Below are 57,671 nucleotides of genomic sequence, written 5' to 3'. Positions count from 1 at the left end.
ACTGTATCTCAGTTTTTACATATTCACTCTTTAATTCACCTGCTCTACTTTTTAATGATAAATAGGAGATATAATCTGCTCCATGTTGAAGAGTTAAACTGCTTAGTCCCCCTATAATTAATTCAGGATAATTATCTTTATTTTTATATAAATAATTTAAAAATCTTGTTATTGCATAAGCTACATTTCTTTGGCTATTAATAGACTTTCCTTTATTTTTATATTCTCTTTTTATAAAATTTGAAAGAGGTGAGGGAAATATTAGATAGCTATTTTCTTTAATTCCAATACCAATACTACTGAATATTTCTCCATTTCTTGAAGTTTCATCAAATTCCCTTACAACAAATCTCATAGTTTCCTCCTCTAAATTCTATTACTATGCTTATTTATTTTTTATACCCAAAATAAAAATGTACATGGGTGAAATTATTATTGATATCATTACTATTAAAAGAATATATTAAATTTCGCCCTAAAAACAGTATACATGTACAAACCCCTACTGTTGCTATGATTGCTAGTCGTGAGGATGAAATAAAGAACTTCAAAGCACAAACTTACTACGGCATCGAAGCTCAAACAATGGAGAAGCTCAAACTTACTTGGCAAGATGCAAATGGCAATAGCCGTAGTTTTAATAAAGAAAAAATCGATGGTATTGTAAAACGTTTAGATAAACAAAATGCTACTGTTTTGGAAATTGATAAGAAACAGAAGAAGTCATTCTCTCCTGGTCTTTACGATTTAACTGAATTGCAACGTGATGCGAATAAAAAGTTCGGTTACTCTGCTAAAGAAACATTAAATATTATGCAAAAATTGTATGAACAGCATAAAGTACTAACGTACCCTCGTACAGATTCACGCTACATTTCATCTGATATCGTTGGAACACTTCCAGAACGTCTAAAAGCATGTGGTGTTGGAGAATACCGTCCCTTCGCACATAAAGTATTACAAAAGCCTATCAAACCTAACAAATCATTTGTTGATGATAGTAAAGTAAGCGATCATCATGCGATTATTCCAACAGAAGGATACGTTAACTTCTCAGCATTCACAGATAAAGAACGCAAAATTTATGATTTAGTTGTAAAACGTTTCTTAGCTGTGTTATTCCCGGCATTCGAATATGAGCAACTAACGTTACGCACAAAGGTTGGCAATGAAACGTTCATTGCGCGCGGAAAAACAATTCTACATGCCGGTTGGAAAGAAGTATATGAAAATCGCTTTGAAGATGATGATGTAACTGATGACGTAAAAGAGCAACTTCTACCTCACATTGAGAAAGGCGATACATTAGCTGTAAAGTTAATTATGCAAACATCAGGTCAAACAAAAGCACCTGCACGATTTAACGAAGCGACTTTACTTTCAGCAATGGAGAATCCTACAAAATATATGGATACGCAAAATAAACAACTTGCTGATACGTTAAAATCGACTGGTGGATTAGGTACTGTAGCGACACGTGCAGACATTATCGACAAGCTATTCAATTCATTCTTAATTGAAAAACGCGGTAAAGATATTCACATTACTTCAAAAGGTCGCCAGTTACTTGATTTAGTACCAGAAGAATTAAAATCTCCTACACTAACTGGTGAATGGGAACAAAAACTTGAGGCTATCGCAAAAGGTAAATTGAAAAAAGAAGTATTCATTTCTGAAATGAAGAACTATACGAAAGAAATCGTTTCTGAAATTAAATCAAGCGATAAAAAATATAAACATGACAACATTTCAACGAAGTCTTGTCCAGATTGCGGTAAACCAATGCTAGAAGTAAACGGCAAAAAGGGAAAAATGCTCGTATGCCAAGATCGTGAATGTGGTCATCGTAAAAATGTATCTCGTACAACAAACGCTCGCTGTCCGCAATGTAAGAAGAAACTAGAATTACGTGGTGAGGGTGCAGGACAAATCTTTGCATGTAAATGTGGCTATCGCGAGAAATTATCAACATTCCAAGAAAGACGTAAAAAAGAATCTGGAAACAAAGCTGATAAGCGCGACGTTCAAAAATATATGAAACAACAGAACAAAGAAGAAGAACCATTAAACAACCCGTTCGCAGAAGCATTAAAAAAATTAAAATTTGATTAAACAAAAAGGTTCCTACCTCTATCGGTAGGAACCTTTTATTTTAGTGAATGATTTTACTTCCTTTTGCATTCTCAACAAATTTTTCACTTGATTTGTTAATTGGTGTTTTCAGTAATAACGCAGCAACAATCATAACTACTACGAAAGCACTTAACACAAGTAAATCTCGCGTTACGATATCCCAAAGCATTCCGCCAACTGTTTCACGAATTGCGCTAATTGCGTATGTGAATGGTAAGAACGGATAAATCGCTTGGAAGAACGCTGGTGTCATTTGGATTGGGAATGTTCCGCCCGATCCTGCTACTTGTAGTACAAGTAAAATGATCGCCATCGATTTCCCAACGTTTCCGAAAATAGAAACGAGTGAGTATACGATACAAACGAAGACTCCACCAATAAATAAACTAAATAACACAAACCAGAACTTATCGACTACGTACGTACCGAGTAAGAATATATCTCCCATCGATACGATAAACGCTTGTGAAAGACCTATCGTTAAGAATGTTAATAAACGTCCGAAGTAAATTTCATGGCTCTTATAATTCGCGCCCTCTTCGTGTACTTCTACCGTTAATAATGAAACCATTAATAATGCGCCTACCCATAATGCAAGCACTGTATAGAATGGTGACATCGCTGAACCGTAGTTCGGCATCGCAAATAATTTATTTTCTTTTAAATTTACTGGATTCGCAAAGTAATCACTTTGCTTTTCAACATCATTTTTCAATAAGCGTATAATGTCTTTTAAATCCTCTTCAGATTCAAAATCACGAATTTTATCTGCTAATTCTTTAATCTTTTTCTCAGTAGCTGGCATTTCAGCTTTAATGTCTGCTAATTTCTTTTTACCATCTACTAAACCTTTTGATGAATCTTCTAGTAATTTTTTAACATCTGGAAGCTTTTTGTCTGCATCATTTAAAATTTGAGTTGTATTTTTCGACATCTCTTTTGTACGAGCAATTGCTGTATTGAAATTAGGTACAATTTCTGAATCATACGTCGATAATACATCTGTTAATTGAGCTGATCCGCCCTTCGCAGCGTTGTTAATACTTTCAATTACATCTTTTGTAGGTTTCTGGCCATTGTTAAGAAGTGTAATCCCCTTATTCGTTGCATCTACACCTTTTTGCAGACTACTTTTCGCTTTGTTTAATTTTGCAATTCCATTATTAAGGTTTTTATCACTATTTACATCCGCTAAAACCTTATTTGTACTTTCTAGAACTGGAATCATATCATCAATTAAACCGATTCCAGATTGGAATTGACCATTTAAGCTATTTAAAGCTACTTTCGTTGAATCTAAACCGTTAATACCTCTATTTTGTACATCTTCTTTTGCTTTCTGTAAATCTGCTTTTGCACCCTCAATACCATTTTTTACTTTATCGTAATCTGCTTTTGCATTATCATATACTGCATTTGCATCAACTTTAGCTTGATCGACTGTGCTAACTGCTTTTTTATAATCTGCTACAAACGTTTCATTATAATCTTTTTCAGCTTGATCAATTAATCCATTTGCTGCATCTAATTTTTGATTCGCTACATCTGTTACATCTTTCTTTACTTCTTGTCCTTTGCCAATAACATTTACAATATCTTTAATACCGTTATTCGCATTTTCCATACCTTTTTTAACATTAGTTAAGTGATCCACTCGCCCTTTGAAAAAGCTTTGACCAAAATCAGTAGTCGCCGATTTTTGAAGTTCAGTAAAGAAATTAATAAGATATGAAATACCATCTGTACCAGTTTGTAATCGTTCTGATACCGCATTTAAATCTCTCTTTGCTTGTTCTGGATCAAACTGACCATTTTGCAATCCATTTAAAACACTTTTCCCATAAGCTGTTCCTGCACGTGATGAACTTAAAACATTATTTACTGTTTGATTAATATTTTGCGCTATACTCTTATAACCATCACTATTCAACTTAGAAAGATCTGGTCTCGCTGGGAATTCAGGTAATCCATTCATTCCAGACAAGTCAGGAATATTTAGTTCTACACCTGGATTCATTAAAAAGTCAGTAAATGCAGCTGCACTATCCATAACGCCTTTTGCTGCTACTAAATCATTTCTTATCGTCCCTGGAGCATTTTTTAATGTTTGATCTTGTCTTGCAAAGAACTTATCTAAATTCGCTAACGCTTCCTGTCCATCATTTATTACACTCTCTACAACAGGTAAATCTTTCTGCGCTACTTTCACAACATCTTCTGCTCGAGTTGCATCATCTAACGCCTTATCCATAAGTGTATTCATTTCTGGGAACTGCGCTTCTAACTTAAATACAAGATCTTTTACTTTTTCGATACTTGGTAAGTTTGTTTCTAAATCGATTCCAAGATCATTGAAAATTTTAAAAATCTCACCGTTTGCTGTTTTTACAAAGTTTTTACTAATTTCTTCTGTAATACCTGATGCACCTTTTGCTGTAATTTTCGGTGCAATCGCATTTACCTTTTCATTTACATAGTAATCAAGTTCTGGTTTTTTAGGATTTTCATCCAGAACAGTTGCAATTTTTTCAGAGAAATCTTTTGGAATCGTAATACTTGCATAATAATCTCCACGCTCAACTCCGTAAATTGCTTGTTTTTCATCTACAAATTTCCAGCCAAGATTTTTGTTTTTCTTAAGGGAGTCTACAATCTCTTTCCCGATATTAATATCTTTCCCTCTTAAATTAGAACCTGCATCTTGGTTAGAAACTGCAATGGGAACCTCTTTTGTATTTCCATATGGATCCCAAGAAGCTTTAATGTTAAACCATGCATATAACGATGGTAAAATCATTAATCCTAAAACAATAACAATTGCAGCCCAATGTTTGGCTACATTCCGTAAATCTGTCTTATAAATACGCCAAATCTGTTTCATAGAAGTTATCACCTAATTATATATTTTTCCTTCTTTAGAAAATGATACATACATTTTGCAATTATATCACTTTCTACATCGTGTATTAACCAAAAACGTACTATTTTTTCCCATTAACTTTCACTTACTTCATTATATAACGAAGTGAGTCAAAGTATGAATACAAAATGACCAAATCGGTTTTACATTCAATAATAACAAATATATATGAAATGTCATAAAAAATACAAGTATTTTCTCTTGGAAATACTTGTATTCCTAAAAAAAATCCTCACAGCTTTTATTCTCTGTGAGGATTTCTTCTATTATATATCCAATTGAACCTCTACACCGAAATGATCTGAAATTACATTTCTGTTTGTACCATTAAAAATAACTTTTGAAGAATGAACTTTTTTACTTTGGTTACACAATATTAGATCGATTCGCAAATTATGTTTATTTTCATCCCAACCAGCAATCTCGCCTTGGACAGTCGTTCCTTCATCCTTCTCTATTGCTAATTCATATGTGTCATACAACCCTTTTTGCATCATATACTCATAACCTTCGCCTTTCAATCGAGCATTGTTATTAAAATCCCCCATTAAGAAGGCGAGCTTATTGCTATCTACACGCTCCATCAAACGATCGACTTGACCTTTGAATGACTCTTCTTCATCATTCCACCAACCGAGATGACAAGAGTAAAACGTTATATCCTTACCATTATAAGCAATTGTTGCACTTACAATTTTACGCGTTTTCCAATACGTTGTATCCTCGTTTTCTGAAATGAAGAACGTATCTTCTTTTATAATATTATGCTTCGTTATAATCGCTAATCCTTCTTCATACACGTCATAACCAATATGAGAGAAATCCCAAGTAATATTGTAATCTTTTACATGTAGCGCTTTTAACTCTTCTAATAGTAAAAGTCCAAAATTATCTTCTTTCTTGTTACCGCATACATTTTCAGCTTGTATGGACTGACTTACTTCTTGCAATGCGATGACATCGTACTCTTCTTCTTGAATTACTTTAGCAAGGTATTGTATCTTTTCTATTTGATTCTCTTCTTGCCAAGAATGACAGTTTAAAGTTAGCAATTTCATATTATTACGCACCTAACATATCTTGAATGTCTGACTTTAATACGTCAGCTTTCGGACCATATACCGCTTGTACACCTTTATCTTTTACAATAAGCCCTAAAGCACCATTTTGTTTCCACTGTGCTTCTGGTGCAACAACATCTAAATCTTTTACTGTTACACGTAAGCGTGTCATACAAGCATCTACGTCAGCAATATTTTCTTTTCCACCTAATAAATCGATAACTTTTGTTGCTAATGAACCGTCTTGTACATTTCCTGTTCCTTCTGATGCCTCATCTTCATTATCAATATAGTTACCTGCACGCCCTGGTGTTGGTAAATTGAATTTTTTAATTAAGAAATTAAATAGTGTAAAGTTAAGACCGAAGAACACTAATGAAACAATAACAAAGTTGATTAAGTCTCTTGTTAAACCTGCGTTAACCATCATTGGCGTACGAGTAATTAACTCAATAAATCCAAATGCATGAACACGTAAGTTAATTAAATCAGCTAGCGCGAATGCAAGTCCTGTTGTAATAGCATATACAACATATAATACTGGAGCAATAAACATGAACATGAATTCAATTGGTTCTGTTACACCTGTTAAGAATACTGCTAATGCTGCTGATAAAAACATTGGTTTATATTTTGCACGCTTTTCTTTATCAACGTTACGGAACATCGCAAATGCAATCCCCATTAACGCTGCTGTTGAGCCGATAACTTGTCCAGCTTTGAAACGAGCTGGTACAACGTTATTTAATAAATCGTTATATGCCTTCGTATCTCCATTTGCTAATAAATTATTTAAATCTGTAATCCATGCAAGCCATAATGGATCTTGCCCTGCTACAACTTGTCCAACTTTTGAACCAGTTAGCATCGTATATGTTCCGCCTAGCTCTGTATAGTTCATCGGAATCGTTAACATATGGTGTAAACCAAATGGTAATAATAAACGCTCTAACGTTCCATATACAAACGGTGCAACAACTGGTGCACTATCTTTTGAAGCTGCAATCCAGCGACCAAATTCATTTAACCCACTTTGGATGAATGGCCATAGAAGTGATAATACAATCGCAGTAACTGTAGACCAAAGAATTACAACGAATGGTACAAATCGTTTTCCATTAAAGAATGCTAATGCCTGTGGCAGTTTATTATAGTTATAATATTTGTTATATAAAGTAGCTCCTAAGAAACCTGTGATAATCCCTACGAACACTCCCATGTTTAATGCAGGTGCACCAAGTACAGAAGTAAAGTAATCTTTTACAATTAAATCTCCCGCTATTACTGAAGAAACTTTCGCTTTTGAATCCGCTAACATTTCAGCGTTTACCCCAAATATAGCTCCTGTAATTCGGTTTGTTAAGACGAATGCTAATAGCGCTGCAAATGCACCACCTGCGCGATCTTTCGCCCAAGATCCCCCAATTGCTACTGCGAATAAGATGTGTAGATTTGTAATGATTGCCCAACCGATGTCTTCCATTACGCGAGCGATTGTATGAACTGCGTTAACATCCCCAGCAGACATACCAATTAACTTACCGATGGAAATCATTAAACCAGCTGCTGGCATTACGGCTACAACAACTAATAACGCTTTCCCGAACTTTTGCCAAAAATCAAAAGACGTAATTTTCATCTGTTCTTCCTCCCCTTTATTTATAAAAACATAATGATTTAAATTATAATTTCTGTTCCCTTTATGAAAACGATTCCTTATGTTACTTTATTTTTATCCTTTACGCAACCGTTTTCATAAATCTATTTTAATAAAAGCGTTTTCACTTTGCAATAGAAATTTATTTTTTTTCATAAAAAAAGATGCTCAAAGAGCATCCTTTTTTATTATGAAATGCGATAAACCCTTGTTTCATAAGGCTTTAAAGCAATTGTTGTTACTTCTTCATGTTCCGCAACTTCATAGTTATTTAAAAGCAAACGTTTGCGTTCTAGTGCAAATGAACCCTCATTATACACAGCTTCCTCTTTTGAGATATTACTAATTACAATGACTTTTTCATCCTGTAACGTACGTGTATATGCATAAATTTGTGGATCGTCTTCTAAAAGTAAATCATACGTACCATAGTTCAGTACATCGTGCTCTTTTTTCAGGGCAATCATTTTCTTATAGAAATTGAAAATAGACTTTTCTTCATTTTTTTGCTTTTCAACATTAATTTCTTTGTAATTTGGATTCATGCTAAACCAAGGTGTACTTGTTGTGAAACCAGCATTCATCTCATCATTCCACTGCATAGGTGTACGTGAATTATCGCGGCAAGAAGCCCATATAATCTCCATCATATCTTGATGTGGTACGCCCTCTGCAATTTTCTCGCGATATAAATTTTTAATTGCTACATCATCGTAATCTTCAATATTTGGTAACTGAACATTTGTCATACCAATTTCTTGGCCTTGATAAATAAAAGGTGTACCGTGCATAAAGAAATACATCGCCCCTAGAGCTGTTGCACTTTCACGCCAATATTGTTTATCATCTCCCCATGTTGAAACGATACGTGGTTTATCGTGATTCTCAATATATAAAGCGTTCCATCCTTTATTTTCTAATCCTTTTTGCCATTTCGTTAATACTTTTTTCAATCCTACAACATCAAGGTCTTTCTTCTTCTCTGCATCCCATAAACTTAAATGTTCAAATTGGAATACCATATTGAACTTACCTTGCTCTTCTCCAACCCAAAGCTCAGCATCTTCAATCTTAACACCATTTGCTTCACCAACAGTCATAATATCGTACTTAGAGAATGTATTTTCTTTTAGCTCTTCTAATAAAGGTTGAATACCTTTCACATTCATATGTTTATCAAAAGATGGCACATATTTTAACCCTTTTGGATTTGGCATATCCTTGAGGCCTTCTTCTTTTTTAATATGACTGATCGCATCAACGCGGAAACCATCAATACCTTTATCAAGCCACCAATTAACCGTATCGTATAGTACTTCGCGAACTTCTTTATTCTCCCAGTTTAAATCTGGTTGTTTACGTGAGAATAAATGTAAATAATATTGTTCTGTTTCTTCATCATATTCCCATGCCGAACCATTAAAAATACTTTCCCAGTTGTTTGGCTCCGCACCATCTTTACCATCATGCCAAATATACCAATCACGCTTCGGATTATCTTTAGATGAACGTGATTCAATAAACCATGGATGTTCATCACTCGTATGATTAATAACTAAATCAATAATAAGCTTCATATCACGCTTATGAACTTCATCTAGTAAAGCATCAAAGTCTGCCATTGTACCAAACTCATCCATAATATCTTGATAATCACTAATATCATAACCATTATCATCATTAGGCGACTTATACATTGGACAAATCCAAATTACATCTATACCTAAATCTTTTAAATAATCCAGTTTTGCAATAATACCTTGTAAATCTCCAATACCATCACCATTTGAATCCATAAAGCTTCGTGGATAAATTTGATAAGCAACCGCTTCTTTCCACCATGTCTTATTCATAGTCATTCTCTCCTTTTGCATCCCATCGGAAATTTTATGCAAACGTTTTCGTAACACTATCATAACAAAATATGAACAGTTTGCAACTGTTTTCATTGAACTCTATGTAGATTCTTTATTCTTATGCTTTATTTATTTCTCACAAAGGTAAATCTCATTCTTCACCTCTCCTTGTCCACGCGTATTACAGACATTTTTCATATATTAATAAAAAACTCTGATTATTTTAGAAAGGAGTAATAAATTGAAGCAAACAAAATTAACAGGGCGTATCGTTGTTCCCACAGATCCTGACTACGACGTAGCCCGAATGAATTTAAATTTAAGTATTCCAAAACTCCCTTGTATTATTGTTTTTTGTCAAAATAACAAGGATGTCTGTAACGCCTTAAAATGGGCACGTGAACGTCATATACCATTTCGGTTAAGAAGTGGACGTCATAGCTATGAAAATTTTTCTCTTTTAAATAGAGGACTTATTATTGATGTGAGTGAAATGCATCGCATTACTGTTAATACAGAGAAATTAACAGTAACAATTGAGGCTGGTGCAAATCTTGGCACTGTTTATAAAGAACTTTGGAATTACGGTGTTACAATTCCTGCTGGTACAAGTGCAAGCGTTGGAGTTGTTGGATTAGCACTTGGCGGTGGTATTGGTATGCTTTCGCGCTTATTTGGATTAACATGTGATCAATTAATGGAAGTGGAAATGGTACAAGCGTGTGGAAAATTTGGTGCAAAACTCATTCGTGCAAATGAACAAGAAAACTCTAACCTTTTTTGGGCATGCCGTGGTGGCGGTGGTGGAAACTTCGGAATTGTCACTTCCTTAACTTTTCGAGTCCACCCGATAAAAAATGTATCAATTTTCTCAATTACATGGGAATGGGAAGACTTTATTGCTGCATTTCAAGCGTGGCAAAACTGGGCACCTTATATAGATGAACGTCTCACTTCATCGATCGAATTATTCGCCAAGCAACGAAATAAAATTGAAGCACAAGGCGAGTTTGTCGGTTCTCCCTCTGAACTCCATTCCCTATTATCCCCTCTTCTTGAAACTGGTAGCCCCTCTCTCTTTATAGAAGAAGTTCCTTATATAAAGGCTGTTGAATTTTTTAATGGAGGTAACATCCCTGAAAATTTTAAGCGCTCTGGTTCCTATGTCTATAAACCTATTCCCCTTAAAGGCATTCAAATCATGCAATCCTTTCTTTCTCATGCACCAAATAAAGATGCTAGTATTTGGCATCAATCGCTCATAGGTGCTGTTGAAAATATTTCGCCGAATGAAACGGCTTATTTTCATCGTAAAGCAATTATTGCTCAAGAATACATTACCTCTTGGAAATGCGATGATGAAGAAAATCGAAATATACGCTGGGTTAAAGGTTTACGAGAAAGCTTAGATCCTTATACACTAGGTGACTATGTGAACTGGCCCGATATCGACATTAAAAATTGGCAAACTAGTTATTATGGCTCTAACTTTCACAGATTACGTAAAGTAAAAACCATGTATGATCCTTGTGATGTTTTTCATTTCCAACAAAGTATTCCTCCTTTTCATACGTGAAAAAAGGGGATAACATAAAAAAATCATCCAATATACCGTTACCTCGCAGTATGTTGGATGATTCAAGTTGATTTTCTATATCGTTTCAAATTCTTGCTCCTACTCATAAACTTTTACTTACAGATTAATTGTATTTCGTATCATTTTCATGCAATGAATGTAATTTAATATTTGGTACTTTATCTTTTTCAATACCTCTATTATAAGAAACAGGAACTTGAAATTCAAATTGCTTTGTCTCATGTTTTTGTAAATAGACTGGTTTCGGTACTGGATAGCTTTTTGAATTCTCGTTTGCATTATCATATAAAACAACTTTTAATGCTTGTGAATGATTACGATAATTTTTTAAAGTAACAATGCACTTCGGTTGGATATTCTCTCCATTTTTCTCCATTCTACACTGGCTATCTTCTTTTTTATATTCTATTGCTTCTACCCCTGTTTTTCCTGCATAATACCATGTTTTATTCAATGTCTGGAGGATTGTATTTAAAATAAACGGCATCATTACAATCAAAATACTAGTACCTACTACTTTTATTTTATTCATTTTTCTAAATGTACTAGACTCCTTTTTTCCTAGCCATTTTAAAAATAATATAAATGCAATTACATGTAGTATGAAAGAAACAATCAATATATTTGAGACTTTATAATCCATATAAACATACGTATGTATCGGAATCTTATAGACATTGAATAGTTTTTCCCCAATTAATTCATTATCATTTGGAATTTTTAATAATAACAAAACCCCTATACTGTAACAAATAGCTACTAATCGATCATACTCAATACGAATCATTCTTTCTCCCCTTCACTTTGTATTTTATTATCGATTTTAGCTATTATTACCATACTATACAATCTTTTTATAGAGGATAACGTAAAAAAGTTCCTTATAAATATATAAAGAACCTTATTAATATACAATATGAATTAAAAAATCAATATACAATTTTCACATAGAGATTTCTTCAAAATATGTTGGATCATGTATTGTAATTTTTTTATCTAAAATTGTAACAATGCTATCATTTTTTAATTGTTTTAATACGCTGCTAACTGTCTCTCGAGATGTTCCAGATATTTTGGATATTTCAATTGTTGTAAGTGGACATGAAATTACAATCTTTTCTCCACTCTGTTCTCCTAAATCCTGCATTAAATAATTTAACGTTTGGATAACACGATCTTGTGCATTAGGAATTGTAATATTTTGCACTCGATTTTCGTTCAATTTTAATATAGATGATAATTGCTGAACAACGTACATCAATTGTGTTCTGCTGGACTTTACCATATCTTCAAAGATTACCGTTGGAATATAATATACCTCCACATCCGTCATTGCTTCTGCTGTATAGTTATATCCTCTGTCTGTAAACATACCACCATAAGGAAAAATAGAATACCGCTTTACATAGTCATCGTATAATAAGTTCCCATTTTGATTAACCCGCTCTAACTTTACAAAACCATCTAACATGAAGTAAATTCTTTCCCTTGAATCCCCTTCTAAAAATAAAAATTGACCTTTTTTATAAGTTCGCCAATAAACAAACTCTGTTAAGCCTTTCAATTTTTTTTCTGTTAAATGAGCAAATAATTCGAACTGCTTTAAGTCTTTCACTACGTTCCGTCTATTCATAAAATTCCCTCTCTCTTGCTGTATGTTGGAGCGAAAAATCAAGAAAGCGTATTCAATTTGAATTTTATCATAATTAACTTGTATATTCAGATTTCATCATGAAAACTTTATGAACAATGAGTACAAAAAATATTAATAAATAAAAAGAATGAAGTTATTAACCTCATTCTTTTTTTACTACTAAGTAGCGTACATAATAATTTAAACATACATGCATACATTCTGTTTTGAAATAATAGTACCGGCTTTTTCTTCTAGTGCTTCATATACTTTTTCTAAAGACGTAATAATCGTTTTTCTTTTTGGATTTGTATTAACAAAATTAATAGCAGCTTCGATTTTTGGAAGCATGCTTCCCGCAGCAAATTGTTGTTCTTCAATATATTCTTCTAATTGATTCACTGTGACATGCTCTAATTTTTTTTGATTCGGTTGATTATAATTTACATATACATAATCAACTGCAGTTAAAATAACGAGCGTATCGGCATCTACTAATTCTGCTAATTTCTGCGCAGCGAAATCTTTATCGATAACCGCTTCAGTTCCTTTTAACCCTTCTTCAGAATCAATTACTGGAATTCCACCTCCGCCCACAGCTATCACTATGTTTCCATCTTCGACCAAAGAATTAATCACTTTATGTTCATGAATACTTACAGGCTTCGGTGATGGAACAACACGTCTCCATCCTCTACCAGCATCTTCTTTAAACACTGCTTTTGTTTCATCCATTAATTTTCTGGCCTCTTCTTCTGTATAAAAAGGACCAATTGGTTTAGTTGGATTTTTAAATGCCTCATCTTTTTTATCCACAACAACACGTGTTATAACCGTTGCTACATCTTTGTTTATATTCCGTTTTTTCAATGCCTTTTCAATTGCATTTTCCATCCAATATCCAATCATCCCTTGGCTCATTGCCCCACAAGTATCTAATGGCATTGCAGGTGTCTTTTCCGTTTCTGCAGCTTTTTGCTGTAATAAAATATTCCCCACTTGTGGGCCATTTCCATGCGCAATTACTATATCCACATCATTTTCCATTATTTTCACAAGTTGTTCTGCCGTTTTTTCCAACGCTTCTTGCTGCGCTCCCGCAGTAGCTTCTCCAGACTGTATCGCATTTCCCCCTAGTGCAACTACAATTTTTCTTCGTGCCATATTCCAGCCCTCCAGTTGATTTCGCTTTCACAGCGCTTTATAAAGTAATACTGCCTGTAATTAATCCATAAATCGCAAAGAATGCTAAAGCACCAATTGCTACGGATGATGCTAATTCCACTCGAGTAAATATTTGCTTCGAACTCTTTTGCTTTTGAACATTGTAAAAAATAAAAATACCTGGCGCATATAAAGTCATTGTTAATAATAAATACTCTAAACCGGCTGCATAAACTAACCACACGCCATAAATACTTGCGATCAAGCCAATTATTATATTTTTATTTCGATCTGCTTCTTCAGACTTTAAGCTATGCTTCAGTTGATAAAATGCTGAAAAAGCATATGGGATTAAAATAGCTGAAGATGCTAAAGAGAATGCAAAGTTATACGCCTGATCAGAAACGACGAATGTTAACAAGAATATTTGTATTAAACCATTTGTTATCCATAATGAATTTACTGGAGCCTTATTTTTATTTTCTTTTGCGAACCATTTTGGAAATACTCCATCTTTAGCCGCTAAATATGGAATTTCAGAAGCGAGCAAAGTCCAACCTAACCAAGCACCTAATACAGAGATGACTAAACCTAAATTAATAAAGATAGCACCCCATTTTCCAACAACACTTTCAAACAAATAAGCCATAGCCGGATTTTTCAAACCTGCAATGTCTGCTTGCTGCATAAGTCCAAGAGACAATAATGTGATTAAAATGTAAATGATGAGTGTACCAATTAAGCCAATAACGGTTGCTTTCCCTACATCACTTCTATTTTTTGCTCGACTGGATAAAACAACAGCCCCTTCTACCCCAATAAATACCCATAAAGTTACAAGCATTGTACTTTTAACTTGGCTGCCAACTGCTCCCCATGAAAAAGAACCAGTTTGCCCCCAAAATCCATCTAAGAACGTATCAATATGAAACGCAAAGATTCCTATGACAATAAATACAAATACAGGTACTAATTTTGCGATTGTAGTTACTAAATTCACAAGGGCTGCTGATTGAACTCCACGTAAAATTAACATGTGAACACACCACAATAATACGCTTGCACCAATAATGGATTCTACATTTTGACCGCCTTCAAAGATCGGGAAGAAATATCCTAATGAAGAAAACAATAATGTACCGTAAGCTACATTCCCAAGCCAAGCAGATAGCCAGTATCCCCACGCACTATTAAACCCCATAAAATTACCAAACCCTGCTTTTGCATAGCTAAAAATACCACCATCTAAATCTGGCCGTTTTACAGTTAGATTTTGAAAAGATAATCCGAGTGCAATCATCCCAATTCCTGTTATAACCCAGCCAATAATAATGGCTCCAGCACCAGCACCTTTTGCCATATCACTCGCTAAATTAAAGGCTCCACCGCCAATCATAGACCCAACTACAAGAGCCGTTAGTGTAAACAACCCTAATTTCTTATCTTCACCCATTCCACTCACCTCTCTTTAATTGCAATAACAATACAAAAGCAATAGTGAATGATCGTGTCTAAAGGAGGAGAAAGAAGAAAGGAAGACTCCCTTTCTTCTTTACTCCATGTTTCCTAAAGTAGCTGCCATAACCGCTTTAATTGTATGCATTCTATTTTCAGCTTGATCAAATACTTTTGAATGTTTACTGCGGAATACTTCGTCAGTTACCTCCATTTCTTTCAACCCATATTTCTCGTAAACTTCTTCGCCATACATCGTTTCAACATCATGAAATGCAGGTAAACAATGTAAGAAAATCACGTTTTTATTCCCTGTTTCTTTAATCATTTTCATATTTACTTGATAAGGTCTCAATAACTCGACACGTTCAGCAAATTTTTCTTCTTCCCCCATAGACACCCATACATCTGTATAAATTACATCTGCATTCGCAACAGCTTCTTCCACATTACTTGTTATCATTACTTGTTCATTATATTTTTTTGCTAAATCAATTACTTCTTGTGCAGGCCATAAAGATTCTGGTGTGCAAATACGTACATCCATTCCAACGATTGCTCCACCAACTAGTAAGCTATTAGCAACATTATTTCGTCCATCGCCAACGTAAACGAGCTTCACATTTTTCAACTTCCCTACATGTTCTCTAATTGTTAATAAATCTGCTAGTGTTTGTGTTGGATGCCACATGTCTGTTAATCCATTCCAAACTGGCACACCAGAATTTTGTGCTAAAGATTCTACAGTCTCATGATTAAATCCACGAAACTCAATTCCGTCAAACATACGCCCTAACACTTTTGCTGTATCCTCTACAGATTCTTTTTTCCCAAGTTGAATATCACCTTTCCCTAAATATTCAGGATTTGCCCCTAAATCTGTACATGCTACTGTAAATGCACAACGCGTACGAGTAGAAGTTTTTTCAAATAAGAGCGCTACATTTTTACCTTCTAAATAATGATGCGGGATACCGTTTTTCTTTTTCTCTTTTAATTCTGCTGCCAAATCTAGAAAATATAACAATTCTTCTTGTGTAAAATCTTTTTCTGCTAGAAAGCTTCTTCCTTTTAAATTTGGTCTAGTCATTAACATAATTCATCCCTACTTTCTCCGTTATTTATACTAAATATCTTTACGAACAATTGGCATACTCATGCAACGTGGACCCCCACGACCACGAGATAATTCCGAACTTAGCACCTCAATCACTTCTATACCGTGTTCACGTAATAACGTATTAGATACATAGTTACGATCATATGTAACAACTACACCTGGCGCAATTGCTAATGTGTTCGAGCCATCATTCCATTGTTCACGAGCAGAAGCAATTACATCTCCTCCTCCACATGGAATAAGAACTAATTCACTTAAGCCTAATACCTCTTTTAATGCTTCCATTAAAGAAGTACGATGTGTAATTTTAAGAGTTTCCTCATCTGACCCTTTTTCTAAAATATAAATATTCATATTCCCTTTTGGCCCTTGAATGGCTGGGTGAATTGTAAACTTGTCATAATCAACCATTGTAAATACTGTATCTAAATGCATAAATGCTCGACATTTTGGAATTTCTATTGCTAACACTTTCTTAATTTTATTTTGTCGGCTAAAAAGATTTTTAGCTAAACGTTCAATTGCTTTAGCTGAAGTACGAGCAGATACTCCAATCGCAATTGTTTCTTCATTTAAAATTAGCTCGTCGCCACCTTCAATTGGAAATTTATAATCACGATCTAACCAGATTGGTACATTATGTTTTGCAAATCTTGGATGATATTTAATGATGTACTCCATGAATAATGATTCACGTCTACGCGCTGGTTCTCTCATCTTATTTATCGTTAAGCCATCGCCCACGCTAGCTGCTGGGTCACGAGTAAAATATAAATTAGGCATTGGATCTAAGTAAAACGGATAGTGATCTTCCATTAATTCATATAAATGTGTCTTCTTACTTGTTTCAATTTCGTTTTTCCGTACACCGCCCATAATTTTTTGAATTAATTCTTCATTTGAAAAGGAAAGTAAATATTCTTTTAAAGTTTGATGTGCAACATTTACGTCGGCCTGTCCTTCTTTTAAAATACGATCAACAAATTCTTCTCGAAGTTTTTTATCTACTAACGCCTCAGCGGCTAGTTTTTCTAAATAAAGAACTTCAACACCCCGATTGCGTAACGTTTGTGCAAAATAATCATGCTCTTTTTGAATAATTGGTAAATATGGAATATCGTCAAATAATAATTGCTGCAAATAATCTGGCGTCAAGTTTTCCACTTCTTTACCCGGTCGTTTTAATAAAACCGTTTGTAATTCCCCAATTTCTGAAGTAACATGTATCGGATGTTTCATTTGTTGTACCTCCTTTTAAATATGTTTGATGTCTTACAAGTACATAATAAATGCTCTGTACTTTCATCTTTGTGAAAGCATCCACATTATCATTGTGAAATATTAAACAAGTTATTTTTTTAAAATCATACGAATATGTATTTTTATAACAAACTATCTTGCTTTCTCAATAAAAAATACATATATTACGCATATATGTTGAATATTTAACTTCCGTATTTAAACAAAAATCCTGTTTTTAATTTTATTAAAAACAGGATTTTTGCATCTAAATAATTAAATTTAATCTTTCTTCTATAATCTCCCTATCTGATTTCGACTGTGAAATTATAAGGCATGTATCATTTCCACATATACATCCTATTTTTTCTTTCCAATCTAACTCATCAAATAAAACACCAATAACATGTGCATTACCAGGTAATGTTTTAATAACCATTAATTGATCTACACAATCAATTTTTACAACAACTTCTCGTAATTTTTTCTTTAACTTTATATCAGTTTGTAAATGCTCTTCTGAGAAAACTTTATATATCATTAATCCTTCTTGAGAAGGTACCTTCGTTAAGTTTAACTCACGAATATCGCGAGAAACCGTAGCTTGTGTTACTAATACATCTTTTTTTGCTAACAATTCTACTAATCTTTCTTGCTTATCTATTTCATACTCCTTTACAAATTGTTTAATTAACCGTTGTCTTTTTTCTTTTTTCATAAAAGACACCCCTTTTAATATTATAGCTCGCTATAATTTTCATCCGAAAGGGAGAGAAAAGAATGTTGCGGAAACGTTCATAGTTTAACTGTAAATATTAAATCAAACTAAATAAAAAAGAGAAGAACAGCATTCTGTTCTTCCTTTTACATTGAAAATCGTTCAATTGTTTGTTTCAAATCAGTTGCTTGCTTCTCTAAATCCTTTAATAATTGATCGATTACTATCATATTTTTAGATTGTTGTAGCGTCACACGTGCTACTTCTTGCGAACCAGCTGACGTTTCTTCAGCAATTGCTGCTACAGCTTTTGTTTGTGCTCCTGTTTGATGAATGTGGCTCACTTGTTCATTCATATAACTACTAATTTGCTGAGTTGCATCGGCTACTTCCATAACACTTGATGACATTTCTTTTAAAATTAATTCCGTAGCTTCCCCACGTTTCGCCTCTTCTTTAGCTATTTTCACTTGTTCTGTCATTTTCATTGCAACTTGTTGTACTTCATCTTGCATATTCCGTAATAACTGCGATATGTTTCTTGCAGAATGATCACTTTCATCAGCAAGTTTACGTACTTCTTCCGCAACAACCGCAAAGCCTCTTCCATGCTCTCCTGCGCGAGCTGCCTCAATAGAAGCATTTAGTGCTAATAAATTCGTTTGGCTAGCAATCGCACTCACAACAGACACAATATGTTCTACTTGTTTCATTCGTTCTTCTAACTTCTGTACATTTTGCATTGAATCTTCATTTTCTTTTGCCAATGTTTGAATACCTTGAATTAAAGACGTAAAGACACGAGTACTATGCCCTAAAGCTTCAACCATTTCTGAAGACAATGTATCAGACTGCTTCGCTTTTTCTTCTACTTCACTTGCAATAGAAGTCGTTGTATCAACAGCAGAAACAATTGCTTGAATTGATGCCGCTGATTGCTCAGCGCCTGAAGAAATCTCTGCAAGTGTCTCAGATACACCTTGCGCTTGTCTCGTTGCTTCGCCTGTTTGTTTTCTAATCTGCTGTACTTGATTATTTGTATACGAAAATGTTGTATCAATATTTTTTACCATGCCCCTTAAGTTTCCTAACATCATATTAAATGCAACACTTAAAGATTTAATTTCATCATCTGTCTTCGGTAATGGAACATCTTCACGAATATCACCCTCAGCTGCTTTTCTTGCCGCTTCCTCTAACTTGCGAAGCGGTTTAATTAAAAATACGGCTGCTCCATATGCTAAAATTCCAGACCATACTACCCCTAATAACATAACGATAATATTATATACAGTTTGACTTACATAACTTTGAAAATAATCGTATATCACGTAAATAAAAAATATACTTGTTGAATATGTAATGAAAGCTAAAACTGTAGTGAATAGCATAAGTTGTGTACGTAATCCAAAAGAAAATGTTTTTCTTTCTTTTTCCATCTTCCCTTTCCCCCTTTTTATAAGCAATATAAATACTACCTATATATTATTATCCATATTTTCATTATAGAAGGATATAGAGATTTTAAAAATCATTATTTCTTTGAATATCAAATTGCACGAAAAAAATAAAGGATTCTGACAATTTATGACTAATAACAGAAATACAGGGCAACATTTGTAAAATATATTTTTAACTGGGGGTTTTGTATGATTCAAGTTCGAAATCTAGTAAAATCATTCGGTTCACTTGATGTGTTAAAAGGAATTGATTTAGAAGTAAAAGAAAAAGAAGTTGTTGTTTTAATTGGTGCCAGTGGTTCTGGTAAAAGTACATTACTTCGCTGTCTTAACTTTTTAGAAATGTACGATGAAGGCGAAATTCACTTACAAGGTGAGCGAATTGATCCAAAGCATTCAAATTTAAATAAAGTCCGTGAAAATGTCGGTATGGTTTTTCAGCACTTTAACCTCTTTCCTCATATGACCTCACTAGAAAACATCATAGAAGCACCTATTCACGTAAAAAAATTAGAGAAAGCAAATGCACAGGATATTGGAAATCAACTTCTCCAAAAAGTCGGCCTTCAAGATAAAGCGGATGTAACTCCTCATCTTCTTTCAGGTGGTCAAAAACAGCGCATTGCCATTGCACGAGCTCTTGCAATGAGCCCTAAGATTATGCTATTTGATGAGCCTACCTCAGCTTTAGACCCTGAACTTGTTGGAGAAGTATTGCAAGTTATGAAAGAACTTGCTGAAGAAGGGATGACAATGGTTATTGTTACTCATGAAATGAATTTCGCAAAAGATGTAGCTGATCGCGTCATCTTTATGGACGATGGAAAGATTGTAGAAGATGCTCCGCCAGTACAATTCTTTTCAGCTCCATCACATGAACGGGCAAAACAATTTTTACGCAACGTTTTATAATGTAACTTTTGTTTCAAACGAAAAGGAATACATTCATACGGTGCACAACTAATCATCCAAATAAAATATTTCAATAACATACTAAAAAACCATCCGTATGATCAATATATAGGAGGGGTTTTATGAAAAGAAAACTATTAACCATTGTTGCGAGCATTACACTATGTACATCCTTCATACTAGGAGCTTGTAGCAAAGAAAGCTCTACTACTTCATCAAATAGTGAAAAAGAATTTCGCTATGCGATGAGTGGATTATACAAACCTTTTAACTATAAAGAAAATGACGGCAAACTTGTCGGCTTTGATGTAGAAATCGGTGAAGCTCTTGCTAAAAAGATGAACATGAAGGCTACGCCCGTTACAAACCCATGGGAAACGCTGATTCAAGGTCTTCAAGCGAAGAAATATGATGTAATACTGGGTAGTATGGCAATTACAGAGGAGCGCTTAAAAGCTGTTAGTTTCTCAAATCCGTACTATCGCTCTGGCGCCCAAATTTTTGTGGCTAAAAAGAATACCGCTATCTCTTCTCCAGAAGATTTAAAAGGTAAGAAAATTGGTGTTGTAAAAGCTAGTACCTTTAAAAATCTTGTTGCAAAATATACAGATCAAATCACAGAATATGACAGCGATATTACTGCTCTTATGGACTTAGAGCCTGGGCGTGTTGACGCAGTAATTACGGATCAAATGGTTGGTCTACGTATGATAAAAGAAGGAAAATCGAAGATAAAAGAAGCCGGAAAACCATTAAATCTTGATGAAATGGGAATTGCTATTCGCAAAGATGATAAAGAAATGGTTGAGAAAGTAAATAAAGCGTTAGATGAAATCATTAAAGATGGTACGTATGAAAAGATCAGTAAAAAATGGTTCGGGCGTAATATTCTCGGTGAAGAGGAAAAAACGAAGTAAGTTAGCCATTCAAAAGATTCATAAACAATGCCCCACTGATTAAATGTTCATTTTATGTGGGGCATTTCATTCTCTACTAAAATCTATACAATATGAGGTGAAACGCATGTTTGAAATTTTTATCTCTTCCTATCCCACACTCTTAAAGGCTACTATTGTCACATTACAATTAACATTAACTTCCCTAGTACTCGGTTCATTAATTGGATTATTATTCGCTTTCTTTCGAATCTCTAACAATAAAGTTTTAAATAGTATCGCTCATGTCTACATTGCTATTATTCGTGGTACACCTTTAATTGTTCAAATTGCCATTCTCTATTTTGGAATTACATCCGTTGTTGTTTTCACCCCTTTTTGGGCAGGTGCAATCGCTTTAGCAATTCATAACGGAGCATATATTACGGAAATTTTCCGTGGATCTATTCAATCCGTTGACCGGGGACAATTAGAAGCAGCTCGCTCTTTAGGCATGCCTTATCCTTTAGCTATGCGACGAATTATATTACCACAAGCATTTCGTCTGTCTCTTCCTCCTCTAGGAAACCAATTTATTATCGGATTAAAAGATTCTTCACTTGTTGCTTATGTAGGAATGTCCGAATTATGGGGTTCAGGTTTATCAATTGCAGCAGGTAATTTCCAACAATTAGATACTTACATAATCGTTGGTGCATACTATCTCATACTTGTTCTTCTATTTACTTATTTTGTTAATCTTTTAGAAAAACGACTACAACGAAAAGAAACTAACTCCGTCCAAGTCCATAAAAGGAAGAAAAAGGAAGTTTCTTTATAAGAAAAAGCAAGCCTGAGATGGCTTGCTTTTTCATTGCAAAAATATATTAATTTTTACTGATTTACTTTTTTAATACTCTTTTCTTCTTCTATATGTTCCTCACGATATGAAATATTATGAGGATCTAGTCCATTTCCTAAAGAACCATAGAAGTGCTCTCTATGCGGATCCACTAATTCACTTCCTTGATAATACACACGTGGTGTATTCCATAGCGCTGCCAAAGCTTTTGTCATCGGCATCTCATGATAGCGTTCCGGCCACATTTCTTTAATCTTCTCTTTTACTAACGGATAGTATTTAGAACTCATAGCGGGAAACAGATGATGTTCTGTATGATATGAGAAATTGAAATGTAAAACGTCTACCCAGCGCGGCACTGTTACTGACAAACAGTTTGCTAACGGATCATTTACTGGAACAATTGGATTTAAGCGGTGATTTGTTGCGATATATGCCATTACAATAAAGTTAGCAATTAACAACGGAATGACATATGCAAATAACCATTTTCCAGGTCCCATAATAAACAATAAACTAATCCAAACTGTCCAAGGCAAAAGAAGTTGAAGCCATACAGATTTTTGATTGGATGACTTGAACTCTTTTATAAAATGAAAGAACATTCGAGTCGAATGCAATGTAAATTGAATTGTTAGTGACAAAAAACTAAAGAATGAACGTACATGTAAAGGCATACGATATACCCAACTCAAAAACTTACTCTTCTTAAGTTTCTCAAGTGTCGGCCATGCATCTGGATCATTCTCTTCATGCTGTGTATGAACATGATGCGTTGCATTATGCCACTTTCTCCAAAGCTTTGGCCCTGTTGATAATGGCATAAATGCGATCGCGCCTAAGAAGTCACGAAGCCATGCCTTTCTTACAACAGTTCCATGTAAAATTTCATGCCCTAAAAATCCTAGTGAAGCAAAACATAATCCAAGAACAATCGCAATTCCTAGATTCGCCCACACATTCAATTCAAATACACCAATCGATATTAACCCCGCCAATGCCACAAGCAAATAAGCCAGTCCACCAAATAAACGAGTAGGCACTGGTTTAAATGCTTTTTTCGGCAAATGTGGTGATACACGTGCTGCATACCACCCAAACGTATGAAGCTCCTTCATCCTTTTGCTCCTTTCTTATGCCGCGCCTTGCGCAACTTACATATATCAATTCTTGCTTCCAGATTGATTTTACTAGATGATCCAAAAAGCATCTATTATAAGGAAAATATACTCACTCTATCGTCACTTATTTTTCGCTTTTATTATCAATGAAAAACATTTCTCTTTTTACTCTCTATCAACCTTTCCACATGATGAATCATAACAATAGAATTTCTATATTGTCAACACATTTTATGACCTAGTAATAAAAGGTGGTTATATTTTTATAATCATACTTTATTTCACTAAAGAAAATGTATAGATTCCATAAGGATTTACCCACTATATATAGACATTTTCTTAAACGCCATAGACTCTATCTCATTCAATAACTCCCTATGTAATCAACAAACAGAATCACTTGAATTTAGTTTTATATAAATCCTACTACATCATAATGCCCCACCTAATTAATTATATTAAAATAATTTATAACCTCTTTTAATAAAAATAGACTACTTCTAAAACAACACACATGAATTTCATATAATATGGAAATATTAAAAGGAAAATTGTTCTAAAATCAGGAGGTTTCCGCAATGACAAGTGATACATTTCCACAACTGCCGCTATCTTATTGGATTGAATCTACTCAGTTTCCTACTTTCCCTCGTTTATCCGAAAATATAAAGACGAAAGTTGCTATTATCGGTGCTGGTATTACAGGTATTACTACTGCCTATTTACTTGCAAAAGAAGGCATCGATGTTGTTTTAATTGATTCTGGTCGTATTTTAAATGGAACGACTGGGCATACAACAGCGAAAGTAACAGCACAACATGATCTTATTTATGATGAATTAATAAATCATTTCGGTGTAGAAAAGGCCCGGCTTTACTATGAATCAAATAATCAGGCTCTACAATTCATAAATAAAACTGTTCAAACATATAAAATCGACTGTAATTTCTCAAATGAAGATTCATATTTATATACAACTACTGATAACGGATTAAGAAATTTATCGAAAGAATATGAAGCTTATCAAAAATTAAATATACCTTGTGACTATGTTCAATCTCTATCGATTCCTATTCCAGTACAATCTGCGCTTGTAATGAAAAATCAAGCACAATTCCATCCCCTTCTTTATTTAAAAACACTTTTAGAAAAGTTTGTGGAGATGGGCGGAAAGGTCTACGAACAAACAACAGCTATGGATGTGGAAAAGGGCGATTATTCACAAATAATTACAAAAGAGGGCCATCATATCACTTGTGAATATGTCGTCTCTTGTTCACATTTTCCTTTTTATGATGCGAATAGCTTTTTCTTTACGCGAATGTACGCAGAACGCTCCTACGCTCTTGCAATAAAAGCAAAAACGGAGTATCCAGGTGGCATGTATTTAAGTATTGATGATCCAAAGCGCTCCTTACGCTATATAACAAACAATGGAGAAAAATTAATTTTGATTGGCGGAGAGAGTCATAAAACAGGTCAGGGAATAAATACGATGCTTCATTATGAAGCACTCTATTCTTTTGCTGAAGCCACTTTTGGAATAGATGAAGTTCCTTATAGATGGTCAGCACAAGATTTAATTACTCTAGATAAGCTTCCTTATATCGGACATATTAACGAAAGAAATCCAAATATATTTGTTGCAACTGGATATCGCAAATGGGGAATGACAACTGGAACTGCTGCCGCTCACCTACTGAAGGACTCCATCCTAAAAGTTCACAGTCCCTATAAAGAACTGTATGCACCATCACGCTTCCATGCAAATCCAGATATAAAAACGTTCCTCTCCCAAAACATTGATGTTGCGAAACATTTAATTGCAGGAAAGATTGAAACCGCATTACGTAAGCCAGAAGATCTCGAAGTTGGTGAAGGATCTGTCGTACATGTTAACGGTAAACGAGCAGGTGCTTATAAGGACAAAGAAGGAAAATTACATATCGTCGATACAACTTGTACACATCTCGGCTGTGAAGTTGAATGGAATAATGGTGATTGTACTTGGGATTGCCCTTGCCATGGTTCTCGTTTTTCAATTGAGGGAGACGTTCTTGAAGGCCCAGCAGATCAACCGTTAAAACGAGTTGATAATGAGTAAACAAATAAAGAAGTTCAACAAAATTACTGTTGAACTTCTTTATTTGTTATAAACCCTTTTCAGATAAAATTCGACACAAGGAGGAAAATATTAACATTAAATAAAATAATATATTCATCTACAAATTAAAAGGGGTAAATATTATGCAACCTTCAGCTCCACCTCATCTAGAATCTACAGAAACTATCTTTCCAAGCTCTATTACAAAACTTGTTGTTTTTATTTGTTGGCTAGCCATTTTAGCTGATGGATATGATTTAGGTATTTACGGTGCCGTTCTACCAAAGCTCCTAGAAGACAAAAGCTGGGCGCTATCACCAGCGCATGCTGGTACAATTGCAAGCTATGCTTTATTTGGGATGTTTATTGGGGCTATTCTAGTTGGAACGATTACAGATCTAATTGGGCGTAAATGGACGCTTATATGCTGTTTAGCACTTTTTTCTATCACAATGGGTTTAGCGGCTATCACTCCTTCTCCTGAGTTATTTGGATTATCTCGATTTATAGGAGGAATCGGATTAGGCGGTGTTATCCCAACAGCTTCAGCACTTACTGTTGAATATTCACCAAAAAAAAGGCAATCTTTTATTTATGCTCTTATGTTTACTGGCTATCCTTTAGGTATCGTGTTAGGTGCTATTTTGTCCATGCTTATGTTAGAAGATTTCGGATGGAGAATTATGTTTGGTATCGGAATGATTCCACTACTCCTCATTCCTTTCATTATTCGCTATTTACCCGAGTCCATTCAATTTTTATTATCACGTAATCGCCAAGAAGAAGTGAACCAAATTCTTAATCGTTTTCAAATTGAATTTCATGTAAAAGATAAAACTCATCAAGACCCATCTACTATACGAAAGAAAAATGGATTTTTTACTTTATTCTCAAAAGAATACATAAAAGCAACGCTACTTTTTTGGATCACTTATATAATGGGAATGTTTTTAATATATGGTTTAAACACTTGGTTACCACAGATGATGCGCCAGGCAGGATATCCTCTTGGGTCTAGTCTGTCATTTCTACTTATGCTAAATATTACCGCAGCTATCGGCGCACTATTCGCTGGAGCAATTGCTGATCGTATAGGAGCAAAAATCGTTATTAGCATCTCTTATCTTATGGCAGCCATATGTATCGGACTATTAACAATCAAACCATCTGTTACAATCATTTATCTTTTAATTGGCCTTGCTGGTATTGGATCAGTCGGTATTACTCAAATATTAAATGCATATGTAACACAATACTTCCCATCACATATCCGAGCTACCTCCTTAGGCTGGGGACTGGGGCTTGGCCGAGTTGGTGCAATTGCTGGCCCAATTCTCGTCGGTATTATTATGACAATGCAATATGACCTAGCATGGAATTTTTACTTATTCTCCTTTGCAGGTCTTATCGCGGCTATATCTGTTTTCTTCATTCCTACAAAATAAAAAGAGCACAAACTTACTTGTGCTCTTTTTCATATGCTTCAAACAACATATCTCGAAACAATGTATTTAAACTCTCAATATCGATTCCTGATCCCTTTTCAATTCCTTTTACATATTGTTGATAGTAATGAATTTGTTCTTCTAAAAATTGATTTAGCACCTTAATTTTCAATCCAACATCTAATTCAGTACCTGCTTTTTTCTTTATTAACAACTTTTCAATTTCATCTAATACGCTACGTTCTAATGATAATTCTGTAATTAATCGATCAAATTCTACAGGAGGTAAAGTCGTTTTCTCTTCTAGCCACTTACAAGCTAAAATGGGACGTAATACATAAAAGTACTTTTTCAGCTTTACATTCTCACCTTGCAAAAATTCACGATAATTTTTCGACGCCATATGTAAATAATGATATATCGTTGCTTTTGGATCAAAATTCTTCTCACTCATCTGTTGAAGTAGTTCTGGAAAATTAGAGTTTTTCGAATAAAAAATTGGTGATCGAATCCACTCAAGTAAAGCAGGATTCGACTTCGCGAATAGTTGCAACGCCTTTTTAATATCCCAACCACTTATATCTAAATCATCACTAATTGGATATTCAATTACATCTCGTTTGTCATGAATTGATAAATACCATTCTACCGGATGTATATAAACGAACCTAACATCATAATCGCTATCTTTCGATGGAAACCCCCAAGCACGACTCCCTGATTCCACCGCAAATAAAATTTTTACATCATTCTCTTTTTCAATTCTTTCTAACTCCAACTCGATTTTCTCTCTCATTTCATAACATCTCCATTTTTTGATTATTTCCTTGGAAATTCGACAATACACTATTAATTTTACTACATACTAAAAAAACTGTCAGAAATTACTGACAGCCTAATGAAACGTCTATTGTTGCTTTTCAATTACAGTAGCAGCAATTCGTTCAAACTCTTTTTGAATCTCCTCTTTATATGCATCTACTATTGAAAAATCCATAGCAGCAATATAAATTCGTTCTAATTTATCACGAACCGATTTTGCTTTCGCTAAGAAAGACATCGCCTCATTCATTTTTGCTTTATATTGAATGGAGACATCACGAATTTCCTTCGCATATTTCTCATCCGTCCCTGGCGTAACAATAAGGACATACATATCAATAATTTCATCACCCTCGCGACTTGGAAAATATTCATGTGGTGCGGTGCTATCAAAAATTGCAAATCCTAATTCTCTTACGATAACCATATCAAGACTATTCGGGTCAAATCCGCAATGATATACTTCAACTTCAAACCCTTTTTCTTCAGCTGCCTTAGCTAACTTTTTGAGCATCGTTGATTTTCCAGAGCCTGGGCGCCCTTTTATAAAATAACGATGTGGTAACCCTTCTGTTAAATTAGGAACAAAATCAACTGCTCCTTTCGGTGTAGCAGCTCCTAAAAAACGATGTTTTACAAGCGATTGTCTCCCGCTTTTATCTGCAAATAATTTCTGGATTAGCTGATTGGTTAGTTCATTTGCTTTATTAAAATCTATATTATCAATATATATCTTCTCCCACTCATCATGTATAACCAATGCCTCTTTAAAACGTGCGTAAGCAGACTGAAAAGCTTTGCTTGCTTCTGAAACAAATCTTTCAATTTCTAACTTCTGCTTTCTTAGTTTATCTGAGTCCCAAGCAATTCCTAAATTTATATACTCTTCAACAACCCCTGGCATTTTTGGCTCAATAACATGCGGCGATGTCCCATCAACAATTCCTACTTTTAATTTTGGGATAATTACACCATCAACCGATTTATTATCAGAAGAACAATGTAAAAATTCAATATCATATCCTTTTTCAATCCATTCACGACCTATTGCCTTTATTAAAGAAGATTTTCCCGTTCCTGGGCCACCCTTTAAGATAAATAATCTGTCTAATCCTTTTAAATTCTCTTCGTATAAATTGTGAAATCCCCTAGCTGTATTACCACCAGCATAATAATTTAATACATTTCCTGTCACTGCACTCACTCCTTCGCAGCATTCTATTTACATAAGCTACAATATGCGAGCAGCTTTATTTGGGTGAATACCTATTTTGTATTGCACGCAAAAAGGAAATGAATTACAATTTAACTATCGGAAAATTCCGATTTTAAAAACTGAATACTTCTTTATCAAGAGAGGCAGAGGGACCGGCCCTTTGAAGCCCAGCAACCTCAGTTTATACAAACTGAATAGGTGCTAATTCCTGCAAAATGCAATGCATTTTGGAAGATAAAACCCAACTAGCATGTAAAGCTCATCTTTCTTGATACTGAAGGATGAGCTTTTTATTATTTGAAAAACATATATTGGAGGTATGTAAAATGAAAGTAATTGATTTATCACAAACATTTGAAAATAATATGTCTCAATTTCCTGGAACACCTAAAATACAACTAGAAGCTGTTACAAGTGTTGAAGAATCAGGATATCAAGTTACAGATTTTCATTCTGTCGTTCATGTTGGCACGCATTGTGATGCTCCTGCGCATTTTATTTCAGGCGCAACGACCATCGATCAATTACCGCTGGATCAATTTGTAGGTGAAGCTGTTCTTATAGATGTAACACATATTCAAGAGCGAAAATTACCTAAGACAGTATTGCATAATACTGACATAAAAGAAGGTGATATTGTTATTTTTCATTCTAATCTATCCACAAAATGGAATACAGAAGCTTATGAGAAGGAAGCATTTTATCTTTCTGAAGAATTAGCTAAAGAACTAGTGCGATTAAAAGTAAAATCTATCGGTTTAGATTTCATTTCCCCTGATGAAGTCACAACAGAAACATCACCGATTCATCACATATTACTAGGGAATGATATTTACTTAATTGAAAACTTAACAAATCTAGATGCTATCGAAGAAAAACGTTTCTTTTTCTCAGCAGCACCTTTAAAAATTAAAAATAGTGACGGTGCTTTCGCAAGAGCATTTGCTGTTATTTTTTAAACATAGCCTATAAAAAAAGCAAAGGCCACTACTGGTCTTTGCTTCTATATTTTCTATTTAAATTAAGAAAGAATTGTTCCACACGAGGACGCAACCAAGCTAAACAATCTATCTCTTTCTTCTTTGTGCAAGCTATCTCTTCTCCATCTACCATTTCAACAAGTTCTAGTTCTAACAGTTGCCTCGTGAATGCTAACATATTCACTTCTTCGGATGGATACTCTTCTTTTAATTTCTCCTCAATTTCCCCCAATAAAAAACCGTCACGCATCATTGCCAATGCATCAATCCAAAGTGGCGGCATTTCATATTTTTCTCCTGTAATTGTATCTTTTACAATATAATTCTTTTGCTCTTTTCGAAATTGAATCGTGTGTAAACATACAGTCGAATTTAATGTTAATTCCATCATACCACCTCTTTCATAATATCTGCATAGAAAAAAGGATGCGTGTGCACCCCTTCTTATCTTTTCATAACACTACTGAACCGCTACATGAGCAATCAATCTCATGTCGATATTTTCCTCCATTATAAACGAAGTATTTTATAAAAAAAACCCTTCTTGAAACATTTTATAAAATGTTTATATTTACACAACAAGAACACTTTTCTGAAAAATCTTTTCTCCCAATACATTAAAAGGTCGGCAAAAAAATTTCTACTTTCGTTCCTACTCCTACACTACTTTGGATCGTGATACTCCCTTGATGTTCCTTAATAATTTTATATGTAATCATTAATCCAAGTCCTGTACCAGTCTCCTTTGTTGTGTAAAACGCCTTGCCAATTTTTTCTAACTTCTCATTCTCTATACCAAATCCTTGGTCTTCAACAGAAATACACAAATGTCCTTGCGTTTTTTGATATGCACGGATATGAATTTCTCCACCCTCTGGCATTGATTCTATTCCATTTTTAATGATATTTAATAACACTTGTTTTAATTGCTTATCATCACCGTTTATAGCCGGTAAATTCCCATCTACTTGTAAATGACATTTAACTCTATATTGCGTTGCATAACTTTCCATTAGATGCACAACATATAGAAGGATGTCTCGTATATTACACCTTTCATAATTTGTTGGCTTTGGTTTTCCTAACAACATCAATTCACTAACAAATCCATTGACTCTTTCAATTTCTTGTAGCATAATGTCGTAGCTCATCGTATCAGTTGGATTTCTTTCTTTTTGCATTTGCGTAAACCCTTTTAACGCTGTTAACGGGTTTCGAATTTCATGAGCAATTGTTGTAGACATAGTCCCAATCACAGCTAAATTTTCCGTCTCTTTCATATTGTTCATCATTTCAACCACTGTTCTTACATAAGATTGAAATCGTTTTAATAAAGAATGTGAAATAATGAAATAAAATACACATAAAACAAGTGGAATTATCACTTTTAAATCTTGTAATAGCAATGTGAAAAATACGTACTTTCCAATTACACTAAAGGACACTAAATAAAAGTATTTTCTATTCACGAAAACTGGGGCAAATAAAATTAATAACATTTCTACCATACTGCCATGTTCAAAAGGTCTATCCGTTCGCAAATAAATCATTAAATTATTCACAAGATTGATAAACATGTACCCAAATAAAAATAAATATTTTACAGAATATACATACCCTCTTTTTTGAAGATATATAGAAATAGGAAATAATGCTATTACAAATATAGGCACACCTATCCCAAGACTACCTTCTGGCCAACCTACCGCTGTTCCACTAATATTCATAGCAGGATATACAAAATAATATATAGCGTCATATAAAAAGAATATAATATAAAATAATAATATAAATACCTTTAAGGCTCTTCTTTCTTCATAAATCAAGCTCTTGTATTTATTCATATAAAAACTCCCCTTGATCGATACAAAAAACTTTCATTGTTATCTCCTTAAAGTATAAGTATGAAATTGCTTTCAGGGCAATATTTAACCTTATAATACTGAAAGGAAGGAGATCTCTCCTTCCTTTTGGTAACAACTTACATCCATCTTACCCTGTCATGTAACAATCCATCCGTAAAATTATTATGCCCTATTACAAAATCCTTCATATATAAATTTAAATACTCACCGTACTTACTTTCTGTATTTAATAACAACTCCTCAACGTAATAAGCACCTTGTTCAAATTGATCTAAAAGTAAACTGGACAAGCCCGCATAAATCCCGCACCCTACCTGAAAATACGTTGCATTCGTTTTATATTTACGAAAAACTTGGCTACTATTCATCACATTATACATATATGTCTCACTATTTTCATAAACGAGTAACACACCGACCAAGTCCTCTCCAGCAACCTCTTCTTCCGCTGGATTAAACACTTTACGATTCCAGTTCCATAAATCTTCTACTTGATCTAAGTTCTGTCTAATTATATTTGTTGTATACTCATTAATTCGGTAAAGAAAACCAACTTCCATATTAAAGTTTTTCCCTAAAATTAATACTTCCTCATGTGGCATTAAACAACCATAGAATTCTTTTTCTCCTAACTTCACTTTATACTCTGAAGCATATACATCTTCATAAAAGTAAAGAGGACGATGATGGCTCATATACATCGGATAACTCCAGATTGCTTCATCTAAAAATCGCTCTACTGCCCATGAAGCATAAAGTGTATGTGGCTTTATAAGTGCTGTATCATTCAAAAATGACGTGTCATGTTCTACAATATAACATGCTCTTGGCCTTTCATTTGGTCGTTCCTTCATAAGCTCAACAACCATCCATTGAACAACACCTGGATTCATACCTGAACCTATAATCGCTTTTGTATTTGTAAATTTCTCTTTCTCCTTCTCAAACCTTGTATATCTTTCCGTAAGCTGAAAGCCAATTAAGCTATCGTCCTGATCTACTGCCTCATTTTCCAAGGCTGAGTTAATATAACAAATTCCTAGTTCATTACAGCAGCTTAATACTCTAATTGTATCTGCCCCTGAAACATCAATCACAACACTCGTTCTTTTTTCTTTTAAATGTTGTTTAAATTCCACTACATTTTGAAGGTTTATTTCATATAAATATAATTGACCTTTCAGATTCGAAAACAACTCATCATAATAAGTCCTATCTTTTTGTTTTATATCCACCAAATGAAATTTGGCATTCTTTAATACTTCATAAATTGGATCTTTTTCATTTGCTATCGCTTGATTTAAAATTGCTAAAACTGCTTTTGCTGCTCCACCAGCACTACCAAGCAATGTAATTGATAACGAATTCGGAAACTGCTCCACAAACAAAACCCCTTTAATAAATTAGTTGAGCAGCTCCTCCTCAAAAAATAAATTGAATATATAATAAGATAGCTCGTACACAATGTTTATAAGTTAGTGCAAAGTTACCTTTTAAAAAATCACACTATACTATGCTTATATTCAATTCATTTTCCCCTCATCTCCAAATTAAACTAAAACAAATAGGCTCGACCTTTTCTTCTGCATATAAAAGAAAAAGCCAGCCCTTTCAACTAGCTTACGGACAATGGACAGATTTTACATGTTGAATATTTACATACATTTTCGCATCACGTGCTTTTGATATTTCAATATGACCTTCATCAATTTTCGCCATTTTTCCAATTTTATTGGACTCCTCACCTAAATCGAACACCATAATTTTCCCAGCCATTTTAATAAGCTGTTCTTCAAACGTTCGAGCTAACGTAATATTTAACGGATTCACGGGGAGTTCATTTTTATTGAGGGCATAAGGCACTTGATTTTCTTTATACGGAATTAACCATTTCAAGTGTTTTAAAGATATATATACAGTTTTATAAACTGGACTATAAAAAACAATATAATCGTTCATCACACTTGTAACATAACCATGTATTGGAGCATTTCCGGCTACATAAATTTCCGTAAAAATCCCTTTAGATGTACTTAATACTTTCCTCAAAGAAATTGAAGGAGACTCTCTCTTAATTACAGAATCCACATCTGGTTTTGAGATTTCTTCATCATTTGATCTTAAAAACTTATAATATTGTACATGATATAAAGATATATATACGTAGTCTTGTCCATTGTAAAGAACAACGATATCATTTCCTACATCAATTAATACACCTTTAAATCTTTTTTCACCGATTAATTTAACATATATATTTTCTCCAATACTTTTGTTTAACTCATTCATCTATATCCTCCTTCCTACGAATTTCTTCTTATCTGTCTTCCATTTCTAAAAAAATAATCAGGGCAAAGTTCTGTTTTAATAGTAAGTAATTCCTTTTCATACTATCGAAATAAGAAATTGTTCTTCTCTTTCCCTCATAATGCCCCTCTTATTTATTAAACATTATTCATCTTCATTCTTTTTACATTTAACTACTTGACTCACACTCTTAATATGAGACTTAATTACATAAATAACTTCATCACCGTTTACTAGTGTAATACAGCCATGGTGTACCTCACTTAATAAACCTTCCACACACTCTGGACCGCCACGATTAATTTTTACCCACTTATACTTCAAGTCTTTTAATATATCTAAAAAAGTATCCTCATCAGAGCAGAAACATGAACTATAGCAATCGCCACATTTACTTTCTTTCACTTTCTTCACTAGACTCTTCACATGTTTCAACTGATAATATACTAATTCACCATGAGGTAACTGTAACGTTAGATAATCTTTTCCTAACGATACGAGCTCACCAACTCGACTTTCTGGTCCACGAAGGTTTACTTTTACAGTCTCACCAACTAAACATTTAATTTGGTCACAGCATAATACATTCTCCAATTTCGTATCCCCCTTTCTTATTATCTTCCTCTACTTGATTGTCTTTGTGCACGAGCACGACCTGAATTATCGCTACTTTCCTTACTATCGTCGCTCTCATCGCTCTCTCCGCATGCTAAAGCATTATAGTTAACACTTTTAATATGCTTTATTGCAATTAATATAATTTCTTCTTTTACGATTAATGTTACGAAGTCACAAGAAACATCTTGCAAAATGCCTTCCACTTTCTCTGGACCGCCGCGATTAATTTTCACCCAGCAATATTTGAAACTTTCAAGTAGTGCTTCAAAATCTTCTGCACAGGCGCAATCTTCCCACTCACAATCACTTGATCCACATTCTTTCGCATTTTTTGTAATACTTTTTAGATGTTTAAGTTGATAGTAATAAAGCTCACCTTTTTCATTCTTCAATACGAAGTAGTCCTGACATACTGATATTATTGTTCCTTTTTGAGATTCTGGACCACCCCTGTTTACTCTCACAAAAGATCCAATTAAGTCTTTCAAAAAATCACAATGAAATAAACTCACGAGAAAACCCCTTCCATTAATTTATAAGCTTTTGCACTGATAGTATATGTATCTGTACAGGTTACGTTCTCTATGTTTGTCCTAGCTAGAAAAAAATATGCTTTTAACATGGTAGACTACTACCTATCAAAATTTGAAGAAAGGCTAAGAACTCCTTATGTTTTTGATATCTTCAAACAAAAAAACCCTTATGAAGATACATTTCTGCATATCTTCATAAGGGATTTCCCATAGTTTAATCTTCGTCTTTAACATCCATATCTTCTGGAATTGGTTCGTTCAATATTTCTTCCACTAATTGCTTATATTTCTCCATTTGTTCTAAATGCGTATTGAATTGTTCTTTATTTACTAAATATTGCTCTCCATCGAATAGCGCACGAATTTTCTTTTGCTGAATTAACTCTTCAATATACGATTTTGGTAAATTCAAATACTCCGCAGTCTCTTCTATTGTTATATACAATGCGTTCATTCCTTTATTATTTTTTCATCTATACTGTATCTTACTTTACTTTATTTTTGTAAACAAATAAAAAAGATTTTGTAAATGCAGTTCAAAAAGCAGGTAGATGCATTCCATATATTGTATAGTATTATATAGTAAGAATTTTTTAAATATAGAATGGTATTACCCATTTACACAAAGGAGAGTTAACATATGGCTACTCGTCACATCATTACAATGTTAGAAAAAACACTGCAAGTTGAAACAGAAAACACAATTTCTCATTTGAATGTATCTTTATCTGATCGTTTTCTTTCTCAAAGCACAGCAATACATGAAAACAATTGTTATCATACAATTGGTGAATGGTACAAAAATCATTTCTTATTCCAACAAGATGATTTCCTTTGGGCTAAATATGCCTTCTATGACGCATATTGTGAAGCCATCCAAAAACAAGGTCATCTTACAAAACGCGTCCGTCAAATATTAGAATCATTGGCTCGAAAACACGGAAAACAGTATATTGCTTCTATACTAAATATGCCATTTCCTAATAAACGCGCTAAAGGGACAGCGTAATTTAGCCATGTTCTGTGTAAGCAAAACATAGCTAAATTGTTTTCTAGGATGCTTTACCAATAAAATGTTCATATCATATGAACTGATGAAACCGGTGTCATTATAATGATAGAAAATATAGTAAACAGGAAAACCCCCACGTACATCTCTCATTCACTTGAATAGAGAAATACGTGGGGGTATACTTGTTCCTTATTATTTCATCATCTGCTTAATCAGTTCGCGATTTCTCTTCTTAAATACTTCATTATGAGAAGAAACCATTCCGTACTCACTTGCATCTGGTTGGATAAATTGTTTTGCTTTATTCACAGCATTTCCAGCATCTTGGAATGCACCTGCAATTAAGTGTAGTTTCCCTTCGTGCTTTAAAATATCTCCAGCAGCATATAATCCATCTACTGAAGACTCACTATTTGCATTACCTGCAATATAATAATTATCTATAATTGCAACGTCTAACTCACTATTTTCTAATAATGTAATGTCGCGTTCATATCCATGATTAATAATAACTTCATCAATAGGTAAATGAGAAACCTCACCTGTTTCATGATTTGTTAATTCTACATATTCGATCGCTTCATGATTATCACCGGCAATTAATTTTGTAATCGATGTATTAAAGAAACACTCCGCTGAGCTGTTCATAAGTTGTTTTACTTGTGCTTCATGACCAGATAATTCTTCTTTTCTATAGGTTACATACACTTTTTTCGCAATTGGTTCCAATTCATTTGCCCAATCAACAGCAGAATTGCCTCCACCGGAAATAATAACTGTTTTACCTTTGAAACGCTTTAAAGATTTAACTGTATAATTTAAATTCGATACTTCAAATCGCTCAGCACCTTCAATAGATAACTTTTGCGGTTTCAATATACCACTTCCTGTTGCGACGATAACTGTTTTTGAAAAGTGTTCTTCGCCAGTACTTGTTTTTAATGTAAAAGTACCATCTTGATTACGAATAATCGATTCTACTTTTGTATCTAATACAACTTCCGGCTTAAATGTTAACCCTTGCTGTACAAGTTGTTCAATTAACTTATCACCTGTAACTGGCAATAGTCCTCCTACATCCCAAATCATTTTTTCCGGATACACATGTATTTTTCCACCTAAATGTGGTTGAAATTCTATTATTTTCGTTCTCATTTCTCTGAGTCCACTATAAAAAGCTGAATAAAGCCCTGCAGGTCCTCCGCCTATCACGGTTACATCAAACAATTCTTCTCGATTCATTCGTGCTCACTCCTCAGCTATTAATCGTTGATTATCATTCTCAATAAAATATAACCTGTTTCCGCAAAATTTACAATCAAAATTACTATTGACAATACACCTATATAAAATTATATTATTTAAAGAATCAATAGTGATAATCATTATCATTTTGTTAATAATTAGCAAATTTGAGATTACATCTTCTTTCATTAATATGGTTATTACTATATTATAAAATCTCATATTCAAGATTTTTAATAAATTATTTTGCATTACCACTACTATTTCAAAAAAATTGCAGTTAAACAAATTATTGTATACACATATCATCTATGTTAAAGGAGAAAGACGATGAAAAAGTTATTTATTTCACTAACAGTCCTTTTCGTTCTTGTTATGAGCGCTTGTAGCAATAGCTCTACAGACAAAAAGAACGATGCAAAAGGTAGCAAATCAGAAACAATTACATACCAATCTGAAGATGGTAAAAAAGTAGAAGTTCCTGCAAATCCAAAACGCGTTGTTGTATTATCATCATTCGCTGGTAACGTAATGTCATTAGGTGTAAATCTTGTTGGGGTAGATTCATGGTCTAAACAAAACCCACGTTTTGATAGCAAACTTAAAGATGTTGCTGAAGTATCTGATGAAAATGTTGAAAAAATCGCTGAACTAAATCCAGATTTAATCATCGGTTTATCAAATGTTAAAAATGTCGATAAGTTAAAGAAAATCGCGCCTACTGTAACATACACTTACGGAAAAGTTGATTACTTAACACAGCATTTAGAAATCGGTAAGTTATTAAATAAAGAAAAAGAAGCAAAAACTTGGGTTGATGACTTCAAGAAACGTGCACAAGAAGCTGGTAAAGAAATTAAAGCAAAAATCGGTGAAGATGCAACAGTTTCTGTTGTAGAAAACTTCAACAAACAGCTTTATGTATACGGCGAGAACTGGGGCCGTGGAACAGAAATCCTGTACCAAGAAATGAAATTAAAAATGCCTGAAAAAGTAAAAGAGAAAGCATTAAAAGAAGGTTACTACGCATTATCTACTGAGGTATTACCTGAATTTGCTGGTGATTACTTAATCGTAAGTAAAAACAAAGATACTGATAACTCATTCCAAGAGACAGAATCATATAAAAACATCCCAGCAGTAAAAAATAATCGCGTATATGAAGCAAACATGATGGAATTCTATTTCAATGATCCACTTACATTAGATTTCCAACTAGACTTCTTCAAGAAGAGCTTTCTTGGTAAATAATACAAACATGAGGAATTCTTAATTTAAGAATTCCTCTTCCTTTATTCTATGAACAGAAAAGATGTGAAACGAATGACAAAAGATCATGACAATCCACGTTCTATAGCTTTTACATACAAACTAATTTTAAGCTTAATTGCATTCTTTCTTATTTTTATGGTTGCAATGGTATTAGGTGCTGCAGATACTTCGATAAAAGATGTATGGTTAGCACTCACTTCCTCCGCTAAAGGAGACAAAATATCTATTATTCGAGAAATACGTTTACCACGTGAAGTTGCTGCTATTTTTGTAGGAGCTGGATTAGCCGTTTCTGGGGCAATTATGCAAGGATTAACACGAAATCCACTTGCGGATCCTGGATTATTAGGGCTATCTGGTGGAGCAAATGCTGCGCTTGCACTGACACTTGCTTTCAACCCTTCCATCAGCTATCTTTACTTAACATTAGCTTGCTTTATCGGTGCTGCAATTGGCGCAATTATGGTATTTGGAATTGGTATGGTGAAAAAAGGTGGCCTTTCTCCTCTTCGAATTGTATTAGCGGGCGCTGCAGTTTCAGCATTTCTACTCGCAATTTCAGAAGGAATCGGCATTTACTTTAAAATTTCACAAGATGTATCACTTTGGACTGCTGGGGGCGTAATTGGAACAACTTGGAGCCAATTAAAAATTATTATTCCAGTCATTTCAATTAGTATCTTTATCGCTATCTTACTAGCAAAAAAATTGACAGTTCTTAGTTTCAGTGAAGAAGTGGCTATTGGACTAGGTCAAAAAATTATTGTTATTAAAACTATTTTATTTATCATTATTATCTTACTTGCAGGTGCATCTGTAGCGCTTGTTGGAAATATGGCATTTATCGGCTTAATGGTACCTCACATGGTACGCCCAATTGTCGGTCCAGATTACCGATTTGTTATACCGATGTCAGCAATTGCTGGAGCTTCCTTTATGCTACTTGCAGATACAATCGGACGTACTATTAACGCTCCATACGAAACACCAGTTGCGGCAATTGTTGCGATTGTAGGGTTACCATTCTTCCTATTCATTGTACGTAAAGGAGGAAAAACATTCTCATGATGCAATCTATTTTAAGAAAACAGCGTCTCATTATACTCGCTTTACTTATAGTAATCATCACAACCATTGTAGTTGGAATGGGACTTGGTTCAGCGTCTTTATCTTATGATCGACTACTCCCAACATTAATGGGGCAAGGGACTTTTAAAGAGGAGTTCGTTTTATACTCTTTAAGACTACCTAGAATTGTCATTACATTATTAGCTGGTATGGCTCTCGCTTTATCAGGGGCTATTCTGCAAGGAATTACCCGAAATGATTTAGCTGAACCTGGTATTCTTGGTATTAACTCTGGGGCTGGTGTTGCTGTTGCTATTTTCTTTTTATACTTTCCAATAGACGTAGGTTCATTTCTTTACTTACTACCTGTCGTTGGATTTATTGGGGCATTTCTGACAGCTGTTCTAATTTACGTGTTTTCATATAGTAAATCAACTGGACTTCAACCAATACGATTAACATTAACTGGTATCGGTTTTGCATTTGCACTATCTGGAGCGATGATTGTCCTTATTTCATCCGCTGATCGTATGAAAGTGGACTTTATCTCAAAATGGATTGCCGGAAATATTTGGGGAGATGACTGGATTTTCGTTTTAGCAATGCTCCCATGGTTAATCGTATTCATTCCGTTTGTTTTCTATAAAGCAAATCGATTAAATATTTTAGCATTAAACGAACCAGTCGCAATTGGCGTTGGAATTGAAATTGAAAAAGAACGCAGGTACTTATTAGTTGCAGCCGTTGCACTTGCAGCCGCAGCTGTTTCCGTAACAGGAGGAATTACCTTTATCGGATTAATGGCTCCTCATATCGCGAAATCTTTAGTAGGTCCAAGACATCAAATCTTCATGCCTATCGCCCTTTTAATCGGCGGATGGCTATTATTATTAGCAGATACAATCGGACGAAATATCGTTGATCCTAATGGCATTCCAGCAGGTATTGTCGTTGCTTTAATTGGGGCTCCTTACTTTATGTATTTGTTGCTTAAAAAAGCTTAAAAAACACCCTCAAGATTTCTTGAGGGTGTTTTTGTTTCATTCTACTGCTGCCCATACCCTTCAAACTTCTTCGCCAAATTCTCCATCTCATCTTCTGGCAATAGCTTTGGTTCCCCAATGCTTTTCGTTTGATAATAAATTTGAGCACAAAACTCAATCTCTTCTGCAACAGTAAACGCCATTTTTATATTATTTGCACCAGCAATTAAACCGTGATTTGCAAGTAAAACAGCACGGCGATCAATCATGCCTTCAAAAGCAGCCTCCGCTAATTGCTTCGTACCAAATGTTTCATACGGTGCACAGCGCACATTCGGTCCTGCGAAAGCAATTAAATACGATACAGCAGGAAGCTCCCATCCTAATGATGCAATCGTCTTCGCGTAAGGAGAGTGTGTATGCACAAGCGCATTTATATCTTCACGCTTCCTATAGTAAATAAGGTGCATATCTAATTCACTTGATGGTTTTCTCTCTCCTTCTACTACTTCACCATCTAGGTTTAATATAACTACATCTTCAGGCTTTGTTTCATAATACTCTAAACCACTTGGGCTAATCGCAACAAGACCTTGTTCACGATTAAAGATACTAATATTACCGCCCGTTCCCTTTGTTAAACCACTAGAAATCATTTTCTTTCCATACGCTACAATTTCTTCTCTTTCTTTTTGTAATAACATATACATCCCCCTAAGTATGAAGCTTATGATGACTGACTTTTACATTTATCTACTTATTGAAATAGCTTTTTTAAATTCTCCGTAAACGGTGCCTTTACAATCCCTTTTTCTGTAATAATCGCTGTTACATTTTCATGTGGAGTAACATCAAATGCTGGATTATATACTTTACTTTCTTTCGGAGCAGAATATTGTCCGAAGCGATTAATCACTTCAGAAGCATCTCTTTCCTCGATGGGAATTTCTTTTCCTGTCGGTGTTTTTAAGTCGATTGTCGGCGTTGGCGCTGCTACATAAAACGGAATGTTGTAGTATTTCGCTAAAATAGATACGCCTAATGTTCCAATTTTATTTGCTATATCACCGTTCGCTGCTACACGGTCACATCCAACAATTACCGCATCAATCTTCCCTTGTGACATGACCATAGCTGCCATATTATCTGTAATAACAGTAACGTCAATGCCTGCTCGCTGCAGTTCTAATGCTGTTAACGTTGAACCTTGTAATCTAGGGCGTGTTTCATCAGAATAGATTTTTAAGTCCCATCCTTTTTCTTTCGCTAAGTACATGGGAGCTGTCGCGGTACCATACTTAGTTGTCGCTAACGCACCAGCATTACAATGTGTTAATACTCCCATTCCATCATGGAATAATGTTAATGCATGTTCTCCAATTTGACGGTTAATTTCTTCATCTTCTCTATGAATCTCTTTTGCCTCTTCTAGTAATCTATTTTTCAGCTGTGAGATTGATAAATGAATATTATCTGTCGCTACACTTTCCATTCTTTCAAGTGCCCAAAATAAATTTACGGCAGTCGGTCTTGATGTCGCCAAGTATGTACATACCTTTCTTACTTCATCCATAAATCCTTCTTCCGTACTTTCAGCAAATTCCTTTATCCCTAAATACACTCCATAAGCAGCTGAAACACCAATCGCGGGTGCACCTCGTACTTTCATTACTTGAATCGCATCCCACACACTTTCAGCTGTTTTAAAAGATTCATAGACAATTTCATTTGGTAATAACGTTTGATCTAACAAAACTAAAGCATCATCTTTCCACTGAATTGGTATTAATTGCTCTTCCATCATATTCTCCCCTTACTTCGCGTAGTGCATTGACTGTTCTTTTAACGTTTCTACAAAACTTGTGCCCGTTCTATATTGATTCGCTCGTAAAATAAAACCCTTCGCTACTTGAAGACAAATTCGCTCCGCTCTAGCACGTGCTTCCTCATTCCCAATACAAGTAATATCTTTTACTTTCGCTAATCCAACAATACGGCGAATTAATTCCAGACCTGTCACTGCAGCTGTATCCTCTAATACAGATTGCAAATAGACTTCGCTAAAGCCTTCTTCCCTCGCCATAATCTCGGTCACATGAATATCCCAAGCACCTAAAAACTTCTGCTTAAATAAATCAATTACCTCTACCATCGTAGTTTGTAACCAATCCATATACGTATCTTTCTCAGCTCCAGGTGACATCGTTGCATCTGCATTCACCCAAGCAAACATTAAATTCGCCATTACATTCCCAACGTCATATCCCATAGGTCCATAAAAAGCAAACTCAGGATCAATAACCTTTGTAGAATCATCTCTTACAAAAACAGAACCAGTATGTAAATCACCATGAAGTAATGCCTGTGCATTCGTCATAAAAGAAAATTTACGTTTCGCTACTTCCATACGAAGCTCTTTATCACTATAAATATGTTCCCTAATCCATCCCTCATTTAACTGAAATAACTCATTACGCTTATTATGATTTGTAAATGGTTCTGAATATACGAGGTCCTCTGTAATCTCACATAATTCAGGATTTATATAATTCTTCACAAGTTCCTTCTTCTCTTTATGATTCATTACAACATCCGATGTTAATAAAAGTGTATTTGCCATAAAAGTAGTTAAGTCGTCAGCAAGCCTCGGAAATATTTGATGATTTATAAGTGCTGTACGTAATATTGTGTGATCCGATAAATCTTCCATTACGCAACAATTCATCACACTATCAAATAAATACACCTTAGGAACAAGTCCAGGTGCTAACTCATCCTCTAACTGCAAAACATCTGATTCTATACGAATACGATTCGTCGACAACTTAAACTCATCTGAAATGCGAGCTGTATCCCCAGCTTGCTTTACGATGACAGACATGTTCTCTTTTTCATCCCAAACGCGGAACACATAATTTAAATTGCCATCACCTATTTCTTTACACTGTAACCCCTTTGCATGTTCAAACTTAGATAATTTCTCTTTCACATATGCAATCACATCGTTAGCTTCCATTAAAAAATACTTCATGAACTTAGACATGGTTTCCCCTCCACACTAATTGTAAGCGTTTTCTAAAAGCTATAAAAAATAATAGGATTAAATCTTTCATCCTAAAATATATGATCTTCTTTTTGAAATGTATATCTAGGTTTTATTATATCTTGTTAGCACTTTGAGTCAATGTTTCTAACTATTATCGTAATATACTTCCTAATTATATATTTGAGATGACAAAAATTGTTCAAAAAATTTCCGATTCATTTTATTTTATTTATCACAAAATTCTTTGTAAAATAGAAGTAAGCAGTTCCTTTTCAAAACCACAACTTCTAAGAAATATCTCCTTCCTAAGAAATTAAACTTACACACTATCTCTAACATACACACTAAACTTTCAACTACTCATCTAAAATTTATAGACTTAAAATTACCTTTCCATTCCCTGTTAGTCTTAATTGAGAATAAATATTAATTAAATTGGTATAAAGTTGGTTTATTCTCTTGACAAAATAACCACTTCTATATGATAATTAATATCGAATTAGAATTATTATAGTTAATTAAAAAATATATTTTATGAGCACACTATTTTTTGATGCTCAAAACCAACATTTAGGAGGAATTTTAACATGTTATTAATCGGCACAGAAGTAAAACCGTTTAAAGCTAATGCTTACCATAATGGGGAATTTATCCAAGTTACTGACGAAAGTTTAAAAGGAAAATGGAGTGTAGTTTGTTTCTACCCTGCTGACTTCACATTCGTTTGCCCAACTGAACTTGAAGACTTACAAAACCAATACGCAACTCTAAAAGACTTAGGCGTTGAAGTATACTCTGTATCTACAGACACTCACTTCACTCACAAAGCATGGCATGATAGCTCAGAAACTATCGGCAAAATCGAGTACATCATGATTGGTGACCCAACTCGCACAATCACTACAAACTTCAACGTTTTAATGGAAGAAGAAGGTCTTGCTGCTCGTGGTACATTCATCATCGATCCAGACGGCGTTATCCAATCTATGGAAATCAATGCTGACGGTATCGGCCGTGACGCAAGCATTCTTGTTAACAAAATTAAAGCTGCTCAATACGTACGTAACAACCCAGGTGAAGTTTGCCCAGCTAAATGGCAAGAGGGTTCTGCGACACTTAAACCAAGCCTTGACCTTGTAGGCAAAATCTAAGGAGTTCGATCAAAATGATACTAGATGCAGATATAAAAACACAACTATCCCAATACCTTCAATTAATGGAGAACGATATTTTACTTAAAGTAAGCGCAGGAGACGATAACGTATCTAAAGATATGTTAGCTCTAGTAGACGAATTAGCTACTATGTCATCTAAGATTACAGTAGAAAAAGTTGAATTAGAGAGAACACCAAGCTTTAGCGTAAACCGCCCTGGTGAAAACACTGGTGTCGTATTCGCTGGTATTCCATTAGGACACGAATTTACATCATTAGTGTTAGCTTTACTACAAGTAAGTGGACGCGCTCCAAAAGTTGAACAAAAATTAATCGATCAAATTAAAAACATTCAAGGCGAATATCATTTTGAATCTTATATCAGCCTAAGTTGTCATAACTGTCCTGATGTTGTACAAGCTCTTAACGTAATGAGCGTTCTTAACCCTGGTATTACACATACTATGATTGATGGCGCTGCATTCAAAGAGGAAGTAGAAAGCAAAGACATTATGGCAGTACCAACTGTTTACCTAAACGGCGAATCTTTCGGAAGCGGTCGTATGACACTTGAAGAAATTTTAGCTAAAATGGGTAACGGTCCAGATGCATCAGAGCTTTCTGATAAAGATCCATACGATGTTCTTGTTGTTGGTGGCGGCCCTGCTGGTGCAAGTGCAGCAATTTACGCAGCACGTAAAGGCATCCGCACTGGTATCGTTGCTGAGCGCTTCGGTGGTCAAGTAATGGATACTATGGGCATTGAGAACTTCATCAGCGTGAAAAAGACTGAAGGTCCTAAGCTAGTAGCAAGCCTTGAAGAGCACGTAAAAGAATACGACATCGATGTAATGAATCTACAACGTGCGAAACGTTTAGAGAAAAAAGAACTTATTGAAGTGGAACTTGAAAACGGCGCTATTCTGAAAAGTAAGAGCGTAATCGTTTCTACAGGTGCTCGCTGGCGTAATGTTGGCGTACCAGGTGAAGCTGAGTTCAAAAATAAAGGTGTAGCATATTGCCCACACTGTGACGGTCCATTATTCACTGGAAAAGACGTAGCAGTTATCGGCGGAGGTAACTCTGGTATTGAAGCAGCTATCGACTTAGCAGGTATCGTTAAGCACGTAACTGTTCTTGAATTCATGCCAGAATTAAAAGCTGATGCTGTATTACAAGAGCGTCTTAACAGCTTACCAAACGTAACTGTTCTGAAAAACGTTCAAACGAAAGAAATCACTGGTACTGATAAAGTAAACGGTATTTCTTACATCGATCGTGAAACTGAAGAAGTTCATCACGTTGAATTACAAGGTGTATTCGTACAAATCGGTCTTGTGCCAAACACAGACTGGTTAGGCGAAACAGTTGAACGCGTTCGCGGTGAAATCGTAACAGACAAGCACGGCGCTACAAACGTACCAGGAGTGTTTGCTGCAGGTGACTGTACAAATAATCCGTACAAACAAATCATCATCTCTATGGGTTCAGGTGCAAACGCAGCTTTAGGTGCATTTGATTACTTAATCCGTAACTAATAAAAAAAACAGGTGCCTTGGCACCTGTTTTTTTATTACCCTAATGTATAAACTAAAAACCTCTCATTCCCATTCTTCTCATAAGCACCTGGCAATCTAACTTCTTTCTTCAGCTCAAACGCAGTCTGATTTTCTAAGAAGAAAATATAGTCCTCAGAAGGATAATATAAAATAATATCCACTTCTCTCCCCGTGTTTTCTACTGAAAGCAAAATGTTATTTACTACATTCATAAACACTTGCACAGAAAACGGATTAAAGAAATAAAACCTATTATCATGTGGATCAATCTCATATTCCTGCGCTAAACAACATTGGAATTGAATTTTCCCCTTACTGTTTCGTGCCTTTCGTGCATAACGATCTCGATTATCCATCGCTTCTTTATAAAACTCTTCATTCATTTCAATTCCAACTGCTGAAGCACCACATTTATGATGCATATAAAAGTTTAATCGCCCTTTTCCGCACCCAAAGTCTACAATTCGGTCGCTACTTCGTATTTCATATTGATTCAATAACTCATCTAACCCGCTATACGGTGTCGGTTCATAGCGATGATAATGCATAGACTTGTTAAACCCTTTTTGCTCACCGACTGTTTTTATATGTAAAACTGCATCGTAATATTGTTCGTTCATTCGTTTTCTCCTATTAAAAAATGGTACTTATTATTATACACCATGTACTGGAGGCTCATTTTTCATCAAATTAATAGGTACGTGAAATTATATCAACGATTTTCTCAATATATCTATCATAACTTTAAATATATCAACGATTTTCTCAATATATCTATCATAACTTCAAATATATCAACGGTTTTTCAAATATATCGATTTGCCGACAATTCACGACAAAAAAACAGGAGCTCTCTAGCCCCTGTCTTCTAACACTTTCAATACAGTTTGTTTCAATATTTCTACCCCATCCATAATACAACTATGATCAAACCTCATATACGGATGGTGTAATCCAGGTTGTAGGTCTGCTCCTAGTCCAAGCATGACAGCTTTTAAATGTGGTCTTTTCACTGTATAGTAATGGAAATCATCGCTTCCTGTCGTATAGAGAGGCCCTGTGCATCTCTCTTCCCCATACACTTCGAGAATACCTTTACGCATAAAGCGCTCTGCTTCTTCGGAAACCTCTGCTCCTGGTGCAAGATCCATCCATTCGTATGAAGTTTTCGACCCCATCGATGCAGCTGATTCTATTACATGCTCAATCTTTTTCTTTAATTCTTCTAATAGTATATTACTCTCAGCTCTTACATCTAAACTGAAATGACCATTTCCCGGAATGATATTTAAATTATCACCACCTGCTTGGCATCTCGTCATTTTTACTGAATAGGAACTTTGCGGTGGCAGCCAAATATTTTTCAAACCGATATTAATCATGGAAATGACATCAATTGCATTCACACCTTGGTGTGGTCTTGCCCCGTGTGCATCCTCCCCATGAATCATACCCTCTAAAAATCCTGCTGCTCCATGGCGAATAGATGGGGCTGCTTGTTTCAAAGATAGTTCTTCAATTGGTCTTAGATGGACGCCAAATAAGAAATCAGCATCATCTACAGCACCTTTCTCCACCATCTTCAAAGCACCATTCCCCTTCTCTTCTGCCGGCTGAAAAATAAATCTAACCGTACCACTTTTCCATCTCATATTTTTCAATTGTAAAATAAGTCCCATTACAATGGTCATATGAGCATCATGGCCACATGAATGGTTCGCTTTAAATTCTCCATTTACTTCTTGCCAAAGTGCATCCATATCAGCACGAATCGCAATAACTGGATTCCCGCCTCCAATCTCAGCAATTACACCTGGACAATCATCAAATGTTCTATATGAAATTCCTTCTTCTTTTAAAAAGTCAGTAATATACGCTGTCGTTTCATATTCTTTCCAACTTACTTCAGGGTTTTCGTGTAAATGCTGAAAAATCTCCGTTAAGCGCTCTTGTAGTTCTAATGTTTTCAACGTTCCAGTCTCCTTCCCACATTACAAACGATTCGGGTTAATTATACTTATGAAAAACAGATGTTTTTATGAACATATTGAATTTTAAGAAAAAAGTCAATTATTTATTTTTAAATACTTAAAAAGCTTACTCTGCACTTATATTACAAACTAAACAAACAACTAGAACATTCCTTATTTTCTGTTTTTTATGTTGACGCTTACATAAACTTTTAGTTATCATAACCTAATAAACGTCTATTTTACGACAATTCTAAAAATACAAACAAACATACGTAACAAGGAGGAACTTTATGAAAAAAGAAATACCTTTTGGAATAGCGATTATCCCTATTATCATTACCGTTGCAGTTATGATGGTTACAATTGTTGTATTAAAACAAACTCCTCACGTTCCACTTATTATTGGTACAACCGTTGCTTCTATTGTCGCTTGGCGTTATGGTTACAAATGGAATGATCTTGAAGAAGCAATGTATAAAGGGATTCGTCTTGCATTACCTGCTATCGTCATTATTATTCTTGTTGGCTTAACAATTGGTGCTTGGATTGGCGGTGGAATCGTCGCAACGATGATTTATTACGGTTTAAAACTTTTAACTCCATCACTATTTTTAGTTTCCATTACCGTCATTTGTTCTATCGTTGCATTAGCAATTGGTAGCTCTTGGTCTACAATGGGAACAATTGGTGTTGCTGGAATGGGAATTGGCCTAAGTATGGGAATCCCAGCTCCAATGGTTGCTGGTGCCATTATTTCAGGCTCTTATTTTGGCGATAAAATGTCACCGCTTTCAGATACCACTAACTTAGCCGCAGGATTAACAAATACAGATTTATTCGCACACATTCGTCACATGTTATTTACTACAGTTCCAGGTTTAATTATTACTCTTATCGTCTACGCGGTCTTAGGAAGAAGCTTCGGCGCTAACAATATTGATGCGAAGAGTATCGATCAAACGTTACAAGTATTGCAACAAAACTTTGTTATCTCACCTTTCCTACTAATTATACCCGTAGTCGTTATGGTATTGGTCGCTAAAAAGGTCCCTGCTATACCAGCGATTCTCGTCGGTATTATTTTAGGATTTTTATCACAAGTCTTTATTCAAGGTGGTTCTGTCTCAGCATCTGTCGGTGCACTCCAAGCTGGATTTGTTATAGACACTGGAAACAAGCTAGTAGACGAACTATTTAACCGCGGTGGCTTAGATTCGATGATGAATACAGTCTCGATGACAATTGTCGCTATGACTTTCGGAGGAGTATTAGAACATACAGGTATTCTTCGCTCAATTGTAAATCAAATTTTAAAGTTAGCGAAATCAGCAAAAGGGCTTATCGCTTCTACTATCGCATCTTGTTTTGCAACAAACCTTACTTGCTCTGAACAATATATTTCAATTGTTGTCCCTTCAAGAATGTACGCAAATGCATACACAGAAAAAGGACTACATTCAAAAAACTTATCCAGAGCATTAGAAGATGGCGGAACATTAACTTCTGTCTTCGTTCCTTGGAATACGTGCGGTGTATTTATTCTCGCTACACTTGGCGTAGGTGCATTTGAATATGCCCCTTATGCTATTTTGAATTTCATCGTACCTATTATCTCAATCATTTATGGTATAACAGGCTTCACAATTGTAAAACTATCAGACATTGAAAAAGCAGAACTACTAAAGAAACAAAAAGCTCAACTAGAAGCTTAAAAATAGCGGTAAATTCAGTTCATATAGTGCGCGAGGTCGCCCTTGTAGATAGGGCATTTCCTCGCCGCAAATATGAGCATACCCGTAATCAACTAATTTCTTTAACAACCTTTCTGTCGATCTTCGAGTCACTTGTAAGTACTCAGAAAGATCAGCTGCTGTAAACTTCAATGACGGGTGCGATTGACTAAATTGAATGATTTTTGACAAGTTGGCCGGACTAAGCTTTGTTTCCTTCGCTATTTTCATTAGTTCCGGATTATCATTTTTCAAACTTTGTACTCTCTGTTCTTTCGGGAACGGACCAAACAAATCTTTATCACTTGTTAGTATATAAAAACAACGATCTATTGGATTGTTCTTTGCAAAACTTTGAGCGATTTTTGCATTTTGCTCCGCTTCTTTCACGGTTTTCCCATAACCAAATCCAATAGCTATCGTTCCTTCTACGCTCGCAAACAAGTTATCTATCGCATTTGTTTTAATAATTGATTCGATATCACCACGAGTTGTATACAAAATGCATGTCATTTCATCCACTTGTTTAAATGAACCACGTAGTTCTTTTGAAATGACATCTAGTTTTTCAAGCAAACTCGTTCGTAATTCTAAGGAAGAAATAATACAAGCACCAACAGTAGCTGAATAGCTTTTTGCTAACTCAGCTTTTATTTTTGCATCTTTTAGCCCATGTATAATGGATTGTGTTGGATCAATCATACGCTCTGAAGGAACACCTATTTTTTGAAGCTCGTCGTAAACAGCGTGAATACTAGTTAAAGCTAAATGAGCCTCTCCAGATTGATATTTAGCTACATGAAAATCGATAACTCTATTTATCTCATCTTTACTCCACAGCATATTTTCATAATCCAACACTTGCGGGCTTTCTTTTATACCGATATCATGGAACACATTTGTAATAAACGAGCGGTCTACTAAATCGATGGAAATGTTATGTGGTTGAATACTTTGATGATACATGATAGAAAGAATTGAAGATGCGACAGTTGTCTCGTCTTGCTGTAAGTATGTACTTGGAATTCGTAATTGTTCTCTTATTTCTTTTGCCATATAATAAGGTAAAGCACCTGAGAAAAAGATGACATCACAAGGCTTTAAACACTTTAATAGTTCAGAAGATTCCGCCGGATGAAGGTAAATATATGGATCAATTTCTATTCCTTCTAATTTTTGAGCAATAGGAAAAAGGTTCTCCATAAACTCCTTTGAACCGACAACTGCAATTTTTATCATCATTTTCTCTAACTCCTTATCATTAATTAACGACTATTTAACGTCAACTATATCAAATGTATAAAACTATTGTAAACAGGAAGGGGTTTCTATTCAATGAAAATTACAGCTATTCATCTTTACGCAATTCGTTTACCGCTTCGCAATCCGTTTGTTATTAGTTATGGCTCTTATTCTGATATGCCCTCTATTATCGTCAAAATGGAAACAGATGAAGGTATTATCGGTTACGGTGAAGGCGTTGCTGATGATCACGTCACAGGTGAATCATGGGAAAGTACTTTCTATACTTTAAAACATACGCTAACCCCTGCTCTAATCGGGCAAAATCCAATGAATATCGAAAAAATACACGACATGATGGACAATACAATTTACGGTGTTCCAACAGCGAAAGCCGCAATTGATATTGCTTGTTTTGATATAATGGGCAAAAAACTAAATCAACCTGTATATCAATTAATTGGCGGGCGCTACCATGAAGAATTCCCTGTCACTCATGTTTTAAGTATTGCCGATCCAGAAAACATGGCTGAAGAAGCTGCTTCTATGATTCAAAAAGGTTACCAATCTTTCAAAATGAAAGTTGGTACAAATGTAAAAGAAGATGTGAAACGTATTGAAGCTGTACGAGAACGTGTAGGAAATGACATCGCTATTCGCGTTGATGTAAACCAAGGCTGGAAAAATAGCGCAAACACATTAACAGCACTACGTTCATTAGGACATTTAAACATTGACTGGATTGAACAACCTGTTATCGCGGACGATATTGATGCCATGGCTCATATTCGTTCTAAAACAGACCTCCCGCTTATGATTGATGAAGGATTAAAAAGTTCTCGTGAAATGCGCCAAATTATTAAATTAGAAGCTGCTGATAAAGTAAATATAAAACTAATGAAATGCGGCGGCATATATCCAGCTGTAAAGCTCGCTCATCAAGCAGAAATGGCAGGCATTGAATGCCAAGTGGGATCAATGGTCGAATCATCTGTTGCCTCTTCCGCAGGATTCCATGTCGCTTTCTCAAAAAAAATCATTACGAGCGTAGAGCTAACAGGGCCATTAAAATTCACAAAAGACATCGGAAACTTACATTACGACGTACCATTCATTCGCTTAAACGAAAAGCCCGGACTCGGCATTGAAATAAACGAAGATACATTACAAGAACTAACCGTCTTTCAAGACGTTGTACGCTAAAGGAGGACTATCATATGACGGTTCTATACGAAGGAACATTAAAACAAAATAACGAATCATTTCACGTTACATTACTATCACTAGAGCACATCGAACAAATTTTATCACTACAAAACATTGTAGTTGAAGCACTAGAAGATAAAAGTCGTTTACAACCACTCTCACAAGAAGAATTTCAATACATTCTAGAAGGAAACGGCATGATGATCGGTGCTTTTATCGAAAACGAACTCATCGCATTTCGCGCTCTACTCGTCCCTCCTATCGACGATGAACATTTAGGGCTTGATATTGGTCTATCAGAAAGTGAACTGCACCGCGTCATCTATCAAGAAATCTCAAACGTTCATCCGAACTGCCGAGGAAATGGTATGCAAAAAATATTAGCAAACGTCATCATGGACGAATTGCAAAAAGAAGATAGCAAATATGATTATGTATGCTGCACCGTTGCTCCTTTTAACATCCCGAGTTTGAAGGATAAGTTTGCGCAAGGGATGGCGATTGCTGCGCTAAAGGAGAAGTATGGTGGTAGTCTGCGGTATGTTTTTGTGAAGAAATTGCGCGGAGATAAAGAAAGCGATTGGACGGATATTCAAAGTATTCTAATGAGTGATGCTAGTCGACAGCAGGCTTTGCTTTCGGAGGGGTATCGTGGGTATGAGATGGAGAAAACAGCAGATACTTTCATTGTGAAGTTTGGGCGATAATCTATATACTCGAAAAGAGGAGATGTCTGCTGTGACCTCTTCTCTTTTCGATTTGTTGAACAATCCTGTGGTAAATGAAATTATATCAACGATTTTTCGAATATATCTATCATAACTTACAATATATCAACGATTTTTAAAATATATCTATCAAAACTCACAATATATCAACGATTCGACAAGAAATATCGATTTACAGACAAAAATCGATATCCCTTCCTAAACCGTCATCTTCCAACTAGATAACGCTAACCAATTCTCCATTTCTTTATAATCAGGCATTATCTTCCCGACAAGACGCCAAAAAGATCGATCATGATTTAAATGAACCATATGACACATTTCATGAACAACTACATAGTCAATTACTCGCTGTGGTGCCATTGCTAGCTTCCAATTGAATGTTAGTTGTAAATTAGAATCGCAAGTACCCCAAGTACGACTACTATCTGTAATACGAATAGAACGTGGTTTTGTTTTGAAATTACTTTGATGCGCTTTAATACTCTTCTCTACTAAAGATTTACACTGCTTATAGTAAAATCGTTTTAAAGCTTGTTGTATTTTCTCATCCTTAAGCTCTTTCACATAAATATGTAACTTATCCCCTTCAAAAATCGCATTGTCTTGCTCAATGCTTGCATCTTGGGAAATCTGTATCGGATACGTATTCCCTAAATACAAAAAGCCCTCTCCTTGATCATAATCCTTTTCCTGTGGTCCATGCGCTCGCTCCGCCATTTCCTTACGTGTTGTCTGAATCCAATCCCACTTCTCCTCTAGCAACTGGACTAAGTATTCAACAGGTGTTCCTTTCGGAGCCTGTACTTCCACATTTCCATACGAATCCACAAAAAGACGCACGGACTTTTTCTTCTTATAAGTTATATGAAAATTAATTGTCTCACCTAAATATGTATGTACCATTTCATCACCTAGCATAGTATTTTTACAAATAAAAAAGAGTAGGATACGAACGTCCTACTCTACCTATTATATCATTTACTGCTTTAACGAACTCATTATCCTCTATACTTTACACCTAATCCCTTAATGAAATTCCTTGCGTATCTATCGCCACACTCTTTGTAATTTTTATGGCCTTTCTTTCTTAATAGAGCGCCTAACTCTCCTTTTGTTACCGTAACGCCTACGCTATCTAATATATCAAGTACATCCTCACTCGTTAAAGATAGTGCGATTTTCATTTTCTTTAGAAGAAGGTTATTGGCACTCTCCTTGCTCTGTACAGGTGCAGGCTGCCCTGGTTTCGGATCTTGCTTTCCTCTTTTTAAAGTAATAAATCCATTTAAAAATGCCTCTAACATCATCATATCGCATGTTTTTACGTACTCATCTTCAGCTACCTCATCATTTTCAGCTTCATGCTGAGGAGCTCTCTTTATTTTTGTAAGCATATCAACTACGTCTTCTTTCGTTACTTCCATCCCGCCTAGTTTAAAGATTTCTACCATATCTATATCTTTTATATCTAAAGCGTATCGTACTCTTTTTAATATATCGTTGTTGCTCATTGCCATTGGGTTTCCTCCTGAAATGTTGATTATAGTAATGCTTTTAGCATGTGTAAATTAATGTCGTTAAGTTACTACTTTAACATTTTAGGGGGAGGTTTTGTAGTCTTAACCAAATTTATGATTATAGAGGCTATACTACAATCCAAGCAATAATTTGATTCTATAGAAGGGTTACAGTAACTTTTCGGTTCATTTTTTCTTAGTTCATTAGATCTACATTCTATTTTATATTTGTTAACTATAAAAGCAGTGCATTGATTCCTCAAATACACTGCTCGTCTCTTACATTGTTATATTTCTTCTATACAAACTAGAGTTTATGGGTTTCGATGAATTTTATCCATATAGGAGACTATTGCATATCATAAATTAGCCACTTTCCGTCAACTTTCTTCAAATCAATAGTAATATTGTCAGGATTAGGGCCGTATAAAGGTTTTGGAGAGATATCTATCGTAACTTTTAATTTTGCTCTATCTCCAACTTTTCTTTCTTCTATATTTAATATATCTATTGACGCATTTTTTGGAATTCCAATACGTTTTCCAGCTTCTACATCCCAAGGGAGACTCGGATGTATATACTCACCTGCTTTGTTTAAATCTCTTGATTCAAGAGCTTTAAAAAAGCCTTTTACTGTTTCTTGTGGACTATTATTTTGAATTAGAACGTTAACTAATATAACTATAAACACAATCCCAATTATCCACACGTACCAAGGAGATTTTTTTGCAATTCTTATTAATTTTATGTTTTTATCATTTCTATTTTGGGGCGTAATATCGTTATGGAATCCTCCATTATCAAATAGTTCTTCTGATTCATCCAAATTTATTCTCTCTGTACCACAACTAGTACAGTACTTATTTGTTTTCAATAATTTCTTATTACATGCTGTACAATTCATTATTTTATTTCTCCCTGCCCTATTATTAAAATCAAATCCCCAAAGTTTCACATATTAATTTTCTATTATTTTCAATTTTTTTGATGTAGTAGCATTAAAATTACCTGATGAATCCAATTCTGTATGATAAATGTACGTTTTGACTCTAAAATTTTTATGTGGAAACTTTTTATTTACAGCACTTACCACTAAATTGTTAATTTCATTTCCGATTTTCACAGCTTCTTCTACCGTAGACTTATTATCAACTCGAACTTTTATCGGAAAATCAGCTGTATAATACATATTTGGATTATCATACAGCGTTGCTTGAAATAAAAATGGGGCTAATCCGGTTTGTTCAATAAGTAAATCCTTCGTATCATAAACTTTTATATTTGCAATATTCTTTCCTACTTCCGATCCTGCCTCTGCATCAAAGGGTTCTAATTTCTCGTTAGCAACACTTGTTTCATTTCCTACCGCCTTACCCTTATAATTCATTTCAATAAATTTCACATTACCATCCCGGTCACAATCCAACCAAACAGTACCTTCTTTATTTTTGAAAGCCCCATCCACACTTACAGATATGCTACCGCCCCCAGTTCCTGAAAACTTCTCAATCTGCACACTTTCCGCATCATTTCCTCGAACATCATATTTTGCATACCCTTCCGCCTCAGTGCCTTCTGATTCAATTTTAGTACCTAACATAATATCAAGACCTAATAATTTGAAGGCATCCTTATACTTCAAATCTTTTGGCTCTAATAATTCAATCTTAATATGATTAATAATTTTCCCATCACTTTCAAATGTATATTTAGCATAATTATCTACATATAACCATCTAGTTTCCTCTTTTGTTCTTGGGGATGAAAGCGCTCTCTCTAAATCTTCAAGTCGATAAGTTTTTTTTAGGTACATTGCTATTCCACTTAAATTTGAAGTCGAAATATCATTGCTCTCATTCGTCATAATTTTCTTCTCATCTTGCTTAACATTTTGGCTTACTTCTTTTGTTGGTACTGATTCTGTTGATTTTTGACAACCCGATGTAATTAATCCTGCTGTAAGTAAAGCTATTAATACTTTCTTCATAATTTCCCTCCAATTAAAATAAAAAAATTCTGGTAGCTCCTATAAGAAAAAATCTTCAAATCAGAAGAAAATTCCACAGTACTCTAAAATTATTATCGAATATTTAAAAATAACTATTATTCAAAAGATCTTCATACCAATACTAAATAATTAACTTTATAAATTATGTCGAAAGAAGTCGAAAAACAATATTTTTATAATCGGAAATTTAGATTTAATTTTTCCGCTGTTAAATTAATTAATTTGAACATAAAATAGGACCTCCTTACATG

General features: G+C 34.7%; 50 protein-coding genes, 2 pseudogenes and 1 riboswitch (1 of these 53 running past the window's edge). Of the genes and pseudogenes, 17 read left to right on the top strand and 35 right to left on the bottom strand.

All coding sequences use genetic code 11. The annotated features are described in order from the left end of the window. Positions 1-355 carry the start of a site-specific integrase gene (locus DN401_RS03990; protein WP_149287529.1) on the bottom strand. It extends 857 nt beyond the left edge of the window, so the window shows 355 of its 1,212 coding nt (coding positions 1-355); it begins with the start codon at positions 353-355; its stop codon lies beyond the left edge, outside the window. A 68-nt stretch (positions 356-423) separates the two neighbouring features. On the opposite strand from DN401_RS03990, the gene topB reads away from it, so the two are divergent. Continuing rightward, the gene (topB, locus tag DN401_RS03985) at positions 424-2,112 is read left to right on the top strand and encodes a DNA topoisomerase III (protein ID WP_149287528.1); all 1,689 of its coding nucleotides are present in this window, start codon (positions 424-426) and stop codon (positions 2,110-2,112) included. Between the two features lie 40 nt (positions 2,113-2,152). On the opposite strand, the gene DN401_RS03980 is transcribed toward topB, so the two are convergent. From DN401_RS03980 to DN401_RS03965, 4 genes are all read right to left on the bottom strand, one after another. After that, positions 2,153-5,014: a YhgE/Pip domain-containing protein gene (locus DN401_RS03980; protein ID WP_000810080.1), complete on the bottom strand. Its 2,862-nt coding sequence runs from the start codon at positions 5,012-5,014 to the stop codon at positions 2,153-2,155. A gap of 305 nt (positions 5,015-5,319) precedes the next feature. Further along, positions 5,320-6,111, bottom strand: a complete 792-nt coding sequence (locus tag DN401_RS03975; RefSeq protein ID WP_000771986.1) for an endonuclease/exonuclease/phosphatase family protein — start codon at positions 6,109-6,111, stop codon at positions 5,320-5,322. 4 nt (positions 6,112-6,115) lie between these two features. Beyond that, positions 6,116-7,753, bottom strand: a complete 1,638-nt coding sequence (locus DN401_RS03970; RefSeq protein WP_000705560.1) for a PTS transporter subunit IIBC — start codon at positions 7,751-7,753, stop codon at positions 6,116-6,118. A 206-nt stretch (positions 7,754-7,959) separates the two neighbouring features. Further along, a complete protein-coding gene (locus DN401_RS03965; protein ID WP_001044710.1) occupies positions 7,960-9,624 on the bottom strand; it encodes a glycoside hydrolase family 13 protein in 1,665 nt (554 codons plus the stop codon). Between the two features lie 244 nt (positions 9,625-9,868). On the opposite strand from DN401_RS03965, the gene DN401_RS03960 reads away from it, so the two are divergent. Further along, positions 9,869-11,203 carry an FAD-binding oxidoreductase gene (locus DN401_RS03960; protein WP_000814902.1) on the top strand — a complete coding sequence of 445 codons (1,335 nt, stop codon included), beginning with the start codon at positions 9,869-9,871 and terminating at the stop codon, positions 11,201-11,203. Between the two features lie 124 nt (positions 11,204-11,327). On the opposite strand, the gene DN401_RS03955 is transcribed toward DN401_RS03960, so the two are convergent. The 9 genes and pseudogenes from DN401_RS03955 to DN401_RS30550 all read right to left on the bottom strand — a co-directional run. Beyond that, complete coding sequence (locus DN401_RS03955) at positions 11,328-12,011, bottom strand: hypothetical protein (protein ID WP_000619186.1); 684 nt, start codon at positions 12,009-12,011, stop codon at positions 11,328-11,330. A gap of 156 nt (positions 12,012-12,167) precedes the next feature. Next, the gene (locus tag DN401_RS03950) at positions 12,168-12,857 is read right to left on the bottom strand and encodes a Crp/Fnr family transcriptional regulator (protein WP_001081905.1); all 690 of its coding nucleotides are present in this window, start codon (positions 12,855-12,857) and stop codon (positions 12,168-12,170) included. Between the two features lie 201 nt (positions 12,858-13,058). Beyond that, the gene (gene arcC, locus DN401_RS03945; RefSeq protein ID WP_000113951.1) at positions 13,059-14,021 is read right to left on the bottom strand and encodes a carbamate kinase; all 963 of its coding nucleotides are present in this window, start codon (positions 14,019-14,021) and stop codon (positions 13,059-13,061) included. A 37-nt stretch (positions 14,022-14,058) separates the two neighbouring features. Further along, positions 14,059-15,474, bottom strand: a complete 1,416-nt coding sequence (gene arcD, locus DN401_RS03940) for an arginine-ornithine antiporter (RefSeq protein ID WP_000503412.1) — start codon at positions 15,472-15,474, stop codon at positions 14,059-14,061. A gap of 99 nt (positions 15,475-15,573) precedes the next feature. Then, complete coding sequence (gene argF, locus DN401_RS03935) at positions 15,574-16,572, bottom strand: ornithine carbamoyltransferase (protein WP_000930294.1); 999 nt, start codon at positions 16,570-16,572, stop codon at positions 15,574-15,576. A 30-nt stretch (positions 16,573-16,602) separates the two neighbouring features. Further along, positions 16,603-17,835 carry an arginine deiminase gene (gene arcA / locus DN401_RS03930; RefSeq protein ID WP_000682331.1) on the bottom strand — a complete coding sequence of 411 codons (1,233 nt, stop codon included), beginning with the start codon at positions 17,833-17,835 and terminating at the stop codon, positions 16,603-16,605. A 268-nt stretch (positions 17,836-18,103) separates the two neighbouring features. Further along, on the bottom strand, positions 18,104-18,553 hold the full coding sequence (gene argR / locus DN401_RS03925) for an arginine repressor (RefSeq protein ID WP_000711826.1): 450 nt from the start codon (positions 18,551-18,553) through the stop codon (positions 18,104-18,106). Between the two features lie 146 nt (positions 18,554-18,699). Next, positions 18,700-19,272: pseudogene (locus DN401_RS30555) on the bottom strand (methyl-accepting chemotaxis protein); the annotation flags it as partial. A 369-nt stretch (positions 19,273-19,641) separates the two neighbouring features. Next, positions 19,642-19,827: pseudogene (locus DN401_RS30550) on the bottom strand (HAMP domain-containing protein); the annotation flags it as partial. A gap of 375 nt (positions 19,828-20,202) precedes the next feature. Here DN401_RS30550 and DN401_RS03915 point away from each other — a divergent pair. The 3 genes from DN401_RS03915 to DN401_RS03905 all read left to right on the top strand — a co-directional run bounded on the left by DN401_RS03915 (position 20,203) and on the right by DN401_RS03905 (position 22,641). Continuing rightward, positions 20,203-20,925, top strand: a complete 723-nt coding sequence (locus tag DN401_RS03915; RefSeq protein WP_000616927.1) for an amino acid ABC transporter ATP-binding protein — start codon at positions 20,203-20,205, stop codon at positions 20,923-20,925. 122 nt (positions 20,926-21,047) lie between these two features. Next, complete coding sequence (locus tag DN401_RS03910) at positions 21,048-21,842, top strand: ABC transporter substrate-binding protein (RefSeq protein WP_000823765.1); 795 nt, start codon at positions 21,048-21,050, stop codon at positions 21,840-21,842. Positions 21,843-21,885: 43 nt separating this feature from the next. Further along, a complete protein-coding gene (locus DN401_RS03905; RefSeq protein ID WP_121868414.1) occupies positions 21,886-22,641 on the top strand; it encodes an amino acid ABC transporter permease in 756 nt (251 codons plus the stop codon). Between the two features lie 53 nt (positions 22,642-22,694). Here DN401_RS03905 and desB read toward each other — a convergent pair whose 3' ends face one another. Further along, entirely contained in the window at positions 22,695-23,780 is a 1,086-nt protein-coding gene (gene desB / locus DN401_RS03900; protein ID WP_000661226.1) for a Delta(10) desaturase DesB, read from the bottom strand. Between the two features lie 581 nt (positions 23,781-24,361). Here desB and DN401_RS03895 point away from each other — a divergent pair. Next, entirely contained in the window at positions 24,362-25,888 is a 1,527-nt protein-coding gene (locus tag DN401_RS03895) for an FAD-dependent oxidoreductase (RefSeq protein WP_000199986.1), read from the top strand. Between the two features lie 143 nt (positions 25,889-26,031). Then, positions 26,032-27,333, top strand: coding sequence for an MFS transporter (locus tag DN401_RS03890; protein ID WP_001183085.1), 1,302 nt, complete (start codon positions 26,032-26,034; stop codon positions 27,331-27,333). Between the two features lie 13 nt (positions 27,334-27,346). Here the strand turns inward: DN401_RS03890 and DN401_RS03885 are convergent, their stop codons facing one another. After that, positions 27,347-28,129 (bottom strand): nucleotidyltransferase domain-containing protein, encoded by a 783-nt coding sequence (locus tag DN401_RS03885; RefSeq protein WP_001208237.1) that lies wholly within the window; start codon positions 28,127-28,129, stop codon positions 27,347-27,349. 111 nt (positions 28,130-28,240) lie between these two features. Beyond that, positions 28,241-29,350: a PRK06851 family protein gene (locus DN401_RS03880; RefSeq protein WP_000147463.1), complete on the bottom strand. Its 1,110-nt coding sequence runs from the start codon at positions 29,348-29,350 to the stop codon at positions 28,241-28,243. A gap of 149 nt (positions 29,351-29,499) precedes the next feature. After that, positions 29,500-29,612, top strand: a riboswitch (SAM riboswitch). 85 nt (positions 29,613-29,697) lie between these two features. Between DN401_RS03880 and DN401_RS03875 the strand changes: the two genes are divergently transcribed. Then, positions 29,698-30,330 carry a cyclase family protein gene (locus tag DN401_RS03875; protein WP_000862981.1) on the top strand — a complete coding sequence of 211 codons (633 nt, stop codon included), beginning with the start codon at positions 29,698-29,700 and terminating at the stop codon, positions 30,328-30,330. 28 nt (positions 30,331-30,358) lie between these two features. On the opposite strand, the gene DN401_RS03870 is transcribed toward DN401_RS03875, so the two are convergent. The 7 genes from DN401_RS03870 to DN401_RS03840 all read right to left on the bottom strand — a co-directional run bounded on the left by DN401_RS03870 (position 30,359) and on the right by DN401_RS03840 (position 36,128). Beyond that, a complete protein-coding gene (locus DN401_RS03870) occupies positions 30,359-30,739 on the bottom strand; it encodes a hypothetical protein (protein WP_000424115.1) in 381 nt (126 codons plus the stop codon). 229 nt (positions 30,740-30,968) lie between these two features. Continuing rightward, complete coding sequence (locus DN401_RS03865) at positions 30,969-32,195, bottom strand: ATP-binding protein (RefSeq protein ID WP_001046103.1); 1,227 nt, start codon at positions 32,193-32,195, stop codon at positions 30,969-30,971. A gap of 137 nt (positions 32,196-32,332) precedes the next feature. Next, complete coding sequence (locus DN401_RS03860; protein WP_000434719.1) at positions 32,333-33,598, bottom strand: hypothetical protein; 1,266 nt, start codon at positions 33,596-33,598, stop codon at positions 32,333-32,335. Positions 33,599-33,836: 238 nt separating this feature from the next. Next, complete coding sequence (locus tag DN401_RS03855) at positions 33,837-34,505, bottom strand: LSm family protein (RefSeq protein WP_001004284.1); 669 nt, start codon at positions 34,503-34,505, stop codon at positions 33,837-33,839. Between the two features lie 162 nt (positions 34,506-34,667). Further along, entirely contained in the window at positions 34,668-35,117 is a 450-nt protein-coding gene (locus DN401_RS03850; RefSeq protein WP_000432509.1) for a spore coat protein B, read from the bottom strand. Positions 35,118-35,137: 20 nt separating this feature from the next. Beyond that, complete coding sequence (locus DN401_RS03845; protein WP_000051525.1) at positions 35,138-35,653, bottom strand: spore coat protein B; 516 nt, start codon at positions 35,651-35,653, stop codon at positions 35,138-35,140. Between the two features lie 235 nt (positions 35,654-35,888). After that, positions 35,889-36,128: a helix-turn-helix domain-containing protein gene (locus tag DN401_RS03840; RefSeq protein WP_002025240.1), complete on the bottom strand. Its 240-nt coding sequence runs from the start codon at positions 36,126-36,128 to the stop codon at positions 35,889-35,891. Positions 36,129-36,314: 186 nt separating this feature from the next. Here DN401_RS03840 and DN401_RS03835 point away from each other — a divergent pair, with 186 nt between their 5' ends. Further along, positions 36,315-36,683: a hypothetical protein gene (locus DN401_RS03835; protein WP_000235476.1), complete on the top strand. Its 369-nt coding sequence runs from the start codon at positions 36,315-36,317 to the stop codon at positions 36,681-36,683. Between the two features lie 195 nt (positions 36,684-36,878). On the opposite strand, the gene DN401_RS03825 is transcribed toward DN401_RS03835, so the two are convergent. Continuing rightward, on the bottom strand, positions 36,879-37,928 hold the full coding sequence (locus DN401_RS03825; RefSeq protein WP_001078299.1) for an NAD(P)/FAD-dependent oxidoreductase: 1,050 nt from the start codon (positions 37,926-37,928) through the stop codon (positions 36,879-36,881). A 333-nt stretch (positions 37,929-38,261) separates the two neighbouring features. On the opposite strand from DN401_RS03825, the gene DN401_RS03815 reads away from it, so the two are divergent. Genes DN401_RS03815 through DN401_RS03805 form a run of 3 tightly spaced genes read left to right on the top strand, consistent with a single transcriptional unit; the run spans position 38,262 to position 41,275 of the window. Further along, on the top strand, positions 38,262-39,182 hold the full coding sequence (locus DN401_RS03815) for an iron-hydroxamate ABC transporter substrate-binding protein (RefSeq protein ID WP_000732597.1): 921 nt from the start codon (positions 38,262-38,264) through the stop codon (positions 39,180-39,182). Between the two features lie 48 nt (positions 39,183-39,230). Continuing rightward, positions 39,231-40,271 (top strand): FecCD family ABC transporter permease, encoded by a 1,041-nt coding sequence (locus tag DN401_RS03810; RefSeq protein WP_002025239.1) that lies wholly within the window; start codon positions 39,231-39,233, stop codon positions 40,269-40,271. After that, a complete protein-coding gene (locus tag DN401_RS03805) occupies positions 40,268-41,275 on the top strand; it encodes a FecCD family ABC transporter permease (RefSeq protein WP_149287526.1) in 1,008 nt (335 codons plus the stop codon). Before DN401_RS03810 ends, DN401_RS03805 begins: the two co-directional genes overlap by 4 nt. Positions 41,276-41,316: 41 nt before the next feature. Here the strand turns inward: DN401_RS03805 and DN401_RS03800 are convergent, their stop codons facing one another. The 3 genes from DN401_RS03800 to mtnK are packed head-to-tail and all read right to left on the bottom strand — an operon-like array spanning position 41,317 to position 44,297. Beyond that, complete coding sequence (locus tag DN401_RS03800; protein WP_000926557.1) at positions 41,317-41,958, bottom strand: L-fuculose-phosphate aldolase; 642 nt, start codon at positions 41,956-41,958, stop codon at positions 41,317-41,319. A 53-nt stretch (positions 41,959-42,011) separates the two neighbouring features. Beyond that, positions 42,012-43,058 carry an S-methyl-5-thioribose-1-phosphate isomerase gene (gene mtnA, locus DN401_RS03795; RefSeq protein WP_119682879.1) on the bottom strand — a complete coding sequence of 349 codons (1,047 nt, stop codon included), beginning with the start codon at positions 43,056-43,058 and terminating at the stop codon, positions 42,012-42,014. A 9-nt stretch (positions 43,059-43,067) separates the two neighbouring features. After that, positions 43,068-44,297 (bottom strand): S-methyl-5-thioribose kinase, encoded by a 1,230-nt coding sequence (gene mtnK, locus DN401_RS03790; RefSeq protein WP_149287525.1) that lies wholly within the window; start codon positions 44,295-44,297, stop codon positions 43,068-43,070. Between the two features lie 590 nt (positions 44,298-44,887). Between mtnK and ahpC the strand changes: the two genes are divergently transcribed. Both ahpC and ahpF read left to right on the top strand, forming a co-directional pair. Beyond that, complete coding sequence (gene ahpC / locus DN401_RS03785; protein WP_000924420.1) at positions 44,888-45,451, top strand: alkyl hydroperoxide reductase subunit C; 564 nt, start codon at positions 44,888-44,890, stop codon at positions 45,449-45,451. Positions 45,452-45,465: 14 nt separating this feature from the next. After that, the gene (ahpF, locus tag DN401_RS03780; RefSeq protein WP_000599508.1) at positions 45,466-46,992 is read left to right on the top strand and encodes an alkyl hydroperoxide reductase subunit F; all 1,527 of its coding nucleotides are present in this window, start codon (positions 45,466-45,468) and stop codon (positions 46,990-46,992) included. Between the two features lie 35 nt (positions 46,993-47,027). Here ahpF and DN401_RS03775 read toward each other — a convergent pair whose 3' ends face one another. Then, positions 47,028-47,633, bottom strand: coding sequence for an SAM-dependent methyltransferase (locus DN401_RS03775; protein ID WP_001005628.1), 606 nt, complete (start codon positions 47,631-47,633; stop codon positions 47,028-47,030). A 234-nt stretch (positions 47,634-47,867) separates the two neighbouring features. Further along, the gene (locus DN401_RS03770) at positions 47,868-48,983 is read right to left on the bottom strand and encodes a M20 peptidase aminoacylase family protein (RefSeq protein WP_000853516.1); all 1,116 of its coding nucleotides are present in this window, start codon (positions 48,981-48,983) and stop codon (positions 47,868-47,870) included. Between the two features lie 293 nt (positions 48,984-49,276). Between DN401_RS03770 and nhaC the strand changes: the two genes are divergently transcribed. Beyond that, positions 49,277-50,698, top strand: coding sequence for a Na+/H+ antiporter NhaC (gene nhaC, locus DN401_RS03765; RefSeq protein WP_000711525.1), 1,422 nt, complete (start codon positions 49,277-49,279; stop codon positions 50,696-50,698). On the opposite strand, the gene DN401_RS03760 is transcribed toward nhaC, so the two are convergent. Further along, positions 50,687-51,958 carry a hypothetical protein gene (locus DN401_RS03760; protein WP_000972810.1) on the bottom strand — a complete coding sequence of 424 codons (1,272 nt, stop codon included), beginning with the start codon at positions 51,956-51,958 and terminating at the stop codon, positions 50,687-50,689. The genes nhaC and DN401_RS03760 overlap by 12 nt on opposite strands. 93 nt (positions 51,959-52,051) lie before the next feature. Between DN401_RS03760 and DN401_RS03755 the strand changes: the two genes are divergently transcribed. Together DN401_RS03755 and DN401_RS03750 are read left to right on the top strand one after the other, a co-directional pair. Next, entirely contained in the window at positions 52,052-53,161 is a 1,110-nt protein-coding gene (locus tag DN401_RS03755) for a mandelate racemase/muconate lactonizing enzyme family protein (RefSeq protein ID WP_000704497.1), read from the top strand. 14 nt (positions 53,162-53,175) lie between these two features. After that, positions 53,176-53,871 (top strand): hypothetical protein, encoded by a 696-nt coding sequence (locus DN401_RS03750; protein WP_000217555.1) that lies wholly within the window; start codon positions 53,176-53,178, stop codon positions 53,869-53,871. Between the two features lie 219 nt (positions 53,872-54,090). On the opposite strand, the gene DN401_RS03740 is transcribed toward DN401_RS03750, so the two are convergent. The 4 genes from DN401_RS03740 to DN401_RS03725 all read right to left on the bottom strand — a co-directional run bounded on the left by DN401_RS03740 (position 54,091) and on the right by DN401_RS03725 (position 57,399). Continuing rightward, entirely contained in the window at positions 54,091-54,798 is a 708-nt protein-coding gene (locus DN401_RS03740) for a M48 family metallopeptidase (protein ID WP_000233754.1), read from the bottom strand. Between the two features lie 95 nt (positions 54,799-54,893). Beyond that, on the bottom strand, positions 54,894-55,412 hold the full coding sequence (locus tag DN401_RS03735; protein WP_001251702.1) for a YehS family protein: 519 nt from the start codon (positions 55,410-55,412) through the stop codon (positions 54,894-54,896). A gap of 349 nt (positions 55,413-55,761) precedes the next feature. Beyond that, the gene (locus tag DN401_RS03730) at positions 55,762-56,316 is read right to left on the bottom strand and encodes a zinc ribbon domain-containing protein (RefSeq protein WP_048538227.1); all 555 of its coding nucleotides are present in this window, start codon (positions 56,314-56,316) and stop codon (positions 55,762-55,764) included. Between the two features lie 54 nt (positions 56,317-56,370). After that, entirely contained in the window at positions 56,371-57,399 is a 1,029-nt protein-coding gene (locus tag DN401_RS03725) for a hypothetical protein (RefSeq protein WP_048538228.1), read from the bottom strand. Positions 57,400-57,671 lie beyond the last annotated feature (272 nt).

Source organism: Bacillus sp. BF2-3, assembly GCF_008368795.1.
Lineage (GTDB): Bacteria > Bacillota > Bacilli > Bacillales > Bacillaceae_G > Bacillus_A > Bacillus_A cereus.
The sequence above is the reverse complement of the archived record's forward strand: the minus strand, read 5'-3'. Positions and strand labels throughout refer to the sequence as shown.

Bases quoted from the DNA above. Each gene is read 5' to 3' on its own strand.
- arcC (WP_000113951.1), bottom strand. From the start codon at position 14,021: ATGGCACGAAGAAAAATTGTAGTTGCACTAGGGGGAAATGCGATACAG.
- DN401_RS03890 (WP_001183085.1), top strand. From the start codon at position 26,032: ATGCAACCTTCAGCTCCACCTCATCTAGAATCTACAGAAACTATCTTT.
- ahpC (WP_000924420.1), top strand. From the start codon at position 44,888: ATGTTATTAATCGGCACAGAAGTAAAACCGTTTAAAGCTAATGCTTAC.
- DN401_RS03975 (WP_000771986.1), bottom strand. From the start codon at position 6,111: ATGAAATTGCTAACTTTAAACTGTCATTCTTGGCAAGAAGAGAATCAA.
- DN401_RS03980 (WP_000810080.1), bottom strand. From the start codon at position 5,014: ATGAAACAGATTTGGCGTATTTATAAGACAGATTTACGGAATGTAGCC.
- DN401_RS03805 (WP_149287526.1), top strand. From the start codon at position 40,268: ATGATGCAATCTATTTTAAGAAAACAGCGTCTCATTATACTCGCTTTA.
- DN401_RS03870 (WP_000424115.1), bottom strand. From the start codon at position 30,739: ATGGAATTAACATTAAATTCGACTGTATGTTTACACACGATTCAATTT.
- DN401_RS03885 (WP_001208237.1), bottom strand. From the start codon at position 28,129: ATGAGAGAGAAAATCGAGTTGGAGTTAGAAAGAATTGAAAAAGAGAAT.
- mtnA (WP_119682879.1), bottom strand. From the start codon at position 43,058: ATGATGGAAGAGCAATTAATACCAATTCAGTGGAAAGATGATGCTTTA.
- DN401_RS03840 (WP_002025240.1), bottom strand. From the start codon at position 36,128: ATGAACGCATTGTATATAACAATAGAAGAGACTGCGGAGTATTTGAAT.
- DN401_RS03875 (WP_000862981.1), top strand. From the start codon at position 29,698: ATGAAAGTAATTGATTTATCACAAACATTTGAAAATAATATGTCTCAA.
- DN401_RS03750 (WP_000217555.1), top strand. From the start codon at position 53,176: ATGACGGTTCTATACGAAGGAACATTAAAACAAAATAACGAATCATTT.
- desB (WP_000661226.1), bottom strand. From the start codon at position 23,780: ATGAAGGAGCTTCATACGTTTGGGTGGTATGCAGCACGTGTATCACCA.
- DN401_RS03950 (WP_001081905.1), bottom strand. From the start codon at position 12,857: ATGAATAGACGGAACGTAGTGAAAGACTTAAAGCAGTTCGAATTATTT.
- DN401_RS03775 (WP_001005628.1), bottom strand. From the start codon at position 47,633: ATGAACGAACAATATTACGATGCAGTTTTACATATAAAAACAGTCGGT.
- DN401_RS03730 (WP_048538227.1), bottom strand. From the start codon at position 56,316: ATGAATTGTACAGCATGTAATAAGAAATTATTGAAAACAAATAAGTAC.
- DN401_RS03895 (WP_000199986.1), top strand. From the start codon at position 24,362: ATGACAAGTGATACATTTCCACAACTGCCGCTATCTTATTGGATTGAA.
- DN401_RS03905 (WP_121868414.1), top strand. From the start codon at position 21,886: ATGTTCATTTTATGTGGGGCATTTCATTCTCTACTAAAATCTATACAA.
- DN401_RS03740 (WP_000233754.1), bottom strand. From the start codon at position 54,798: ATGGTACATACATATTTAGGTGAGACAATTAATTTTCATATAACTTAT.
- nhaC (WP_000711525.1), top strand. From the start codon at position 49,277: ATGAAAAAAGAAATACCTTTTGGAATAGCGATTATCCCTATTATCATT.
- DN401_RS03810 (WP_002025239.1), top strand. From the start codon at position 39,231: ATGAACAGAAAAGATGTGAAACGAATGACAAAAGATCATGACAATCCA.
- DN401_RS03735 (WP_001251702.1), bottom strand. From the start codon at position 55,412: ATGGCAATGAGCAACAACGATATATTAAAAAGAGTACGATACGCTTTA.
- DN401_RS03910 (WP_000823765.1), top strand. From the start codon at position 21,048: ATGAAAAGAAAACTATTAACCATTGTTGCGAGCATTACACTATGTACA.
- DN401_RS03965 (WP_001044710.1), bottom strand. From the start codon at position 9,624: ATGAATAAGACATGGTGGAAAGAAGCGGTTGCTTATCAAATTTATCCA.
- DN401_RS03915 (WP_000616927.1), top strand. From the start codon at position 20,203: ATGATTCAAGTTCGAAATCTAGTAAAATCATTCGGTTCACTTGATGTG.
- DN401_RS03955 (WP_000619186.1), bottom strand. From the start codon at position 12,011: ATGATTCGTATTGAGTATGATCGATTAGTAGCTATTTGTTACAGTATA.
- ahpF (WP_000599508.1), top strand. From the start codon at position 45,466: ATGATACTAGATGCAGATATAAAAACACAACTATCCCAATACCTTCAA.
- DN401_RS03760 (WP_000972810.1), bottom strand. From the start codon at position 51,958: ATGATGATAAAAATTGCAGTTGTCGGTTCAAAGGAGTTTATGGAGAAC.
- DN401_RS03835 (WP_000235476.1), top strand. From the start codon at position 36,315: ATGGCTACTCGTCACATCATTACAATGTTAGAAAAAACACTGCAAGTT.
- DN401_RS03865 (WP_001046103.1), bottom strand. From the start codon at position 32,195: ATGAATAAATACAAGAGCTTGATTTATGAAGAAAGAAGAGCCTTAAAG.
- DN401_RS03855 (WP_001004284.1), bottom strand. From the start codon at position 34,505: ATGAATGAGTTAAACAAAAGTATTGGAGAAAATATATATGTTAAATTA.
- argR (WP_000711826.1), bottom strand. From the start codon at position 18,553: ATGAAAAAAGAAAAAAGACAACGGTTAATTAAACAATTTGTAAAGGAG.
- mtnK (WP_149287525.1), bottom strand. From the start codon at position 44,297: ATGTCTAAGTTCATGAAGTATTTTTTAATGGAAGCTAACGATGTGATT.
- DN401_RS03815 (WP_000732597.1), top strand. From the start codon at position 38,262: ATGAAAAAGTTATTTATTTCACTAACAGTCCTTTTCGTTCTTGTTATG.
- DN401_RS03970 (WP_000705560.1), bottom strand. From the start codon at position 7,753: ATGAAAATTACGTCTTTTGATTTTTGGCAAAAGTTCGGGAAAGCGTTA.
- DN401_RS03825 (WP_001078299.1), bottom strand. From the start codon at position 37,928: ATGAATCGAGAAGAATTGTTTGATGTAACCGTGATAGGCGGAGGACCT.
- DN401_RS03755 (WP_000704497.1), top strand. From the start codon at position 52,052: ATGAAAATTACAGCTATTCATCTTTACGCAATTCGTTTACCGCTTCGC.
- DN401_RS03800 (WP_000926557.1), bottom strand. From the start codon at position 41,958: ATGTTATTACAAAAAGAAAGAGAAGAAATTGTAGCGTATGGAAAGAAA.
- argF (WP_000930294.1), bottom strand. From the start codon at position 16,572: ATGTTAATGACTAGACCAAATTTAAAAGGAAGAAGCTTTCTAGCAGAA.
- DN401_RS03725 (WP_048538228.1), bottom strand. From the start codon at position 57,399: ATGAAGAAAGTATTAATAGCTTTACTTACAGCAGGATTAATTACATCG.
- arcA (WP_000682331.1), bottom strand. From the start codon at position 17,835: ATGAAACATCCGATACATGTTACTTCAGAAATTGGGGAATTACAAACG.
- arcD (WP_000503412.1), bottom strand. From the start codon at position 15,474: ATGGGTGAAGATAAGAAATTAGGGTTGTTTACACTAACGGCTCTTGTA.